This window comes from Pseudomonas sp. 37 R 15 (genome assembly GCF_900004865.1).
GTDB lineage: Bacteria > Pseudomonadota > Gammaproteobacteria > Pseudomonadales > Pseudomonadaceae > Aquipseudomonas > Aquipseudomonas fluorescens_AM.
Map to the genome: position 1 here is coordinate 110,395 of NZ_CVTV01000049.1, position 57,671 is coordinate 168,065.

Sequence of the window (57,671 nt, forward strand, 5' to 3'; positions counted from 1 at the left end):
TTTTGAGTTCCTGAGGCAGTTTCACGGTGACGGTTATTTTTTCGCTGTTGGCAGGCGGTGCCAGGCTGTAGTCCTGACGGCAGCCGCTGAGGCTGATGAACAGCACGCATACGACAGTGAATAGTCGCAGAAACCTGGTTCCGACCTTGCGCGTTTTGATCGGCTTAACCATAGGTTTTCTCGTAATAGGCATCTGGGTCGGCAATGGCGTTAAAGCGCTGCAGCGCCTCGGCGCCGCCCTCCATTTGCTGGGTGATATGCAGGGCTTGGTCCAGCAGGCCTTGCAAGTGGAGAAACACGCGGCTGCGGGCCAGTTCGTCCCCATGAATGCTTCCGTGGTATTCCTTTATCTGTTGTTCGAACTTGCGCCTTGCTATTTGTCGTTGCAGTAACGGATCGCGCTCGGCGTCAATCGATTCCAGTAATTGGTTGTGGATATAGGGTTGGTACTGCGACATGTAGTGATCACAAAGACGCGGCATTCGCCACGTCGTAGGGAGGCCGTAGCGCGGGAAGAGTCGGGCCTTGCTCTCGGCGGTCAGGGAGGTATTCAGGCGCTGCGTGGCCTGCTCGGCCTGCTGGTCACTGTCCTCGCACAGGCTCGGGACCAAATACAACTTGGCTTTTACCGGCAACCGGTAGGCGATTGTGCTGCTATAAGGCGAACCATCGGGTTTGCGGTAAGCGGGGTAGGGAGTGAAATTGTGTTGCTTGTGTTGTTCGGCCCGGAGAAACAGGGCGATCTCACCGTGATGGCTGTACGGGTCTTCATGTTTGAACAGTGCGCTGGAAGCGGCTTGCCGTAGCGACCAACTAAACCCCGCCAGGAGGCCCATAGGGCCGTAGATGTCATACAGGTAGTTGTCCAGCGCGGCCTCGGGGGGCACGCGGGGGATGGCGTCCATGTCATTGACATGGCGAAAGTGCCATAGGTCGCTCAGGAACTGCACGGCGTGGAGAGTGAAGGTGCGGGGCGTGCCGAAGGTGTAGAGCAGAGGGTTATAGTCTCTCAGCGAGGCAGCGTGGATGAGGCCGAGTGCGCCGCCCAAGCTATGGCCGCAGATGAATAACTTTCTGTTGAGAGCCTTTTCCGAAATCATCTTGCCCAACTCAGCCGCATATATCCTTCTCGCCACCTCAAAGGCGTCGCGAAACCCAAGATGCACACTGCCCACAGCAGTAAGGCCAGGACAAGGAACCTTAGGCTCGCAAATCGCAGCAATCTCCGGTTTCACAGGGCGAAAGGTCGCATCGGTAATTAAATCCGCGAGCCCCTCCATCTCAGTACCGCGCCAAGCCACCAAAACCTGAGCAGCACTGATAGCGTAAAACAGCTGAGTGTGACCTTCCGGTGGGTCTGCCTTGGCAGTGTCCAGGGGTTCAGCCGTCACATAACGATCACTAAAGGGCACATCCGTCACCACACAAGGCCATACCTGGCCGTTATCCCAAACCCGAGGTGTGCGCGATAAATCCAGGCATTGCTGCCCGAAAAACTGCTTGACGGAACCCAACTCGCGTTCATCCTCCTTGCTATACGCAAGAATACTCATCAACCCCAAGTTGTAGGCATTGACCAGGCTGTAGTCGGGCTGATGGTGCAGCACCAAAGACCAGGCGCGAAAAGGGCAGACTTCCAGCACATGGCGACGGTCCAGTTCATCATCACGGACGGTGAAGCCGCTATAGCTCGGGTCCGGAAAGTGAAAGGCGGGAGGCCGCTTGGTATCTGACTCGGTAGGGTTAAGAGTCGGCAGCTTGTCACTTAATTGCCCGATACGCAGATAGTGATATCCGTGCCCGGCAGCCAGTGCCTGCGTCTCAATCGGCGAAAAGCCTGAGCGTTGCGAGCCATACAACGGCGTATGATCCCCGGCAATCGGTCGGGGCGGCTCGGCACGTTCGGCACGCAAGCGACGGGTTTGCAGTTGCTCAGCCAGCGGGTCGGCCTGCATCGACAGCGTGATAGGCAACGGATGCAAACCGTCGATGCGTATCACGCCTTGCGCATCGCTAAGGCCTACGAACTCGGGCATCAACCCCTCGCGAGTGGCCTCGTTCACCGCCCGATAAGGCAAATTCGCCAGGGGCTCGCCTTGCTCATCCAGCAACTGGAATTCAATCCAATGCTGTTTCTGTTTGCCGACAATAATATCTTTGTACGGATTCAGAGTGTCGGTGCGATGTATGGGGTCGTTATGCATGGCAGTCCTTAGCAGTGGATATGGCGAAAAACCAAAGCGTAAAGAGTTGCTATCGGTGACGAATGTCGGAAGGTTCGCTTTTCAAAGCAGGTGCCTTCCTGATCTGAAGGCATATGGAGAAGCGGCGATAATGGCGCAAAGCTAGCATTCGCTCAGGTCTGCAAATCATTCCTTTGGCTGATTTGGTTGAAACATAACGTCTCTACAGTGCAGGTCTTCACGCCAAGACCGCGCAGTCATAAAAGGGATTCGTATGTTGCAGACCCGTGTTATCCCACCCGCCGAAGGCGCTTACCAATACCCGCTGTTGATCAAACGCCTGTTGATGTCCGGGACGCGCTACGAGAAGACCCGCGAAATCATCTACCGCGACAAGCTGCGCTACACCTATCCGACCTTGATCGAGCGCGTCGCGCGCCTGGCCAATGTACTGACCGAAGCCGGGGTCAAGGCCGGTGACACGGTGGCGGTGATGGACTGGGACAGCCATCGTTACCTGGAGTGCATGTTCGCCATCCCGATGATCGGCGCGGTGATCCATACCATCAACGTGCGCCTGTCGCCGGAACAGATCCTCTACACCATGAACCACGCCGACGACCGCTTTGTGCTGGTCAACAGCGAGTTCGTGGGGCTTTACCAGGCGATCGCCGGGCAGCTCACCAGCGTCGCCAAGACCTTGCTGATCACCGACGGCGACAGCAAGACGGCCGACCTGCCCAACCTGGTGGGCGAGTACGAAACCCTGCTGGCGGCGGCAAGCCCGACGTACCACTTCGAGGATTTCGACGAAAATTCCGTCGCCACCACCTTCTACACCACCGGCACCACCGGCAATCCCAAGGGCGTGTATTTCACCCACCGCCAGTTGGTGCTGCACACCATCGGTGTGGCGACCATCATGGGCAGCGTTGACAGCGTGCGTTTGCTGGGCACCAACGACGTGTACATGCCCATCACACCGATGTTCCACGTGCACGCCTGGGGCCTGCCCTATGTGGCGACCATGCTCGGTTTGAAGCAGGTCTACCCCGGCCGCTACGACCCCGAATACCTGGTGGAGCTATGGCGCAAGGAAAAGGTCACCTTTTCCCACTGTGTGCCGACCATCCTGCAAATGGTGCTCAATGCCAAGGCCGCCCAGGACGTGGATTTCGGCGGTTGGAAAATCGTCATCGGCGGCAGCGCGCTCAACCGTTCGCTGTACGAAGCCGCCAAGGCCCGTGGCATCCAGTTGACGGCCGCGTACGGTATGTCCGAGACCGGGCCGCTGGTGTCCTGTGCCCACCTCAACGCCGAGCTGATGGCCGGCAGCGAAGACGAACGCACCACCTATCGCATCAAGGCCGGGGTGCCCGGGCCGCTGGTGGAAGCGGCGATCATGGACACCGACGGCAACTTCTTGCCTGCCGACGGCGAATCTCAGGGTGAGCTGGTACTGCGCGCGCCCTGGCTTACCGAGGGTTATTACAACGAGCCGCAAAAGGGCGCCGAGCTGTGGGCCGGTGGCTGGATGCACACCGGTGATGTCGCCACCCTGGACGCGTTCGGCGTGATCGATATCCGTGACCGCATCAAGGATGTGATCAAGACCGGAGGCGAGTGGATCTCCTCCCTGGCCCTGGAAGACCTGGTCAGCCGCCACCCGGCGGTACGCGAAGTAGCGGTGGTGGGGATTGCCGACCCGCAGTGGGGTGAGCGCCCGTTTGCCCTCTTGGTGTTGCGTGATGGCCATGTGATAGGGGCTCGTGAGCTCAAGGAACACCTCAAGCCCTTCGTTGAGCTGGGCCATTTGAGCAAGTGGGCGATTCCGAGCCAGATTGCGGTTGTTACGGAAATTCCCAAGACCAGCGTCGGCAAGCTCGACAAAAAACGTATCCGTATCGACATCATCGAGTGGCAGGCCAACAACAGCACCTTCCTGTCGACCCTCTGACGCCGCGTGCCGTGCCCGTTCGCGGGCGGCAATGCTCTATCTCAGGCCTTTACTTGTGATTTGCCGAATTTCAGCCATCCTTGCCGCGTCGACCTTCGTCGGCGTGGCGAAAGGGTTGGGGCAGACGGGTTGGTGATGCAAATCACACTTTAGAGGGATCAAGCACTACCCCCTGCTGGCTATAGTCCCTTCCAGAGTTTTTCGTGGATGTTGCGCTTCGGGTGAGGGTGGCCCGGTTGTCGCTCGGCATTGGAATCGTTGTATCCCGGCCGTTACATGCATCCTCCGAAAGAGCTCACTGCCATAACAATAAAATGCACATGGAGTAGCGTCGATGACCTCAGTAAACCAGTTCTGGCGCCGGGCACGTCTGCCCCTGGCCGTCAGTCTCGCTTCTACGCTCGCCGGGCCCGCATTCGGCGTCAGTTTCAACATTGGTGAAATCGAAGGGAGTTTCGACTCATCCCTGTCGGTAGGCGCCAGTTGGAGCACGTCCAAGGCCAATCGTGACCTGATCGGTGCCAACAACGGCGGCAGGGGCCTGTCCCAGACCTCCGACGACGGGCACCTGAACTTCAAGCGCGGAGAAACCTTTTCGAAGATCTTCAAGGGCATCCACGACCTGGAACTGAAGTACGGCGACACCGGTGTGTTTGTGCGTGGCAAGTACTGGTACGACTTTGAACTCAAGGACGAAAGCCGTCCGTTCAAGGACATCAGCGACAACAACCGCAAGGAAGGCGCCAAGTCCTCCGGCGGGCAGATCCTCGATGCGTTCGTCTACCACAACTACTCGATCGCCGATGCGCCGGGTTCCGTGCGTTTCGGCAAGCAGGTGGTGAGCTGGGGCGAAAGTACCTTCATTGGCGGCGGTATCAACTCCATCAACCCGATCGACGTCTCGGCGTTTCGTCGTCCGGGGGCCGAGATCAAGGAAGGCCTGATTCCGGTCAACATGTTCTACGTGTCCCAGACCCTCACCGACAACCTGTCGGCCGAGGCGTTTTACCAGTTGGAATGGGACCAGACCGTCACCGACAACTGCGGCACCTTCTTCTCGCAGCCGGACGTGATTTCCGACGGCTGCAGCAACAACCTGCGAGTACTGAACAAGCGCTCGACCATCCCTGCCGCAGCGCTGCCGACCCTGGGCGCGCTGGGTGTGGACGTCAACAGCGAAGGCGTACTCGTGCGCCGTGGCCCGGACCGTGATGCCCGCGACAGCGGCCAGTTCGGCGTGGCCATGCACTATAACTTCGAGCCGCTGGACACCGAATTCGGCGCTTACTTCATGAACTACCACAGCCGTGCGCCGATCTTCAGCGCACAGGGCGCGCCATCGGCGGCCTACACCCGTCCGTTGGGGCCGCTGGGGGCATTGCGTCCGCTGATCGTGGCGGGCAGTTCGAACTACTTCGTCGAGTACCCGGAAGATATCCGCCTCTACGGCCTGAGCTTCTCCACCACCTTGCCCACCGGCACCGCCTGGAGCGGTGAGTTGAGCTACCGGCCGAATGCGCCGGTGCAGTTGAGCACCACCGACATTCTGTTCGCCGGGGTGACGCCGATCCCGGGCTTTGGCAATGCGTCCGTGCTCAAGGGCTCGCCGGGCCAGGACCTGCATGGTTACAACCGCAAGGAAGTGACCCAGTTCCAGACCACTTTCACGCACTTCTTCGACCAGGTGATGGGCGCCAGCCGCCTGACCACCGTCGGTGAAATCGGCGTGACCCATGTGGGCGGCCTCGAAAGCAAATCCCAGGCCCGCTATGGCCGCGACCCGGTATTTGGTCCCGGCACCTTGCCAGGCGGGTTCTGCAACGCCCTCAACAACTCGACCGCAACCGGTGCCGGCCTGCCCAACGCAGCCGGCCTGAACACCAACTGCAATAACGACGGCTACACCACTGCAACGTCCTGGGGCTACCGCGCCCGTGCCATCTGGGAATACCCGGACGTGTTCGCCGGCGTCAATCTCAAGCCCAACGTAGCTTGGTCCCATGACGTCAAAGGTTACTCGCCAGGCCCTGGCGGCAACTTCGAAGAAGGGCGCAAGGCGGTCAGCCTGGGCCTGGATGCCGAATACCAGAACACCTACACCGCGAGCCTGGCCTACACCAACTTCTTTGGTGGCAAGTTCAGCACCGTGGATGACCGCGACTTTGTCGCGTTGAGCTTTGGCGCCAACTTCTAAGCACGCTCTTTTCAAGTGGTATGTATTCAGGAAGTCCAGAACATGAAAATAACTAAAAGTCTGTTGCACGTGGGTGTGCTTGGGCTGTCGATCCTGGCGAGCAACGTCATGGCGGCAGTGTCGGCGGATGAAGCCGCCAAGCTGGGCACCACCCTGACCCCGATGGGCGCCGAAATGGCCGGGAACGCGGCCGGCACCATTCCCAAATGGTCACCGATGCCGGTTAACGCAGGGGCGGTGGATGCCAAGGGTTTCCTGGCCAACCCTTATGCCAGCGAACAACCGCAGTTCACTATCACCGCGCAGAACGTCGAGCAATACAAAGACAAACTGGCCCCCGGGCAGTACGCGATGTTCAAGCGTTACCCGGACAGCTTCAAGATGCCGGTGTACGCTACCCATCGCGGCGCCACGGTGCCGGCTGACGTGTTCGCGTCCATCAAGAAGAACGCCACCACGACCAACCTGGTGTCCGGCGGCAACGGCCTGGAAAACTTCGAGACGGCGGTGCCGTTCCCGATTCCGAAAAGCGGCGTCGAGGTGATCTGGAACCACATCACCCGATATCGCGGCGGCAGCGTCACCCGTCTGGTGACCCAGGCCACCCCGCAAACCAATGGTTCCTACAGCCTGGTGTACTTTCGCGATCAGTTCGTGTTCCGCGACAAAATGAAGGACTTCGACCCGAAAAACCCTGGCAACGTGCTGTTCTACTTCAAGCAGCAAGTCACCGCTCCGGCGCGTCTGGCCGGTGGTGTGCTGCTGGTTCACGAGACCCTGGACCAGGTCAAGGAACCGCGTTCGGCGTGGGTCTACAACGCCGGGCAGCGCCGCGTGCGTCGGGCGCCGCAGGTTTCCTATGACGGGCCGGGTACGGCCGCCGATGGCCTGCGCACCTCCGACAACCTCGACATGTACAACGGCGCGCCGGACCGCTACGACTGGAAACTGGAAGGCAAGAAGGAAATCTACATCGCCTCCAACAGCTACAAGATCGACGATCCGAAGTTGAAATACGCCGACATCATCAAGGCCGGCCACGTCAACCAGGACCTGACGCGCTACGAGCTGCGCCGCGTCTGGCATGTGGTCGCCACCTTGAAGGAAGGTCAGCGTCACATCTATGCCAAACGTGACTTCTACATTGACGAGGACACCTGGCAAGCAGCGGTGATCGACCATTACGACGGCCGTGGCCAACTGTGGCGCGTTGCCGAAGCCCATGCCGAGAACTACTACGACAAGCAAGTACCGTGGTACGCCCTGGAAACCCTCTACGATCTGCAATCCGGCCGCTACCTGGCCCTGGGCATGAAGAACGAAGAGAAGCAGGCGTATGACTTCGGCTTCACCGCCACCACCAGCGACTTCACCCCGGCAGCGCTGCGCCAGGACGGCGTTCGCTAACCTGCGCTGATACCCCCATGTGGGAGGGGGCTTGCCCCCGATGGCGGCGCGACAGTCGATGCATGTATTGACTGATCCACCGCCATCGGGAGCAAGCCCCCTCCCACATTTTGTTTGGGGTGTCTGTAGGGATATTTTTTGTCGCAGTTCTTTTTCAGACAATTGTTGCAAAGATCTACAATCGCGCCGCTTTTACCGCTAGTCTGCGCACATCTGCAGTGCCGACAACAGCCTTCTACAAGAGCCCGGCGATGACTGATCTGTCCCGAATCCAGGGGCCTGCCGGCGCGGTGATTCCGAGCGTGGAAGGCCGTTTCTACAGGCCGCCGCTGCCTGACGGCTACGTGCTGCGCCCACGCCTGTGCGAGCGCCTGGGCGCCGGCCTGGGAGGGCGACTGTTGCTGGTCAGCGCGCCGGCGGGATTCGGCAAGAGTTCCCTGGCGGTCGAGTTCTGCCAGAGCCTGCCGGCCCACTGGCAAAACCTGTGGCTGGGCCTGAGCCCACGGGACAACGATCCTGGCCGTTTTCTCGAACGCCTGCTCGAAGGCTTGCGCGAGTATTTCCCGCACCTCGGCGCCCAGTCCCTGGGCCTGCTGAAAATGCGTCAGCGTCACCAACCCTTCGCCTTTGAAGAATGGCTCGATGGCCTGCTCGATGAGCTGACGGTGCACTTATCCGTCCAGGCACCACTGTTGCTCGTACTCGATGACTACCATTTGGCCCAGGGCCCGGTGCTGGACCGTTGCCTGCAGTTTTTCCTCAATCATTTGCCCGATGGCCTGGTGATGCTGGTCACCAGCCGCCAGCGTCCGGACTGGCATCTGGCACGCCTGCGCCTGTCGCGGCACCTGCTGGAATTGCATGAGCACGACCTGCGCCTGACCCATGACGAATCCCTGGCCGTGCTGCACCGGCACAGCAGTTTGCTGCGCGGTGAGGCCCTGGAGAACCTGATACGTCGCAGTGAGGGGTGGGTCGCCGGCCTGCGCTTCTGGTTGCTGGCAGCCTCCGAAGCCGGCAGCGACGGTGCCTTGCCCCAAGGCCTGAACGGCGGCGAAGGACTGATTCGCGATTATTTGCTGGAAGAAGTGATCGACTGCCTGCCTGCACAAGTCCAGGCGTTTCTGTACGACACCGCGCCCCAGGAGCGCTTTTGCAGCGAGCTGTGCGACGCAGTCCGTGAGGCCCACGACAGCCCGGAAATCCTGCGCTACCTGCAAGCCCATCAGGTATTTCTGGTGCCGTTGGATGAACACGGTCGCTGGTACCGTTATCACCATTTGTTTTCCGACCTGCTGCGCGCGCGCCGCGAGAAGAGCGCCACGTTACCCCTGGCCAGTCTGCACCTGCGCGCCTGTCGCTGGTTCAACGCCCAGGGCTTGATCGATGAGGCGGTGGAGCAGGCGCTGCGGGCCGGTCACCTGGATGTGGCAGCGAACCTGGTGCAGAACCTGTCAGAGGAGCAGCTGCTGGCGGAACAGAATGTCGGCATGTTGCTGCGCTGGAAAATGGACTTGCCCGACAGCCTGTTGATCAGCACACCGCGCTTGATCGTGCTCTACAGCTGGGCGCTGGGGCTGGCGTGCCAGTTGGACGCGGCGCAGGAATTATCCAGCTACCTCAGTCGCTTCCTGCCGGCGCCGTCGGCCACCGCGCAGAAATCCATGCTGGCCCAATGGCTGGCACTGAGCGGGATCATCGCCCGTGGGCGTGGGGACCGCGAATTGACCCAGCGCTATTGCAGCGAGGCCCTGGAAAGCCTGCCGCATAAGCGTTATGGCCAGCGCCTGATGTGCCTGTCGACCTTGTCTAACCTGGCGATTGTCGATGCCGATCTGTGGCGCGCCCGTGGCCTGAATCGCGAGTCCCTGGAGTTGGCGCAGCGTGTCGGTAATCCGCTGTTCGAAGCCCTGGCCCATTACGACCGCGCCCGGGTGCTGCAGGCGCGGGGTGAGGTCCTGCGTGCCCTGGACGAAGTGCGCCAGGGCCTGCAGCGCCTGCACGGGCTGGCGGCTCAGCGGCTGTATGCCGTGCGTGCGCGATTGTCGCTCTATGAAGGCTACCTGTTGCTGTTGCGTTACCAGTCCGAAGCCGGCCTTGCGCGGTTGCGGGCCGGCCTGACTGAGGCGCGCGCCTGCCGGGATATCAGCGTGCTGATCGGGCATTGTGTGATCGCCAGCTTCGAAGGCCGGCGTGGCGATTTTTCCACCGCCTTTGCCGAGCTGGCCGAGGCTGAACGCTTGATGCATATCTGGGACGTGCCGCCGATCTACTACCTGGCGATGATCACCCTGATCAAATGCGAGCTGTGGCTGGCCCAGGGCCGTACCGACCTGGCCGAGGCCTGGCTGGCCCGGCTGGGACAGACCTACACCGGTGAGCAGGCTGCCGCCGCACCGGAGTTTCACCCGCACTTGCCGCAACATGTGGAGCTGCAACAGGCCGCGCTGGATGTCATTCGCCATCAGCCCGACAAGGCGCTGCAACGGCTTGAGGACCTGGCGCAACAGGCGCTCGATAGCGGGCGCCAGATGATTGCCCTGATCGCCCTGGCCCAGCAGGCGCAGGTGCTGCTGGCGTGTGGTCAGGAAGCCAAGGCGGGGCTGGTGCTGGCCCGCGCCCTTGAAGCCGGCGCGGGGGGCGCACTGCAACCGTTCCAGCGGTTGCTGGAGCAATACCCGCAGTGGATGCGCGAGCAGTTGGGCAAGCATCCGCACGTTCCGCTGAATCAGGCCTTGCTGGCGCTGCTACCGGCCGTCACCTGTGTCGAGAGCGCGCCTCATCATGAGACCCTGAGCTCACGGGAACTGGCGGTACTGCAACTGATCGCCCAGGGCTGTTCAAACCAGGAGATCAGCAACCAGTTGTTCATTTCCCTGCACACCGTGAAAACCCACGCCAGCCATATCAACAGCAAGCTCGGCGTGGAGCGCCGTACTCAGGCGGTGGCGCGGGCCAAGTCGATGGGGCTGCTGGGCTGATTGAACCGCTCATTGCGCGCGCGGGCACTGCGTCAGGGACGAGCCTGCGGCGCTGTTGATCAGCGCGGCGAAGCGCTTGAGGTTGTTCTGGTGCGCCACTACCACGTCATCGATGCTCGGGCCGGCGGGTGACTGTAAGGTCGAGCGGCAGGTCAGCCCAGGGCGATCACCACCGCCGACCGGCCTGAGGCGCCAACGCACGTCGAGCAGCGCGTAGTGCCCAGGCACCGAGTCAAAGCGCTGCACCTCGACACGCAACGACACGGCTTGTCGGGCATCGCTGCTGGCCAACTGGTCCACCAGCGCACTCCTCAGCTCATCGGCGAGGCTCGCCGCCCACCACTGGGTTTCCAGAATCGCCAGGCCGCTGTCGCCCTCGCGGATCACGATCTGCGCACGGTCGACCTGAGGCGGCACACTGATGCTTTCAATGCGTATTCCACCGGCATCCGCGCGCGTGGCGTTACTCCAGTGCGCCGGGGTCAGGGTGTGGAATGCAATCGGCTCGCTGCGGCACGCCGCGAGCAGCAAGAGGGCGGTCACCCAGGTGATTTTCAACGGCAACGTCATGGCGGCTCCAATAGTCATTTGCGGGGTGGCCCTTGCAGGTCGAGGGGCGCGGCGTTATCGGCGCGACCGCGAATCAGCGATTCCGGATGTCGGCCCAGGTAATCCGAAAGCTCGCGCAAGGAGCGCGACATGCGCGCCAGTTCATCCAGGGTCTGGGTCAGTTGCTCGCGCTGCGGCGAGTCTTCGGCCAGGGTGGAACTGGCCGATTGCAGGGTCTTGCTCACGTCGCCCAGGGTGGTCTGCACGCCGGGCAGGGTCTTGGCGTTGAATTGGGCCAGGCCCTTGCGCAGCTCGACCAGGCTGGCGTCGAGGTTGCCGGCAATGCGCTCGACAGGCAGTTGGCTGAGCTTGTTGACGATGCCTTCGAATTTCTCCTGCAACTGTTCCAGGTTGCCGGGAATGGTGGGGATGCCGACCGGGCGCTGGTTCGGGTCAAACGCGACTTTCTCGGCCTTGGGGTAGAAGTCCAGGGCAATGTACAGCTGGCCGGTCAGCAGGTTGCCGCTGCGGGCCTGGGCGCGCAGGCCGTTTTCGATGAAACTGCCGATCAGGCGCACGCCGGCGGCCTCATCGTCAGGGTTGTTGTTCATCGCCTTGAGCAACTTGGTGTGCGCCTGGCCGAGCAGTTGCGGGTAGATCACGATGCCGACATTGACCGGGAAACTGCGTTTGCGGGCGTCGAAATCCAGATTGATCGAGACCACCTTGCCGAACTCGACCCCGAGGAACTCCACCGGCGCGCCGACCTTCAGTCCACGCAGGGCCTGATCAAAGCGCAGCACCATGTATTGCCCCCGGCCATTGGGTGGGGCGAGGGCGCTTTGCTGGTCTTCGAACAGTTCGAAGTTGCGGTTCTCTTCGGCCGGTTTGTCGTTGGGGCTGTAGGGCGGCGCCAAAAAGGAGATCCCGCCCATCAACATCGACGACACCGATTCGGTCTTCATCTCGAAGCCATTGGCACCGACGCTGAGGTCGACACCGCTGGCATTCCAGAAGCGTGTGTTTTCGGTGACGTACGCGTCATTGGGTGCATGCACGAACACTTCGATATTCACGCCCTTGCCCTCGCTGTCCAATGCGTAGGCAACGACCTGGCCGACCGGAATCTTGCGGTAATACACCGGCGAGCCGATATCCAGCGACCCCAGGCCCTGGGTATGCAGGGTGAAGCGTTTGCCAGGCTCGCCGTAGGTGATGGGCGGCGGGTTTTCCAGGCCCTTGAACTGTTTGGCACGGGTATCGGACTGGCCAATATCGGCACCGATATAGTCGCCGGACAGCAAGGTATCAATGCCGGACACGCCGCCGGCGCCGATGCGCGGCCGCACCACCCAGAACTTGGAGTCCTCACGGGTGAAGCTTTCGGCCTGCTTGGTCAATTCGACAGTGGCGTTGACGCTTTTCTGGTCATCGCTCAAGGCGACACCGGTCACTTGGCCGATGACCACGTTGCGGTATTTCACCTCGGTCTTGTTGGCGATCAGCCCACTGCCGGTCTTGAAGTTGAGGGTGATGGCCGGCCCTTCCTGAAGCATGCTGTGGACCACCAGCGAGAGACCCACCAGTACGGCGACAATCGGCACTATCCATACCAGCGAAACGCTGAAGCGACGTGTCTTGATCGCGGGTTGCCCCGCCGTGTTGTCAGCCTTGGATGAGCTCATCCGAGGTCTCCTCGTTGTGTGGATGTTCCCAGATCAGCCGGGGATCGAAACTCATGGCGGCCAACATCGTAAACACGACCACCAGACCAAAAAACAGAATGCCCAGGCGCGGCTCGATGTTGCCCAGGGCCTGAAACTTCACCAGCGCGGCTACCAGCGCGACCACGATCACATCCAGCATCGACCAGTAGCCGATCAGCTCGATGAACCGAAACAGCTTCGAGCGCTCCTTGCGCGCCCACCGGCTTTTACGCTGCACGGTGATCAGCAGCAACCCCAGCGACACGAACTTGATGCCCGGCACGGCAATGCTGGCGATGAAAATGATCAGGGCAATGTCCCAGGCGCCATGCTGCCAGAATTCCAGCACGCCGCTGATGATGGTGCTGTCCGCCCCGGAGCCGAGCATGGTGGTTTTCATCACCGGCAATACGTTCGCCGGCACATAAAAGGCGAGCGCGGTGAGCAGGTAGGCCCAAGTGCGGGTCAGGGACTGGACCTTGCGTCGGTGCAAGGGGGCGCCGCAGCGGTCACACTCGGTGGGTTCGCTGTGCATGTCGCAAGGTTGGCCGCAGGTATGGCACAGGCACAGGTTGAGCTGGCGGGCGGTGGGGGGGGAATTCATAGGGTGTCCCACAGGTCGCGCACATCGCGCCCGGCGATGCGGATCAGCAAAAGGCTGAGGACGGCCAGCGCAAACAGGCCGATGCCGGGTATCACATCGAGCATGCCGGCCAGCTTGAACACAGCCACCATCGCGCCCAGCAGGCAGACTTCCAGCATGCTCCAGGGCCTGAGTGCTTCCAGCCAGCGCATGCACAGTTTGAAGGCCGGCGAGCGCCTGCCGGTGAGGGCGAAACTCAATACCCAGATCAGCAGCAGCAACTGGAACACCGGCGCGATAATGATGGAAATCGCCGCCACCAGTGCGATAAACGTGATCGGCCCCAGACTCAGCGCAACCACTGAATCCCATAGCGTCGCGCTGTTCTTCAAGCCCTGCAGGCTAATGCTCATCACCGGATAGAAATTGGCGAACGCCCACAGCACCGCAGCGGTGACCGTCAACGCGAGGCGCTGCTGCACCGATAAGCCGTTATAGCGCTGCAGTACCCCGTCGCAGCGTATGCACAGGGCTTTTTGATGCCTGGCGAGCGTGACTTTCTGGTACACGCAGTCGCAGTGTTCACAGATGACCTGTTGATTCGCCATACATATTGCTCCAGATACGACTGACTGCGGTGTGGTCATTGCCGTGGGATTCAGTTCGGGTAGCTTAGCAGTCCGCCGGCTCGATCATCCTTTGTGCGTGCCTGATGCAGCGGGCGGACGCTGCCTCTGTGGGAGGGGGCTTGCTCCCGATAACGGTGTGTCAGCTATAGTTGAATCGATTGATCCACCGCGGTCGGGAGCACGCCGCTCCCACACGTGAATGGTCCATAGCCCGGCTGAGTCCGGTTTGCGCCTCGCTCACGGAATTTTTACCGCGTGTCGTGTTCCAAACCCGGCACAGGTCCGTTGCCCACGTCCTCTGCATCACAGAATGCATAAGTAGGAGCTTCCTTCATGTTCACTCCGCGTCGTCTGCTTGTTGTTGCTACCGCTGTAGCCTTGTTGTCCGGCTGCGCTTCACCTAATCCTTATGATGGCAGCCAGGGACAGGCCGGCAATGGTTCCGAGAGCGGCATGAGCAAGACCGCCAAGTACGGCGGCCTCGGCGCGCTGGCCGGAGCACTGGCCGGTGCGGCCATCGACCATAACCACCGTGGCAAGGGTGCGCTGATTGGCGCAGTGGTTGCGGGTGCCGGCGCTGCCGGCTATGGCTACTACGCCGACCAGCAAGAGAAAAAACTGCGCGAAAGCATGGCCAACACCGGGGTTGAAGTACAGCGCCAGGGTGACCAGATCAAGTTGATCATGCCCGGCAATATCACCTTTGCCACCAACTCCGACGCGATCTCCAGCAGCTTCTATCAGCCGCTGAACAACCTGGCCAACTCCCTCAAGCAGTTCAACCAGAACACCATCCAGATCGTTGGCTATACCGACAGCACCGGCAGCCGCCAGTTGAACATGGACCTGTCCCAGCGCCGTGCGCAGAGCGTGGCCAATTACCTGACCTCCCAGGGTGTCAGCGCCGCCAACCTGAGCGCACGCGGTGCCGGCCCGGATAATCCGATTGCCAGTAACGCTGACGTCAATGGCCGTGCCCAGAACCGTCGCGTAGAAGTGAACCTTGGCCCGATCCCTGGCCAGCAGTACGGTCAGCCGGGCGCCCAGCAACAGGCGCCACAACAGAACAACCAGTTCCAGGGCAACCCGTACTCGCAATACCAGTAAACAACTGCTACAAAAAAGGGCGCCGTGCATTGACTGCTCGGCGCCCTTTTTTGTGGCTGGCGGTTACATCAGTCGATGTATTCGAACACCTTCACGATTTTCTGCACACCGGATACGCCCTGTACCAGGTTGGCCGCGCGAGTGGCTTCAGCCTGGGTCAACAGGCCCATCATGTAGACGATGCCGTTGTCGGTGACGATCTTGATGCGCGAGCCCGGCACGGCACTGTCGGTAAGCATCTGCGCCTTGATCTTGGTGGTCAGCAACGCATCGTTGCTGATTGCCAGCAGGGTGATAGGGTCCATGACCTGCAGTTCGTTGTGAACCTTCTTGACCCGCTGCACCGCCGAGGCAGCCTGTTCAGCCTGGGCCTTGAGGTCTTCGCGCGGAGTCTGACCGGCCAGCAACACGACGCCGTTGAAGCTGGTCACGACGATGCGCGATGCGCCGTTGCCCAGGTCGGTAGCCGCTTTGGCGACGTTGACCTTGACCTTGGTTTCGATCAGCGAGTCATCGATGGTGCTGCCGAAGGTGCGTGTGCCCCGGTCGTCCTGGATGGGCGTGTCCCGTGTTGCGGTGATTGCCGTGCTGCAACCGCTGATGGCGAGGCACAGCGTGATGGCCAAAAGGCTGAGGCGGTTAACGGTCATTCTTCACTCCCGAACAGTTGGCTGTCGATCAGATCGCACAGGCAGTGGATCGCCAGCAGGTGGACTTCTTGAATGCGTGCAGTGACATTGGCCGGGACGCGAATCTCCACGTCCTCAGGCAGCAGCAATGAGGCCATGCCACCGCCGTCGCGCCCGGTCAAGGCTACGACAATCATTTCGCGATCATGTGCGGCCTGGATCGCTTGAATGATGTTCGCCGAGTTGCCACTGGTGGAAATCGCCAGCAGCACATCGCCCGGCTGGCCGAGGGCGCGGATCTGTTTGGAGAAGATTTCGTTGTAGCTGTAGTCGTTGGCGATCGACGTGATCGTCGACGTGTCGGTGGTCAGGGCGATCGCCGGCAGGCTCGGGCGCTCGCGCTCGAAGCGGTTGAGCAACTCGGAGGAAAAATGCTGGGCGTCACCGGCCGAGCCGCCGTTACCGCACGAAAGCATTTTGCCTTCGTTGAGCAAAGCATTGACCATGACCTGACTGGCTTGCTCGATGTGCGGTGCAAGTACGTCCATCGCCTGTTGCTTGGTGTCGATGCTGGCCTGGAAAAGCTGGCGAATTCGGGATTGCATGTCCATCTGTGTGACCTTAATTAGCGCGGCTGTTTGGCACGGAAATGTGCAGCCCGCAAAGCAAAGAGCAAAAGTGTGTGGTGAAGGTGCCGGGTGAGTCAGCTGTCGAAGGCATCTTTGAGCCAGTTCAGATCAGCAGGGCCCGACGGTGTGCTTTCCATGGCAACCACATCAAAACGGCAGGGGGAATTGGCCCAGCGATGCTCTTTTTGCAGGAAAAACTGCGCGGCGAGTATCAGCTTCTGACGCTTGCGCCCATCGATACTGGCGAGCGCGCCACCCCATTGTGCGTGTTTTCTGTAGCGGACTTCGACGAATACTACTGTATCGCCGTCAAGCATGACCAGATCAAGCTCACCGCGTTTACATAACCAGTTCTGCGCCAGAAGGCGCAGACCCTGTTGTTGCAGGTAGCTCAACGCTTGGTGTTCGGCATCCTTGCCGCTTTGTGCGCTGGACCGCTCGGGCATCAGCGTGGGGTGTCCGGCAGTCGCTGGATCTCGCCACCGACAAACTTCGCCCAAGGCATCTGGCGGTCAACGCGCTGGTTGGCGCCGATGCCCAGGTTGCCGGAGAGGCCGTCGACCCGGGTGTCCGGCAGCGCCTTGAGCTGGCCCAGGCGTGGCGCCAGGCGATAGGCATCGACGCCCATCGCGTAGAGGCGGCCCAGGCTGCCATTGGCTTGCGGCCACTGTGCGGCAACCTGGTTGCGCAGCGGGTCGGTGGTGTTGAGCAACCAAGGGGTTTCGCAGAACATCACGTTGGTCATGTCCAGGTACTGGTTGCGGTCGCCGCTGGCGCTGAATACGTGGGACGTTGCGTAGACAGGCACATCACCGGCGTATTGAAAGTTCAGGGTCGGCTTGATCTGCTGGGCCAGTTGCGGGGTAACGGCCAGGAAGATGAACTCGATGTCCTGGCGACGCGACGGCTGGGCGGCAACGTCGGTGCCGACGGTGCTTTGCAGGCTTTTGGCGCGGCCTTCGCTTTTGCGCAGCTGGAACAGGTCAGCGATCTGCTGGGCCAGCGCTACCGGCTGATCGACATACTCGACGCCCATGACGGTGCCGCCGTTGGCTTCCCAATCCTGACGGAACGCTTTGTACACACGCTCGCCCCATTCGCCACGGGGCACCATGGCGGCGGCGCGGTGCAGGCCGTCGGCACGGGCGCGGCGCGACACTTCACGGGCTTCGTCTTCAGCTGCCAGGCCGAACTGGAACAGTTGCGCCGGGCCTTGATCGGTTTCGCTGTAGTTCAGCGCCAGGGTGGTGATCGGTAGCTGCGGGCGAGCACTGAGCTGTTTGACCAGCGGCTTTTCCAGCGGACCGACGACCAGTTGCACGCCGGCGGCCTGGGCCTTGGCATAGAAGTCGTCGATGGACGTCAGGCGCGAGCTGTCGTAAAACTCAATCACCGGCGGCTTCTGCCCGGCCTGTTCGGCCTGGTAGTGAGCGGCCATGAAGCCTTCACGCAACGCCTTGCCGACTGACGCCAGGGCGCCTTCCTGCGGCAGCAGCAGGGCGATCTTGTTAAGCGGCTGGCTGGCCAGTTCCTTGAGTTTGGCCAGCGGCGTCGGCAATTGCACAGCCGCCGGATGGCCCGGGTTGCGCGCACGCCAGGTGTCGATGGCGGTTTGCTGCTGTTCCAGTGTGCCGGCGCCCTTGACCGCCTGGGCCAGCGTGATCCAGCCGTCCAGCGTCGGGTTGCCGGTCGCTTGCAGCTGCTCGGCCGGCAGTGCGGCAATCAGCGCCCAGATCGCTTCGTGGTTGCTGTTGGCAGCGTCACCGCTGAGCAGAGGCGCCATGGCGACACGCTCGCGCGCCGCAGCCAGGGTCTGGCCGTCGGCTTCATAGGCGCGGGCATGCACGGTGCCGGTGCGGACCTGCTGATCGGCCGGCAGCTCCCTCAGGCTTTGCAGGCTGGGATGGTCCAGCGCCGTCAAGGCAGCCTTGGGCTGGTTGCGGGTCATCGCCAGTTCCGCCGCCAGGGTGCTGGCAAATATTTGCGCGGCCGGCTTCAGAACATTCAGGGGGACCTGGGCCAGGATCTGCGAGGAACGGCCAGGATTGTTCTGCCGGTAGGCCAGGTCAGCCGCACTCAGGCGCAGCAATGCGGCCTTTTCCGGCGTGCTGGCGGAGGTGGCCTGTTCGAGCAGTTGCTCGATACTGGCGTCCGGCGTGCGTGGCAGGTCGCCAAGGCTGGACGAGGGCGAGCTGGCGCAAGCGGCCAGCAAGGCAGCGAGGCAGAGGGCGGAGAGCAGCCGCAGGCAAGCGATCATGTAAGTGTTCCTGATACCGATCAAATTAGCGTGGAAGTGTACCCAAGCACTGGCTCAGGCGCGATGTTCGTGGCGTGAAACCGTGGATTTAGATCGTGCAATTGTTGCCAGTTGCTAACAATGGCTGAAACGACATCCGCCGTGACGGCATATTTTCAGCGCGTCGACGCGCTACAATGTGGCTTTTGCCAATCATCGAGGTGTGCGTTTTGACTGCTCCAGGTCCTTTGAATTCCACTGCAGGCTCGCTTTTTGTCGTGGCGACGCCCATTGGCAACCTGGACGACATCAGTGCCCGGGCATTGAAGGTGTTGCGCGAGGTTAAATTGATCGCGGCGGAAGACACGCGGCACTCCCAACGGTTGATGCAGCATTTTGGAATCAGCACACCACTGGCGGCCTGCCATGAACACAACGAGCGCGAGGAGGGCAGCCGGTTTATCACCCGTTTACTGGCAGGTGATGATATTGCGCTGATCTCCGACGCGGGCACGCCGCTGATTTCCGACCCTGGGTACCATCTGGTCCGCCAGGCGCGCGCCGCTGGTATCAATGTAGTGCCTGTTCCGGGCGCGTGCGCGCTGATCGCCGCATTATCTGCAGCCGGCTTGCCGTCGGACCGTTTTATCTTCGAAGGCTTCCTGCCCGCCAAGACGGTAGGGCGTCGCGCCCGTCTCCAGGCGTTGAAGGAAGAGCCGCGCACCCTGATTTTCTACGAAGCTCCGCACCGCATCCGGGAATGCCTGCAGGATATGGAGCTGGTGTTCGGCGGCGCACGCCTGGCGCTGCTGGCGCGTGAGTTGACCAAGACCTTTGAAACCCTCAAGGGCCTGCCCCTGGAAGAACTGCGGGGGTTTGTTGAAGGCGACAGCAATCAGCAGCGTGGGGAGTGCGTAGTGCTGGTGGCCGGTTGGACGGCTCCAGAGAGTGAGGACGCGGTCGGCAGCGAAGCCATGCGCATCCTCGATTTGCTGCTCAAGGAAATGCCGCTCAAACGCGCTGCCGCCCTCGCGGCGGAAATTACCGGGGTGCGCAAGAATGTGTTGTATCAAGCCGCGCTCGATAAACAGAAAGCCGAATAGTTCCGGGGCCGGGCCGGTGTTTCGTCCGAACGTGATGGCAATGCTGCGCTTTTAATACTTGTCCTGAGGCCGTGGTGCCGTTAACCTGCGCGGCGGAGAGTCGATTGGACAGTCGCTGCCCTCTATGAAAATTAGGGGGGGGAGGAAAGTCCGGGCTCCATAGGGCGAAGTGCCAGGTAATGCCTGGGAGGCGTGAGCCTACGGAAAGTGCCACAGAAAATAACCGCCTAAGCACTTCGGTGCCGGTAAGGGTGAAAAGGTGCGGTAAGAGCGCACCGCACGACTGGCAACAGTTCGTGGCTAGGTAAACCCCACTTGGAGCAAGACCAAATAGGGTCCCAAGGCGTGGCCCGCGCTGGGACCGGGTAGGTTGCTAAAGATGTCCAGTGATGGCCATCGTAGACGAATGACTGTTCAAGACAGAACCCGGCTTACAGATCGACTCTCCACCTTTTTTCCTTCCGTCCGAACCTCGGGCAGAAACCGGTAGTAACGCAAGAATCCCTCCCTGCCAAATCATTGGCAGATGCGTCTTCGTAATACCAAAAAAATCTTACTCTTAATAAATCACTTTAACTTTGAGCCTCAGCTCTTTGAGTTATCTGCGCTTGTTGAGTCAAAAACAACGCTGAAGTCGGGTTTCTCCTCTCTTTACGCTCGTAAATCTCCGTTCTGTAAGGCTTTTCCTGCTATCCGCGCCTTGACGGTGTGGTGGGCGCATTCCTATAGTGTGCGCAAGTGGCGGAAAGTGGCACAAAGTGGGTTTTTTGAACGTAAAACGCTAAAATTTGGAGAAACGCATCTGTGTTTCGCGGAGCTAACGCTATCAGTCTCGATGCAAAAGGCCGTCTCGCCATGCCGAGCCGGTATCGTGACGAGCTCATTTCGCGAAGTTCAGGGCAGTTAATCATCACGATTGACGCTGTTGACCCTTGTTTATGTGTTTACCCCCTCGACGAGTGGGAGTTGATCGAAACCAAGTTGCGTGCGCTGCCTTCATTGCGTGAAGAAAACCGCCGCCTCCAGCGTTTGCTGATCGGTAATGCCGTCGACCTTGAACTCGATGGCAGCGGTCGCTTCCTGGTACCTCCGCGTTTGCGCGAATACGCCAGGCTCGACAAGCGCGCCATGCTGGTAGGCCAACTGAACAAGTTCCAATTGTGGGACGAAGATGCCTGGGATGCTGTTTCTGCAGCTGACCTGGCTGCTATTCAACAACCGGGCGCCATGCCTGATGAACTGCGTGATTTGATCCTGTGACTATTGATAGCGGCTTTAACCACATCACCGTACTGCTTGACGAAGCCGTTGAGGCTCTCGCCGTACGCGCAGATGGCTGCTATCTGGATGGCACCTTCGGCAGGGGCGGGCACAGTCGGTTGATACTCAGCCAGCTCGGGCCCAACGGTAAACTCCTCGGGTTCGACAAAGACCCTCAAGCGATTGCCACCGGGCAAGCGCTAGCGGCCGAAGACGGCCGCTTTGTCGTTGTGCAGCGCAGCTTTGCGGAGCTTGGCGCCGAAGTCGCCGAGCGCGGCATGGCGGGCAAGGTGGCCGGGGTTCTGCTCGACCTGGGCGTGTCTTCGCCGCAGCTCGATGACCCGGAGCGCGGCTTCAGCTTCATGAACGACGGTCCCCTCGACATGCGCATGGATCCGACGCGTGGCGTCAGCGCCGCGCAGTTCATCGCCACCGCGCCAGTGGAAGAAATCGCCCGGGTGTTCAAGGAATACGGTGAAGAGCGTTTCGCCGGCCGCATGGCCCGCGCCGTGGTCGAGCGCCGCGAGATCCAGCCATTCGAACGCACCGCTGACCTGGCCGAAGTGCTGAAGGTCGCCAACCCGGCATGGGAGAAGGGCAAGAACCCGGCGACCCGTGCGTTCCAGGGCTTGCGCATTCATGTCAACAACGAATTGGGCGATCTGGAGGCCGGCCTCGAGGCTGCCCTCGAGGCGCTGGAAGTGGGCGGTCGCCTGGTGGTGATCAGCTTCCATTCCCTGGAAGACCGCATTGTCAAACTGTTCATGCGTCGCCTGGTCAAGGGCGAATCGGACAACCTGCCGCGCAATCTGCCGGTGCGTTTCGAAGCCTTTGTGCCGAAAATCAAAATCCATGGCAAAGCGCAGTTCGCCTCCGAAGCCGAACTCAAGGCCAACCCACGTTCCCGTAGCGCCGTCATGCGCGTCGCGGAGAAGTTGCGGTGAGCAAGCTTTTCGCCAAACCCCTGCCGGGCGGCAGCTTCTTTATGTTGCTGCTGTTTGTCGGCGTGCTGGTGTCCGCGATTGCGGTGTCCTACAGCGCGCATTGGAATCGTCAGTTGCTCAATACCCTCTATGGGGAGTTGAGCGTGCGCGACAAGGCGCAGGCGGAATGGGGTCGGTTGATCCTGGAGCAGAGCACCTGGACGGCCCATAGCCGTATCGAAGTGCTGGCCACCGAACAGCTGAAGATGCATATTCCGGGCGCTGCCGACGTTCGCATGGTGGCGCCATGATGAAGCTCGAGGGCGCACTCTATCCATGGCGCTTCCGCCTGATGCTCGGCTTGCTGGCATTGATGGTGGGCGCGATCGTCTGGCGGATCTTCGACCTGCAGGTCGTCGACCGTGACTTCCTGATCGGCCAGGGCGATGCCCGTAGCTTGCGACATATTCCGATTCCCGCGCACCGTGGCCTGATCACTGACCGTAACGGCGAGCCCCTGGCCGTGAGCACGCCGGTGACCACCCTGTGGGCCAACGCCAAGGAATTGCAGGTTGCCAAGGACAAGTGGCCCGAACTCGCCGCGGCCCTGGGGCAGGACCGCAAAGCGCTGACCGAGCGCCTGGAAGCCCAGGCCAATAAAGAATTCATCTACCTGGTTCGCGGGCTCACCCCTGAGCAGGGTCAGCAAGTGCTCGACCTTAAAATTCCCGGCGTCTATGGCATCGAGGAATTTCGTCGTTTCTACCCGGCCGGGGAAACCACTGCGCACATGGTCGGTTTTACCGATATCGATGACCATGGCCGCGAAGGTGTCGAGCTGGCCTATGACGAATGGCTGGCCGGGGTGCCCGGCAAGCGCCAGGTCATCAAGGATCGGCGCGGCAGACTGATCAAGGATGTACAGGTCACCAAAAACGCCAAGGCCGGTAAGCCCTTGGCGTTGTCGATTGACTTGCGCCTGCAATACCTGGCCAACCGCGAACTGCGTAACGCGATCATCGAGAACGGCGCCAAAGCCGGCAGCCTGGTGATCATGGACGTGAAGACCGGCGAGATCCTCGCCATGGTCAACCAGCCGACGTACAACCCGAACAACCGTCGCAACCTGCAACCGGCGATGATGCGCAACCGCGCCATGATCGACGTGTTCGAGCCCGGTTCGACCATGAAAGCCATCTCCATGAGTGCCGCCCTGGAAACCGGACGCTGGAAGCCCAGCGACAAGGTCGAGGTGTATCCAGGTACGCTGCAGTTGGGCAAGTACACCATTCGTGACGTGTCTCGCACCGAGGGCCCGGTGCTGGATCTGACAGGCATCCTGATCAACTCCAGTAACGTAGGCATGAGTAAGGTCGCCTTCGATATCGGCGGCGAAACCATCTACCACCTGGCGCAAAAAATCGGCCTGGGTCAACCCACCGGGCTCGACTTCCCCGGTGAGCGCGTAGGTAACCTGCCGAACTACCGCGACTGGAAAAAAGCCGAGACCGCCACGCTGTCTTACGGCTACGGCTTGTCGGTGACCGCGATCCAGCTGGCCCATGCTTTCTCTGTATTGGCCAATAACGGCCGCATGGTTCCGCTGAGCCTGATCCATGTCGACGAAGCGCCGAAAGCCACCCAGGTAATTCCGGAAAAAGTCGCCAAGACCATGCAAGGCATGCTGCAACAAGTGATCGAGGCGCCGCGTGGCGTATTCCGCGCCCAGGTGCCGGCCTATCACGTGGCCGGCAAGTCAGGTACTGCGCGTAAAACATCGGTCGGCACCAAGGGTTATGCGGAAAATTCCTATCGCTCGCTGTTCGCCGGTTTCGGCCCGATGAGCGACCCACGCTACGCCATCGTCGTGGTGATCGATGAACCGAGCAAAGCCGGTTACTTCGGTGGCCTGGTCTCGGCGCCGGTGTTCAGCAAAGTGATGTCCGGCACCCTGCGCCTGATGAATATCACGCCGGACAATCTGCCGCCGACCCAGCAGGCGAACGCCGCACCGCCGGTAGCCGCCGTAAAAGCCAATGGAGGGCGCGGCTGATGTCTCTTAGCCTGAACAAGATTTTTGCCCATGCCGGCCGCGATCTGTTGATCCGCGAGTTGAGCCTGGACAGCCGTACTGTACGCGCCGGTGACTTGTTCCTGGCGGTGCCCGGTGGCAAATTCGATGGCCGTGCGCATATCGCCGATGCCCTGCAGCGTGGCGCCGCCGCCGTGGCTTATGAAGTGGACGGCGCCACCGTGCTGCCAATCACCGATGTGCCGTTGATTCCGGTGAAGAACCTGGCTGCCCAACTGTCCGACATTGCCGGGCGCTTCTATGGCGAGCCGAGCCGCCACCTCAACCTGGTGGGCGTGACCGGCACCAACGGCAAGACCAGCGTGACTCAGCTGGTCGCCCAGGCGCTGGACCTGCTGGGTCAGCATTGCGGCATCGTCGGTACCCTGGGCACCGGCTTTTATGGGGCATTGCAAAGCGGCCTGCACACCACGCCGAATCCGATTGCCGTGCAAGCGACCCTGGCCGACCTGAAAAAGGCCGGTGCCAGGGCGGTTGCCATGGAAGTCTCCTCCCATGGTCTGGACCAGGGTCGCGTCACGGCGTTGGCGTTTGACGTGGCCGTGATGACCAACCTGTCCCGGGATCATCTGGACTACCACGGCACCATGGAGGCGTACGCCGCCGCCAAGGCCAAGCTGTTCGCCTGGAATGATCTGAAGTGTCGGGTGGTCAACCTCGACGACGCGTTCGGCCGCCAGCTGGCTGCCGAAGACAGCGAAGCGCGCCTGATCAGCTACAGCCTGGAAGATTCCAGCGCTTACCTGTATTGCCGTGAGGCTCGATTCAATGACGAAGGCGTGCGCGCAACGTTGGTCACGCCTCAGGGCGAACACCATTTGCGCAGTACCTTGCTCGGTCGCTTCAACCTGAGCAACGTGCTCGCCGCTATCGGCGCGCTGCTCGGCCTGGATTACGCCCTCGACGAAATCCTCAAGGTCCTGCCGAAGCTGGAAGGCCCGGCCGGTCGCATGCAGCGCCTGGGTGGCGGTACGCAACCGCTGGTGGTGGTCGACTACGCTCACACCCCTGATGCACTGGAAAAAATCCTGCTGGCGCTGCGCCCGCATGCCAAGGGCAAGCTGTTGTGCCTGTTCGGCTGCGGCGGCGACCGCGATCGCGGCAAGCGCCCGTTGATGGCCGAGATTGTCGAGCGCCTGGCTGACGGCGTGCTGGTGACCGACGACAACCCGCGCAGCGAAGACCCGGGGCGAATTTTCGACGATATCCGCGAGGGCTTCAAAAACACTGCCAACGTCACCTTCGTGGCGGGTCGCGGTGCAGCCATCGCTCAATTGATCGCCAGCGCCAGCGCGGATGATGTGGTCGTGCTGGCCGGCAAGGGGCATGAGGATTACCAGGAAATCAACGGCGAGCGCCATGCCTTTTCCGATCTGGTCGAGGCGGATCGCGCCTTGACTGCCTGGGAGGTCGCCCATGCTTAAGGCGATGACATTCAGCGAACTGGCCCAGGCGTTGTCCGCCCGTGTGCTGTCCAGCGATTGCACGTTCAACGGCGTCAGTATCGACAGCCGCAACATCAAGCCGGGCCAGTTGTTCGTCGCCCTCGCAGGCCCGCGCTTCGATGGCCACGACTACCTCAACGAAGTCGCCGCCAAAGGCGCTGTGGGTGCCCTGGTGCAACGCGAAGTGGCGCACGCCACCTTGCCGCAGTTGCTGGTCGCCGATACGCGCCTGGCCCTGGGCCAACTGGGCGCGCTGAATCGCGCCGCTTTCGACAAGCCGGTTGCCGCCGTCACCGGTTCCAGTGGCAAGACCACCGTCAAAGAGCTGTTGGCCGGTGTACTGCGCACGCGCGGGCCGGTGCTCGCTACCCGTGGCAACCTGAACAATGATTTCGGCGCACCGCTGACCCTGCTCGAACTGGCCCCGGAACACACGGCGGCGGTGATCGAGCTGGGCGCTTCACGCATCGGCGAGATTGCCTACACCGTGGCGCTGACCAAGCCCCACGTCGCGATTATCAACAACGCCGGTACCGCCCACGTCGGTGAGTTCGGCGGCCCGGAAAAAATCGTCGAAGCCAAGGGTGAAATTCTTCAAGGCCTCGACGCTTCGGGCACCGCTGTATTGAATCTGGATGACAAGGCGTTCGAGACCTGGCGTGCACGTGCCGCCGGTCGCAAGGTGCTGACGTTTGCCGTGCTGAACGCCGCGGCCGATTTCCACGCCTCCACGATTACTGTCGATGCGCGGGGTTGCCCGTCCTTCACCTTGCATACCCCGCAAGGCAATGAGCATGTGCAACTGAACCTGCTGGGCAACCATAACGTCGCCAACGCGCTGGCCGCCGCCGCTGCGGCTCACGCCCTGGGTGTGTCGCTGTTCGGCATCGCCACAGGCCTGGGCGCGGTGCAGCCGGTCAAGGGGCGCACCGTGGCGCAATTGGCCAGTAATGGCATGCGCGTGATCGATGACACCTACAACGCCAACCCGTCTTCCATCAATGCCGCCGTGGATCTGCTCAACGGCTTCGATGGACGCACAGTGCTGGTGCTTGGCGATATCGGCGAACTGGGCGATTGGGCCGAGCAAGGCCACCGCGAAGTCGGCGCCTATGCCGCCGGTAAAGTCGACGCGCTCTACGCGGTCGGCCCGAACATGGCCCACGCGGTAAACGCCTTCGGCTCCGGCGCGCGACATTTCGCGACCCAGGCCGAATTGATCCAGGCGTTGGCTGCGGCCGAGCACGACACACACACAACCATTTTGATCAAGGGATCGCGCAGCGCGGTGATGGAAAACGTCGTCGCAGCCTTGTGTGGCTCAAGTACGGAGAAACATTAATGCTGCTGCTGCTGGCTGAGTATCTGCAACAGTTCCACAAAGGCTTCGCGGTCTTCCAGTACCTGACCCTGCGTGGGATCCTGGGTGTGCTGACCGCGCTGTGTTTGTCGCTGTTCCTGGGACCGTGGATGATCCGCACCCTGCAGAACCTGCAAATTGGTCAATCGGTTCGCAATGACGGCCCGCAGTCGCACCTGTCCAAGTCCGGCACCCCGACCATGGGCGGTGCGTTGATCCTGTCGTCCATCGGTGTGAGCACCTTGCTCTGGGCTGACCTGCATAACCGCTATGTGTGGGTGGTGCTGCTGGTGACCCTGCTGTTCGGCGCCATCGGCTGGGTGGATGACTACCGTAAAGTGATCGAGAAAAACTCCAAGGGCCTGCCAAGCCGCTGGAAGTACTTCTGGCAATCGGTATTCGGCCTGGCGGCGGCGATCTTCCTGTACACCACCGCGCCAAGCGCCGTGGAGACCACCTTGATCATCCCGATGCTCAAGGACGCCAGCATTCCACTGGGCATCGGCTTCGTGGTGCTGACCTATTTCGTGATTGTCGGCTCCAGCAACGCGGTGAACCTGACCGACGGCCTCGACGGCCTGGCGATCATGCCGACGGTGATGGTGGGCGGTGCCCTCGGCATCTTCTGCTACCTGTCGGGTAACGTGAAATTCGCTGAATACCTGCTGATTCCCTATGTACCGGGCGCGGGTGAGCTGATCGTATTCTGCGGCGCGCTGATCGGCGCCGGCCTGGGGTTCCTGTGGTTCAACACCTACCCGGCGCAGGTGTTCATGGGCGACGTCGGCGCTCTGGCGCTGGGCGCGGCACTGGGCACCATCGCGGTGATCGTGCGCCAGGAAATCGTGCTGTTCATCATGGGCGGTGTGTTCGTGATGGAAACCCTGTCGGTGGTCATCCAGGTGGCTTCCTTCAAGTTGACCGGGCGCCGCGTATTTCGCATGGCGCCGATTCACCACCACTTTGAACTCAAGGGCTGGCCCGAGCCACGCGTGATCGTCCGCTTCTGGATCATCACCGTGATTCTGGTACTGGTCGGCCTTGCCACCCTGAAACTGAGGTAGAAACGAGTGTCCCTGATCGCTTCAGACCACTTCCGCATCGTTGTCGGCCTCGGCAAGAGCGGCATGTCCCTGGTTCGCTTCCTGGCGAACCGGGGCACGTCGTTCGCCGTGGCCGATACGCGGGAAAATCCACCGGAGCTGGTCACGCTGCGCCGTGACTACCCGCACGTGGAAGTGCGTTGTGGCGAGTTGGATGTCGAATTTCTGTGCCGCGCCGATGAGCTCTACGTGAGCCCCGGCCTGGCATTGGCCACACCGGCCCTGCAAGCCGCTGCGGCGCGCGGCGTGAAGCTGTCGGGCGATATCGACCTGTTTGCGCGTAACGCCAAGGCGCCGATCGTGGCCATCAGCGGTTCCAACGCGAAAAGCACCGTGACCACCCTGGTCGGCGAGATGGCGGCGGCTGCCGGCAAGCGCGTGGCGGTGGGCGGCAATCTGGGGATGCCTGCGCTGGACCTGCTCAGCGATGACGTCGAGCTGTACGTGATGGAGTTGTCGAGCTTCCAGCTGGAAACCACTCACGATCTGGGCGCCGAAGTGGCGACCGTGTTGAACGTCAGCGAAGACCATATGGACCGCTACAGTGGTCTGCCGGCTTATCACCTGGCCAAGCACCGGATCTTCCGGGGAGCCAGGCAATTTGTGGTCAACCGCCAGGATGCCCTGAGCCGTCCACTGATAGGCGAGGGCATGCCGTGCTGGACCTTCGGCCTGGGCAAACCCGACTTCAAGGGGTTTGGCATTCGCGAAGAGAACGGCGAGAAGTACCTGGCCTTCGAATTCCAGAACCTGATGCCGGTGCGCGAACTGAAAATCCGTGGCGCCCATAACCAATCCAATGCGTTGGCAGCCCTGGCCCTCGGCCACGCGGTTGGCCTGCCATTCGACGCCATGCTCGCCAGCCTGCGCACGTTCGCCGGCCTTGAGCATCGCTGCCAGTGGGTGCGCGACCTCGATGGCGTCAGCTATTACAACGATTCCAAGGCCACCAACGTCGGCGCTGCCCTGGCGGCCATCGAAGGCCTGGGTGCCGATATCGACGGCAAGCTGGTGCTGATTGCCGGTGGCGACGGCAAGGGTGCCGACTTCAAGGACCTTAAAGGCCCGGTGGCTGCGCATTGCCGCGCCGTGGTGCTGATGGGCCGCGATTCGGACCTGATCGCCGCCGCCCTGGGTGACGCCGTGCCGCACGTGCGCGCCACTTCCCTGGATGACGCGATTGCCCGGTGCAAGGCCCTGGCCCAGCCGGGTGATGCGGTGCTGCTGTCGCCGGCCTGCGCCAGTTTCGACATGTTCAAGAACTATGAAGAGCGCGGCCAGCTGTTCGCCCGCGCCGTGGAGGCTTTGGCATGAGCCTCAACCTGAAGAACATCATCAAGCCGTACCCGTCGCCGATCATCACCGGGCGCGGCATCGACCTTGACTTCCCAATGCTCGCCGGTTGCCTGGCGCTGCTCGGCCTGGGCCTGGTGATGATCACCTCGGCGTCTTCCGAAGTGGCCGCCGTGCAGTCGGGCAATACCCTGTACATGATGATCCGTCACCTGGTGTACCTGGTGATCGGCCTCGGCGCCTGCATCGTCACCATGATGATTCCGATCGCCACCTGGCAGCGCCTGGGTTGGCTGATGCTGATCGGTGCGTTCGGTTTGCTGGTCATGGTGATCCTGCCCGGCATCGGTCGCGAGGTGAACGGTTCGATGCGCTGGATCGGCTTCGGTGCGTTCAACGTGCAGCCGTCGGAAATCGCCAAGGTGTTCGTGGTGATTTACCTGGCCGGCTACCTGGTACGCCGTCAGAAAGAAGTGCGCGAAAGCTGGATGGGCTTCTTCAAGCCGTTCATCGTGCTGCTGCCCATGGCCGGCCTGCTGCTGATGGAGCCCGACTTCGGTGCCACCGTGGTGATGATGGGCGCCGCGGCTGCGATGCTGTTCCTCGGCGGTGTCGGCCTGTTCCGCTTCACCTTGATGGTGGTGCTGGCTGTCGCGGCCGTGACGATCCTGGTGCAGGCGCAACCCTACCGGATGGCGCGCCTGATTACCTTTACCGACCCGTGGTCCGACCAGTTCGGTTCCGGCTACCAGTTGACCCAGGCGTTGATCGCTTTCGGGCGCGGCGAGTGGCTGGGCGTGGGCCTGGGCAACAGCGTGCAGAAGCAGTTCTACCTGCCGGAAGCGCACACCGACTTCGTGTTCTCGGTACTCGCCGAGGAACTGGGCGTGGTCGGTTCGCTGTGCACCGTCGCGCTGTTCGTGTTCGTGTGCGTGCGCGGCATGTACATCGGCTTGTGGGCCGAGAAAGCCAAACAGTATTTCGCCGCTTATGTGGCGTACGGCTTGTCGTTCCTGTGGATCGGCCAGTTCCTGATCAATATCGGCGTGAATGTCGGCTTGTTGCCGACCAAGGGCCTGACCCTGCCGTTCCTCAGTTACGGCGGCAGTTCGCTGGTGATTTGCTGCGCTTGCCTGGGCTTGTTGCTGCGCATCGAGTGGGAGAGTCGCACGCACCTGGGCAGCGAAGAGATGGAGTTCAGCGAAAGCGACTTCGCCGAGGAGCCGACTCATGGGCGCTAACGTGCTGATCATGGCTGGCGGCACCGGGGGCCATGTGTTCCCGGCCCTGGCCTGCGCGCGCGAATTCCAGAGCCGTGGCTACAGCGTGCACTGGTTGGGCACGCCGCGCGGTATCGAGAACGAGCTGGTGCCGAATGCCGGTTTGCCGCTGCACCTGATCAACGTCACCGGCTTGCGTGGCAAGAGCAAATTGTCCCTGCTCAAGGCGCCGTTCGTGTTGCTCAAGGCGGTCATGCAGGCGCGAAAAATCATTCGTCAGTTGAAGCCTGTGTGTGTGCTCGGCTTTGGCGGTTATGTGACCGGCCCTGGTGGGGTGGCGGCAAAACTCGCCGGTGTGCCGGTGATCGTGCACGAACAGAACGCCGTCGCCGGTACTGCCAACCGCTTGCTGGTGCCCCTGGCCGCGCGGGTATGTGAAGCATTCCCGAACACCTTCGCGGCTTCGGACAAACGCCGCACCACCGGTAACCCGGTGCGTGCCGAGCTGTTCATGGACATTTTTGCCCGTGAGGCGCTGGCCGGGCGCAAGGCACATCTGCTGATCCTCGGTGGAAGCCTGGGCGCCGAGCCACTGAACAAATTGCTGCCCGAAGCCGTTGCGCAACTCCCTGAAGCGCTGCGCCCGGAAATCTTCCATCAGGCCGGCAAGCACCACGATGAAGTCACCGCCACGCGCTATCGCGAAGCCGGTGTCGAGGCGAATGTACAGCCCTTCATCAAAGACATGGCCCAAGCCTATGGCTGGGCCGACCTGGTGGTCTGTCGCGCTGGTGCGCTGACCGTCAGTGAACTGGCCGCCGCCGGTCTGCCGTCGTTGCTGGTGCCTCTGCCCCATGCAATCGACGATCACCAGACCCGCAACGCCGAATATTTGGCCGGGGAGGGCGCTGCCTTCCTGCTGCCGCAAAGAACGACTGGCGCCGCCGATTTGGCCGCACGCCTGACCGAGGTTTTGATGCAACCGGAACGACTCAATAGCATGGCGAGCACCGCAAGCCGCCTGGCCAAACCAGACGCAACCCGAAAAGTGGTCGATATCTGCCTGGAGGTGGCCCATGGTTGAGAATCAGAAAGCCATGCCGCAACCGGAAATGCGCCGCATCCGTCGCATCCACTTCGTCGGTATCGGCGGCGTGGGCATGTGCGGCATTGCCGAAGTATTGCTGAACCTGGGCTATCAGGTGTCCGGCTCTGATTTGAAAGAGTCGCCGGTCACCGAGCGCCTGAAGTCCTTTGGCGCGCAGATCTTTATCGGCCACCGTGCCGAGAACGCCGCCGAGGCTGATGTCCTGGTGGTGTCCAGTGCTGTGAACACCTCCAACCCGGAAGTGGCCACCGCCCTCGAGCGCCGTATCCCCGTGGTGCCGCGCGCCGAGATGCTCGCCGAGCTGATGCGCTACCGCCACGGCATCGCCGTCGCCGGTACTCACGGCAAGACCACCACCACCAGCCTGATCGCCTCGGTGTTCGCCGCCGGCGGCCTGGACCCGACCTTCGTCATCGGTGGCCGCCTGAATGCAGCCGGCACCAATGCCCAGCTCGGCACCAGCCGCTACCTGATCGCCGAAGCCGATGAAAGCGATGCGAGCTTCCTGCATCTGCAACCGCTGGTCGCCGTCGTCACCAACATCGACGAAGACCACATGGCGACCTACGACGGTGACTTCAACAAGTTGAAGAAAACCTTCGTCGACTTCCTGCACAACCTGCCGTTCTACGGGTTGGCGGTGGTGTGCCTGGACGACCCGGTGGTGCGCGAAATCCTGCCGCAGGTCAAGCGCCCGACCGTGACCTACGGCTTCAGCGAAGACGCCGACGTACGCGCGATCAACGTACGCCAGCAAGGCATGCAGACCTTCTTCACCGTGCTGCGCCCGGACCGCGAGCCGCTGGATGTCTCGGTGAATATGCCCGGCAACCACAACGTACTGAACTCCCTGGCGACCATCTGCATTGCCACCGACGAGGGCGTCAGCGATGAAGCCATTGTCGAAGGCCTGTCGCGCTTTGCCGGTGTCGGCCGGCGCTTCCAGGTCTACGGCCACCTGCCGGTCGAAGGCGGTGACGTGATGCTGGTGGACGACTACGGTCACCACCCGACCGAAGTCGCCGCCGTGATCAAGGCCGTGCGCGGTGGCTGGCCGGAGCGCCGCCTGGTGATGGTCTACCAGCCGCACCGCTACAGCCGTACCCGCGACCTGTACGACGACTTCGTCAATGTATTGGCCGATGCCAACGTGCTGCTGCTGATGGAGGTCTACCCGGCCGGTGAAGAACCGATCCCGGGCGCCGACAGCCGCAAGCTGTGCAACAGCATCCGTCAGCGCGGGCAATTGGACCCGATCTACATCGAGCGTGGCGTGGACCTGGCGCCGATCGTCAAGCCGCTGCTGCGCGCCGGCGACATCCTGCTGTGCCAGGGTGCCGGTGATATCGGTGGTCTTGCGCCTAAATTGCTGGCCAGCCCGCTGTTTGCCGCCGGGAAGGGGAAGTCGAAATGATCACTGATTACGCCTCCCTGTTCTCCACGGTCGCGCCGGCCGACTTCGGTCGCGTCGCGGTGCTGTTCGGCGGCAAGAGCGCCGAGCGCGAAGTGTCGCTCAAGTCTGGCAATGCCGTGCTTGAAGCCCTGCAAGGCGCGGGTGTGAACGCCTTCGGCATCGACGTGGGCGATGACTTCCTCGCGCGTCTGCTGGCCGAAAAGATCGACCGCGCCTTCATCATTCTGCATGGCCGTGGCGGTGAAGACGGCAGCATGCAGGGCCTGCTTGAATGCGCCGGCATCCCTTACACCGGCAGCGGCGTGCTGGCCTCGGCGCTGGCCATGGACAAATTGCGCACCAAGCAGGTGTGGCACAGCCTGGGGATTCCGACCCCGCGTCACGCCGTGCTGTGCAGCGAAGACGATTGTATTTCTGCGGCCAAGGAACTGGGCCTGCCTTTGATCGTCAAACCAGCCCATGAAGGCTCCAGTATCGGCATGGCCAAAGTGAACTCGGCCGCCGAATTGATCGACGCATGGAAAGCGGCAAGCACCTACGATTCGCAAGTGATGGTGGAACAGTGGATCCAGGGTCCCGAGTACACCATCGCCACCCTGCGTGGCCAGGTATTGCCGCCCATCGCATTGGGCACGCCCCACACTTTTTACGATTACGACGCCAAGTACGTGGCTTCCGATACCCAGTACCGGATTCCCTGCGGTCTTGACGCAACCAAGGAACAACAGTTGATGGACCTCACGGCGAAAGCCTGTGAGGCGCTGGGTATCGCCGGTTGGGCGCGGGCAGACGTGATGCAGGATGACCAGGGCAATTTCTGGTTCCTGGAAGTCAACACCGCACCGGGCATGACCGACCACAGCCTGGTCCCTATGGCCGCCCGTGCCGCCGGCCTGGATTTCCAGCAGTTGGTGCTGGCGATCCTGGCCGCCAGCATCGAGCCAAGAGGCTAAGACATGAAAGGCGCATCGCTTCGTCATCAGCCCCCACAAGCACCGAGCCGCAAGCCGGTGCCACGGGGTGCCAGCCGCATGGTGGCCAAAGAGCCGATGTCGGCGCGCCTGCCCAAAGCCAACTTTGGTTTCGTCAAAGCGCTGTTCTGGCCGGTGTTGCTGGTGGTGCTGGGCTTCGGCACCTACGAGGGCGCGCAGCGCCTGTTGCCGTATGCCGACCGGCCGATCACCAAGATCAGCGTGCAGGGCGACTTGAGCTACATCAGCCAGCAAGCGGTGCAGCAGCGCATCAGCCCGTTCCTGGCGGCGAGCTTCTTCACCATCGACCTGGCCGGCATGCGCGCCGAGCTGGAACAGATGCCGTGGATCGCCCACGCCGAAGTCCGCCGCGTATGGCCGGACCAGGTGACGATCCGCTTGGAAGAGCAACTGCCCGTGGCCCGTTGGGGCGACGGGGCACTGTTGAACAACCAGGGCCAGGCGTTTGCGCCGCGTGAAGTGGCGAACTATGAGCACCTGCCGCAGCTGTTCGGGCCGCAGCGGGCGCAGCAGCAAGTGATGCAGCAGTACCAGGCCTTGAGCCAGATGCTGCGGCCACTGGGCTTCTCCATTGCACGCCTGGAATTGCGTGAGCGGGGCAGCTGGTTTCTGACGACCGGGGCAGGCAGTTCCGGCCCGGGCATCGAGTTGTTGCTGGGACGCGACCGCTTGGTGGAAAAGATGCGCCGCTTTATTGCCATCTATGAAAAAACCTTGAAAGAACAGATCACGAACATTGCGAGCGTCGACCTGCGTTACGCCAACGGCCTGGCCGTCGGTTGGCGTGTACCGGCGGCGCCCACGGCAGCACAACCCGCTGTCGCGAAGAATTAAGAAGAGGCAGGACCCATGGCAAACGTGCAAAGCGGCAAAATGATCGTCGGTCTCGATATCGGCACCTCCAAGGTGGTGGCGCTGGTCGGCGAGGTCGGTGAAGACGGCACGATCGAAATCGTCGGTATTGGCACGCATCCGTCCCGGGGCCTGAAGAAGGGCGTGGTGGTGAACATCGAGTCCACCGTGCAATCGATCCAGCGCGCCATCGAAGAAGCGCAGCTGATGGCCGGTTGCCGGATTCACTCGGCGTTCGTCGGCGTGGCCGGCAACCATATCCGCAGCCTGAACTCCCACGGCATCGTGGCGATCCGCGACCGTGAGGTCAGCGCGGCCGACCTCGAGCGCGTCCTCGACGCCGCCCAGGCCGTGGCGATCCCGGCTGACCAGCGCGTGCTGCATACCTTGCCGCAGGACTACGTGATCGATAACCAGGAAGGCGTGCGCGAGCCGCTGGGCATGTCGGGCGTGCGCCTGGAAGCCAAGGTCCACGTGGTGACCTGCGCCGTCAACGCGGCACAGAACATCGAAAAATGCGTGCGCCGCTGTGGCCTGGAAATTGACGACATCATTCTTGAGCAGTTGGCGTCCGCGTATTCGGTACTGACCGACGACGAAAAAGAACTCGGCGTGTGTCTGGTGGACATCGGCGGCGGCACCACCGACATCGCGATCTTCACCGAGGGTGCGATCCGTCACACCGCCGTGATCCCGATCGCCGGCGACCAGGTCACCAACGACATCGCCATGGCGTTGCGTACACCGACCCAGTACGCCGAAGAAATCAAGATCCGCTACGCCTGCGCCCTGGCCAAGCTGGCCGGTGCCGGTGAAACCATCAAGGTGCCGAGCGTCGGCGACCGTCCGCCGCGCGAACTGTCGCGCCAGGCCCTGGCCGAAGTGGTCGAACCGCGTTACGACGAGCTGTTCACCCTGATCCAGGCCGAGCTGCGCCGCAGCGGCTACGAAGATTTGATCCCGGCCGGCATTGTGCTGACCGGTGGTACCTCGAAGATGGAAGGCGCGGTCGAACTGGCCGAGGAAATCTTCCACATGCCGGTGCGCCTGGGCGTGCCCCATGGCGTCAAGGGCCTGGGCGACGTTGTGCGCAACCCGATTTATTCCACCGGTGTGGGCTTGCTGTTGTACGGGCTGCAAAAGCAGACCGACGGCATTTCCCTGTCGGGCCCGAGTATCCGCGACAGCTACCGCAGTGATGACGAAGCCAAAGCGCCGTTGTTCGAGCGGCTGCAGGCGTGGGTCAAGGGGAACTTCTGACGAAGTTAGCTTCAAGCTTCAAGCTTCAAGCTTCAAGCTTCAAGCTTCGAGCGGCGAATTTTAGGTTTCAAGTAACACGCTTCAGGCTTGCAGCTAATAGCTTGCAACTTGGAGCTGCAGTAAAGCAGTAGGCGAAAAAACTAGAGAAAACGAAAGGAGAGGGAACATGTTTGAACTCGTAGACAACATCCCCGCTAGCCCGGTTATCAAAGTAATCGGTGTCGGCGGTGGCGGCGGCAACGCTGTCAACCATATGGTCAAGAGCAACATTGAAGGCGTTGAATTCATCTGCGCCAACACTGATGCCCAGGCGCTGAAAAGCATCGGCGCGCGGACCATCCTGCAATTGGGCACAGCCGTGACCAAGGGCCTCGGCGCTGGCGCCAATCCGGAAGTCGGCCGTCAAGCTGCCCTGGAAGACCGCGAGCGTATTGCCGAAGTGCTGCAAGGCACCAACATGGTGTTCATCACCACCGGCATGGGCGGCGGTACCGGTACCGGTGCAGCGCCGATCATTGCCGAAGTGGCCAAGGAAATGGGGATCCTGACCGTCGCTGTCGTGACCCGTCCGTTCCCGTTCGAAGGCCGCAAGCGTATGCAGATCGCCGACGAAGGTATCCGTCTGCTGTCTGAAAGCGTCGACTCGTTGATCACCATCCCCAACGAGAAACTGCTGACCATCCTGGGCAAGGACGCAAGCCTGCTGTCCGCGTTCGCCAAGGCTGACGATGTACTGGCCGGTGCCGTTCGCGGTATCTCCGACATCATCAAGCGCCCAGGCATGATCAACGTCGACTTTGCCGACGTACGTACCGTCATGAGCGAAATGGGCATGGCGATGATGGGCACCGGCTGCGCCAGCGGTCCGAACCGTGCACGCGAAGCCACCGAAGCGGCCATCCGCAACCCGCTGCTCGAAGACGTGAACCTGCAGGGTGCACGCGGCATCCTGGTGAATATCACCGCCGGCCCTGACCTGTCCCTGGGTGAGTACTCCGACGTGGGTAGCATCATCGAAGCCTTCGCTTCCGAGCATGCCATGGTCAAGGTCGGTACCGTTATCGATCCGGACATGCGCGACGAGCTGCACGTAACCGTGGTTGCGACCGGCCTGGGTGCGAAAATCGAGAAGCCTGTAAAGGTCATCGACAACACCCTGCACAACAGCCAGGCCAGCCACGCCAGCCAGTCGACTGCTGCTCCAGCGCCTTCGCGCCAGGAATTGCCGTCGGTGAACTACCGTGACCTGGACCGTCCGACCGTGATGCGCAACCAGGCTCAGGCCGGTGCTGCGGCGTCCCGTAGCCCGAATCCGCAAGACGATCTGGACTACCTGGATATCCCGGCATTCCTGCGTCGTCAGGCCGATTAATGGAATGTATCAGGGCTATGAAGGTGATTGGTGTTCAGCAAAGGTCTGGTCTGCTATTATCGCCAGCCTTTGTTGATACCAGTTCGCAATTTGCGCTGAAGCGGTCCAAGCCATGATTAAACAACGCACCCTGAAGAATATTATTCGTGCCACAGGTGTAGGTCTGCACTCCGGGGAGAAGGTATACCTGACCCTCAAGCCTGCACCTGTCGACACCGGCATCGTGTTTGTGCGTGCCGACCTGGACCCTGTGGTGCAGATTCCTGCTCGCGCGGAAAACGTTGGCGAAACCACGATGTCGACCACACTGGTCAACGGTGACGTCAAAGTGGATACGGTGGAGCACTTGCTCTCGGCCATGGCTGGCCTGGGCATCGATAACGCCTACGTCGAGCTCTCCGCGTCCGAAGTCCCGATCATGGATGGCAGCGCTGGTCCCTTCGTATTCCTGATTCAATCTGCCGGCCTGGAAGAACAGGACGCAGCCAAGAAGTTCATTCGCATTCTGCGGGAAGTGACAGTGGAAGACGGCGACAAGCGCGCCACCTTCGTCCCGTTCGAAGGCTTTAAAGTGAGCTTTGAGATCGATTTCGATCACCCGGTATTCCGTGACCGCACCCAAAGTGCAAGCGTGGATTTTTCCAGCACTTCGTTCGTAAAAGAAGTCAGCCGCGCCCGTACCTTTGGTTTCATGAGTGACATCGAGTACCTGCGCAAGCACAACCTCGCACTCGGCGGCAGCGTTGAAAACGCCATTGTGGTCGACGCGGATGGTGTACTGAACGAAGACGGCCTTCGCTACGAAGACGAATTCGTCAAGCACAAGATCCTCGATGCAATCGGTGACCTCTACCTGCTGGGCAATAGCCTGATAGGCGAGTTCAAAGGCTTCAAGTCGGGCCACGCCCTTAACAACCAGCTGCTGCGCAAGTTGATTGAGCAGACAGACGCTTGGGAAGTCGTGACCTTCGAAGATGCCAGCACCGCACCGATCTCTTACATGCGTCCCGTTGCGGCGGTGTAAGTAACAACTCTCTTTCTTTAGTTTTTAAAGGCTGCCTTCGGGTGGCCTTTTTTTTGGCTTGAATCTAACGACCTCGTGATTGTTCGGCCTGCATGAATATCGGGTCTGGCAATATGGGTGGCCCGGCGAGCAGATCAGTTCCAGAAGGAATGCACAGAATCTTCTTGCAATAGTTAGTCGGTTTTCTTCACGTCTGAGACCTGAGTAATGTAACAACGTACGTGGTTGGCCGCATGGATGCTCTGGATTGAAATTTTTTCGAGTTTCGGAGTAATAGTTATGTTGATGATTTTTCTGCTGGAAAGAGTGTTCAGTTTGACTTCAACGGCTATGCCCGGAGTGTCCGAATATGAATAAGCAAGACGGCATTTTACAGGCGTTTGGGATGATGCTCGGATTACCCGGACTCATGTTTGATACTTCACGTGTTTGTCAGCTGCGCGTGGAGGGTCTCAGATTGGCGCTTTATGATAATCGCGCCAGAAAGAGTATGACGCTTCTGTGTGAACTCTCGGACCCGTCGAAAAACCGTGCGCAAATCGAAGACTGGCACAAGTTTCTTCTCGAATACCAGTTTAAGTACTTGCATGAAAACACAGCTGTTATCGGGTTCAGCGCTGCGTCAGAAGCCCTGGTTGCGATGAAGCACATCGCTAACGACGAACTGTCGCTGTCACTGCTCGGTAGTAACCTGAATGCATTGATTGAATGGGTGCTGGAATGTTTTCACCAGTTTTCCTCGAGATCGCAGCAGGTGCCCGTCAGCTTGCCATCCGTCGCGCAGACGTCTTTCAACTGCCTGAGCAGAGGTCACTATGCCTAGTATCAGCCCGACCAATGTCCCCAATAACCTGCCAGTTTTCGCCGAAGGGCAGGCATCACGCAGTGGGGAAAGCAGCGGTATAGAACGCCGTGTCACCGCCGGTGATGTCAATGGCTCGTTAAGCGCATCATTGCCCGGTTCATCGGGTAAAGGCTCCGGAATTCACGAGGATGTCGCGGCGCGACAAATTGTGAAGGCGTTTCGGGGGTTTATCAGTGGCAAATGCCGTGAGCGAATGATTCACAACGGAGCGATCTGGAAGGCCACGGCGGCGGGTACGGAGAAGAGTCACATTGATGACCTCTCCAGAAGCAACCTTCATACGTTGCGTAAAGAGCTCGGTGGGTTGTCCGCACAAGAGAGTAGTTTTCTGCAGAATTTCTTCAAAGTGCCGCTGTATGCGACACATAGTACAGCCGCGCCGGTTAAGCGCGACGATGACAGCGTTGCATTGTTTTCGCGGCAGAAACTTATTGATCGTCATATTATTTTTAATACTGAAAACTCACCTCAGGAAGATATAAAACTGTTGGGCAATGATGATTTTGTGTTCTTTGCCTTGGAGGCAGGCAGTGAGCCGAAGAAACCTAGTAGTCGGTTTGGCGGCACGACGTACCGATTTGATTTTGACGCGACTGCCTTCAAGGAGTCCGCGTGGTTAAGCCTGGTTGAAATGCGTTTTGCGAAGACGCCTAATTTGGATCGGCATATTGACGGCCTGAACAGTACTGAATACGCGAATCTTTCAAAGCGCACACTTCAACCGTTTGAAACGGTTTTTTCCGGGGGCGATATGAAGGCCGGTATTGGATTATCGCTTATCCGGGATTTGCGTAAGCTTTCACCGACGACCAATCATCGTCTACTGAGCTGCACGGGTGAGGTGGAAATCAATAAGCTGATTAACGGCCTCTATCGTCCAGAAATAAAAGTCGCCAGGCACTTTTTCTCGAATAACTATATGGAGGCCGCCGTGAGGAAGGATGACAAGGCATAACGCCTATCCTTAACGCCATGCGGGGCGCCGTGTCGGGATGCATGCACCCTGGCTCGATTGATACGTGCGGGTTGCGGTGTTACAGCAAAGCGCTGTCCACAATCCGATTACGCCCCGTATGCTTGGCTTCGTACAACGCCTGGTCCGCGCTCAACAGCAGTGCTTCTAACGACACACGGCTGCGCTTGGTCCAGGTGCTCATGCCGATGCTCACGGTGACCGATTGTTCGTCTCCCGCCCTCCTTGGCAAATACTCGACGCCACTGCGGATATGCTCGGCAATCACCCAGGCGCCCTTGGCGTCGGTGTGCGGCAGTACTACCGCAAACTCCTCCCCGCCGTAACGCGCCGCCAAGTCGGCCGGCCGGCGAATATTGCTACCGATCACCTGGGCCACGTTTCGCAGAGCCTCATCGCCACCATGATGCCCATGGCGGTCGTTAAACGCCTTGAAGTGGTCGACGTCGATCATCAGCACCGTCAGCGGTTCGGTCGAGCGTTGTGCTCGGTCCCATTCCAGGCGCAGGCGCTCGTCCAGGGTGCGGCGGTTGGCCAGACCGGTAAGGGCATCGGTCCCTGCCAGTTCTGACAGCACCTGCTCGACCCCGTGGCGCCGTCGCAGCTCCTTGCACAGCGCCCAGGTCAGCCATAACAGGCCAATGCATAACACCCCCGTTGCGAGGCTGACCAACCACGCTGCGCGTCGCCAGGGCGCGAATACTTCATCGCTGGCCAGGGCCACCGCGACGATCAACGGCAAATTGCCCACGCTGGAGAAACTGTAGAGCCGCCCCTGATGATCGACACTGGAGACGCTGCGAAAATTACCGTCCCGCTCGCGTAGCATGCGTGCCACATTGGGCCGCGAACTCAGGTCCTTGTTGATCATATTCACTTCCAGCAAGGGCTCCTGGGCCAGCAGGATACCGTGATGGTTGAGCAGATTGATGGTGCTGCCGGCGCCGATATTCAGGCTGCTGAACAGTTGGTGGAAGTATGAAAGGCGCATGGAGGCGACCGCCACCCCTTGAAAGCCTCCGTGCGCTGAAGAAACCCGGCGGCTGAACGCAATGCGCCATGGGTCTTCGCATTCACAGCGGGCCATGAACGGTCGACTGATATACAACCCGATATCGGAGTTGCCACGGTGGACCTGGAAATAGTCGCGGTCGGCGAAGTTGCCAGTCTTGGGTGTGAGCAGGGAAGAGTCGGCAATCACCTCGCCGCTTGGATCCAGCAGCAGGATGTCGCCCTTGTACGGCGCTGCGTTGGAGCGGTCGAACAGCACCAGGTGCCGGATGCTTGCCGGTAGGCCCTGCAGGTCGTTGCGCGCGGTCGCGGCGATCAGGCCTTCGAGGGCCATGTCATACAGCTCGACGTTGCGTAGCACATCGGCGTCGATCAATTGGGTGATGGTATTGGCGGTGCGCTTGGCGGTCTGCAAGGTGTTGGCGTGTTCACGAATCAACAGAGCGGTGACGATACCCACGATCAGCAATACCGTGAGGGTGCTGCCCAGGATCAACAAGCGCTCCGGGCGGCGGGTAGGGCGGGCAGGGCTTGGGCTCATCGGGCGTACTTCTGCGTTGAGATGCCCTTAGCGTAGTAGCAACTCTGGAATATGGCGCAGAACCAAATGTGGGAGGGGGCTTGCCCCCGATAGCAGAGTGTCAGCAAATGATATGTTGACTGGCCCACCGCTATCGGGGGCAAGCCCCCTCCCACATTGGATCTTAATCGTCAGCACGATCGTGATCAGAACACGTTGATCGGATAGTCCACGATCACCCGATACTCATCCACATCCCGATCCACCGCCGAATAGCCATTGCCACCTCGGTTGGTCGCCCATTGCAGGCGCACCGCCAGGTCTTTGGCCTTGCCGCCTTGCACCACGTACTTCAAGTCGATGTCCCGCTCCCAGTGCCTGGCGTTCTTGCCATCGGCGCTGTACCAGCTGCCGTAGCCGCGGCTGTTCGGGTCAACGCGCGTCAGGTCGGTCTTGCCGCTGATATAGGACACGGCGGACGTCAGGCCCGGCAGGCCGACACCGGCAAAATCGTAGGCGTACTTGAGCTTCCACGAACGCTCGTTGGGGCCGTTGAAGTCCGAATATTGCTGGGAGTTGTCCAGGTACACGCTGTCGCCCTGGGTGATGTAGTCGAACGGCGTGTTGCCGTTGACCCGCTGATACGCGGCGGTGACGCTGTGGTTGCCCACGCCTACGGTGACATGCAGGCTGTAGGTGTTGTTGTCGATATCGCCGAGCAGCGCCTGGCCGGTGTCCTGGGTGTGGTAGTAGTGCAGGCCGGGGGTCAGGCTGACCAGGTCGTTCAGTGCGTAGGTGTATTCAAGGTCGTAGTAGTACTGGTGCCATACGTCCTTGAGTTCGGCGGCGTACAGGTTGCTGGTCAGCCCCGGGATCGCGCTGAACGATACACCGGCCCAGTTCAGGTGCTGGCTGTCGGCGTTGGCCGGCAACGCGCCGTAGCTGGTGCCGATGCGCCGGTGGCCGCTCTGATTGTAGAGCTTGGTAAAGCTGGCCTGGCCGCCTTCGAACATCCAGCCGTCGAGGCTGTGGTTGCTCAGGCTCACACCGCGAAACGTCTGGGGCAGCATGCGCGTCATGCCGCCGGCGATCACCGGGTTGTTGAGGAACAGGTCGCCGGCCTTCAACTCGGTGTCGAACGCACGCATTTTCAGGGTGCCGCCAGCGGTGGAGAACGCACCGGGCGCCTTGCCGTTGCCGCTGCCGTACGGAAGGATGCTGGAGCCGTCCGTGCCGCCACCGCCGTCGAGCTTGAGGCCGAGCATGGCGTTGAGGTCCAGGCCGAAACCGACTGCGCCCTGGGTGTAGCCGGACTCGAAGGTGCCGATAAAGCCCTGGCCCCACTCTTTGCTGTCATCGGTGTGAATGTCGCGGCGGTCGCGGTTCATGTAGTAGTTGCGGGTGTTGATCGTGAGGTGCGAACCCTCGACGAAACCGTCGGCGGGTGCAGTGTCTGCCGCGTGGGCAAGAGGGGTGATCGTTGCTGCGATTGCGAGGAATAACGGGGTGAACGTCAGCGAGTTCTTCACCGGTGGAGCTCCTTTGGTCAAGCATGAACGGCCAGTGTCGTGGGGGTGTGCCCGGCCTTTTTTTACGGCAAAAAAAAGCCGCTGAAGTCAGCGGCTTTAAGACAGATTCCCAGTGTAGAGCCCTGGAAATAAGTCGAGGGAAATTCGGGTGAGTGGTCAGCTGCCTTTGCCGGCGCGCTCATCGATGCGTCAAAGTAACGCAGGTGAGCGCTGCGATACAGAGTGTAACAAGATAATGACTGTTGCCCAAATCGCAACAGTTGCCAGGAGACATGCACATAACCTAACTGTGGGAGGTGTTCTCCAGACTCAGACAGGCAGGGTCATGCCGAAGGTATTGCCGCCACCTTCGCTGCGCACGAACACATCCCCGCCATGCATCAACGCAATCGCCTTGACGATGGCCAGCCCCAGCCCGTGATTCGCGCCGCTGTTGCTGCGTGACGCGTCCACTCGGTAAAACCGTTCGAACAGGCGCGGCAGGTGTTCGTCGGCAATCGCCTCGCCGGGATTGGTCACGCCGATCGTCACCTGTTGCGCCTGCACCTCTATATGCACGTCGATGACCTGCCCCGGCGCGGTGTGTTGCACGGCATTGCTCAGCAGGTTGATCAGTGCGCGTCGCAGGTGGGCCTTTTCGATCTGCACCCGAGCATCGCCGTGCACACGTACGGTTACCTGGGCGTCTTCGAGGATGAAGTCCAGGTAGTCGAGGGTGGTGGCGACTTCATCGGCCAGGGCGCTTTCGATCAGCTTGGTGGCCTTGCTGCCCTGGTCGGCACTGGCGAGGAACAGCATGTCGTTGATGATTGAGCGCAGCCGCTCCAGTTCTTCCAGGTTCGATTGCAGCACCTCGAAATAATGCTCGGCCGAGCGCCCGCGGGTCAGTGCGACCTGGGTCTGGCCGATCAGGTTGGTCAGCGGCGAGCGCAGTTCATGGGCGACGTCGGCGTTGAAGGATTCCAGGCGTGAGTAGGCGAGTTCGACGCGGTCGAGGGTGGCGTTGAACGAGTTGACGAACTGGCTCAGTTCCGGCGGCAGCGGTGACAGTTGCAGGCGCCCGGAGAGCTTGGGCGGTGCGAGTTTGCGGGCTTCGGCCGAGAGCTTTTGCAGGGGTTTGAGGCCGATGCGCGACACCCAGAAACCCAGCAACGAGGCCATGACCACGCCGACCAGCGCCAGGCTGACCAGCGCCACCAGCAGATGGTGCTGGGTGGCGCGGAAATTCTCGGTGTCGATGGCGATCATGAAACGCAGCGGCGGGCGTTGCTCCTTGGCGGCAAACTGGCTGACCAGCACCTTGAACGGGTAATCGTGGCCGGGCAGGCGCAGGTCGCGTTTCCCGGTCGGGCCCTGGGCAAACGCACGAATCTGCGCATCGGGCTCGCCGTATTCGTAACCCGGGTCGCTGCTGACCACCCAGAAGCGGATGCGCTTGTCTTCTTCGCCCAGCAGCTTGAGCTTGGCCTTTATCTTGACCCAATGCTCCGGCGTACCGAAGCGGTTCACCGAGGATTCCAGCACGCTGTAGCGCGCATCCAGCTCGGCCCCCGGCAACAACCCCAGGCCGCGGTCCACTTGCTGGTAGAGCGCGCCGCCGATCAGCACGAAGATCAGCAGCGCCACCAGGGTGAACATGCCGCTCAGGCGCAGGGCGATGGAGTTAGCCGGCACTGCGGTTCTCCAGCACGTAGCCCATGCCACGGATGGTGTGCAGCAGCTTGTGCTCGAAGGGCCCGTCGAGTTTGGCGCGAAGGCGCTTGATCGCCACCTCGACGACATTGGCGTCGCTGTCGAAATTGATGTCCCAGACCATCTCGGCAATCGCGGTCTTGGACAGGATTTCGCCCTGGCGCCGCGCCAATACGCTGAGCAACGAGAACTCCTTGGCGGTCAGGTCCAGGCGCACGCCGTTGCGGCTGGCCTTGCGGCTGATCAGGTCGATCCACAGGTCGGCCACCGTCACCTGCACCGGCTCATGCCCGCCGCTGCGCCGGGTCAGTGCTTGCAGGCGCGCCACCAGTTCCAGGAAGGAAAACGGCTTGCCCAGGTAGTCGTCGGCGCCTTCGCGCAGGCCACGGATGCGATCTTCCACGCGCTCGCGGGCAGTGAGCATGATCACCGGGGTCTGTTTGCGCGCACGCAAGGCGCGCAACACGCCAAAGCCGTCGAGCGCCGGCAGCATCACGTCCAGCACGATCACCGCGTAATCGTTCTCCAGTGCCAGGTGCAAACCCTCGACGCCTTCGCGCGCTACGTCGACGGTGTAGCCTTGCTCCGTCAGGCCGCGGTGCAGGTAGTCCGCAGTTTTTTCTTCATCTTCGATAATCAGGACGCGCATCAGCCTTTTGTTCCAGGGCGGGGCCTTGGCCTCAGTGTGTGGTCGCCAGCGCGAGCGCCGGTTTGGGCCTGTGGAAAAAACGTTCAAGGTACAAGTATATGACTGGCGTGGTGAACAGCGTCAGCGCCTGGCTCACCAGCAAGCCACCGACCACCGCGATGCCCAGCGGTTGGCGCAGCTCCGCGCCGGGGCCGGAACCGAGCATCAACGGCACCGCGCCAAGCAAGGCGGCGAGGGTGGTCATGATGATCGGCCGGAACCGCGTGACACAGGCTTCGTAGATCGCCTCCTCAGGCGGCAGGCCGCGCACGCGCTGGGCCTCCAGGGCGAAGTCGATCATCAGGATGCCGTTTTTCTTGACGATGCCGATCAGCAGCACCAGGCCGATCAAGGCCATGATCGAGAAGTCCTGGCCCAGCAGCCACAGCATGATCAACGCGCCCAGGCCCGCCGAGGGCAGGGTGGAAATGATCGTCAGCGGGTGCACGAAACTCTCGTACAGTACGCCCAGGATAATGTAGACCGCCACCAGTGCCGCGAGGATCAACCATGGCTGGCTGGCCAATGAACTCTGGAACGCCTGGGCCGCGCCCTGGAAATTGCCGATGATCGCAGCGGGCATGCCAATGTCGTTCTTGGCCTGGTTGAGCATGATCACCGCATCGCCCAGCGCCACCCCGGGCGCCAGGTTGAACGACAGGTTGGCGGCGGGGAACATGCCGTCATGGCTGATGGACAGCGGCCCCACCGTAGGCGGGTCGACCCTGGCCAGCGCCGACAGTGGCACCATCTCGTTGGTCAGCGGCGAGCGCAGGTAAAAATAGTTCAGGCTCTCGGCCTTGCCGCGCTGCTGGCGGTCCAGCTCCAGCACCACCTGGTACTGGTTGATTTCGGTCTGGTACTCGTTGATCTGGCGCTGGCCGAAGGCATCGTACAGCGCCTGATCGACATCGGTGGCGCTCAGGCCGAAACGCGCGGCGGCCTGGCGGTCGATCGTGATGTGGGTGATGCTGCCGCCCAGTTGCAGGTCGTTGGACAGGTCACGAAACGCCGGGTTGGTGCGCAGTTTTTCGGTGAGTCGCTGGGTCCAGGTGTTCAGTGTCGGACCGTCGTTGCTCTTGAGCACGTACTGGTACTGGGCGCGGCTGGGACCGGAGCTCAAGTTGATGTCCTGGCCGGCGCGCAGGTACAGGACGATGCCCGGCACCTTCGCCAGCTGCGGGCGGATGCGGTCGATGAACTGACTGGCGGACACGTCGCGGTCGGCGCGGTCTTTCAAGGCAATCCAGAAGCGGCCGTTGGCGATGGTCTGGTTGCTGCCGGTCACCCCCACCGAGTGGGAGAAGGCCTGCACCGCCGGGTCGGCCTTGACGATCTCGGCCAGGGCCTTGTGCTTGGCGACCATGTCCGGGTACGACACATCGGCCGCCGCCTCGCTGGTGCCGAGCACAAAACCGGTGTCCTGCACCGGGAAGAATCCCTTGGGGATAAACACGTAGCCGACCACGGCGAGGGCCAGGGTTACCACGAAGATCATCGCCATGCTGCGTTGGTGGGCCAGGGCGCGGCGCAGGTTGCGCGCATAGCCGGCCAGCAGACGCTCGCTGAACGTGGGTTTGGCATGGGCAGGATGGGTCGGCGCACGCATGAACAGCGCCGCGAGGGTGGGCGCCAGGGTCAGCGAGACCACCACCGAAATCAGGATGGTCGAGGTGGCTGTCAGCGCAAACTCCTTGAACAGCCGCCCGACCACGCCGCCCATGAACAGCAGCGGAATGAATGCCGCCACCAGCGAGAAGCTGATGGACACCACGGTAAAGCCGATCTCGCCCGAGCCTTTGATCGCGGCCTCGCGCTTGTCCAGCCCGGCCTCCAGATGCCGGTGGATGTTTTCCACCACCACAATCGCATCGTCCACCACAAAGCCCACGGCAATCACGATGGCGACCAGGGTCAGGTTGTTCAAGCTGAAGCCCATCACATACATCAGCGCGAAACTGGCCACCAGCGAAACACCGAGCACGGCCGACACAATCAACGTCGCCGACAGTTGGCGCAGGAACAGCGCCATCACCGCCACCACCAGCAGGATGGCGATCAGCAGGGTCATTTCCACTTCATGCAGGGAGGCGCGGATGGTCTTGGTGCGGTCGGTCAATACGCTGACCTGCACCGAGGCCGGCAGCATGGCTTCCAGGCGTGGCAGTGCTTGCTGGATGCGGTCGACCGTGTCGACGATATTCGCGCCCGGCTGGCGCGAAATCACCAGGTTGACCCCCGGTGTATCGCCGGACCAGGCTTGCACGTAGGCGTTTTCCGAACCGTTGATGACCCTGGCGATATCACGCAACTGCACCGGCGCGCCATTCTTGTAGGACACAATCAACTGGGCGTATTCGTCAGGGTGAAACAGTTGATCGTTGGTCGACAGGGTCGACACACTGTCGGCGCCGTAGATCGCGCCCTTGGCCAGGTTCAGGCTCGACTGCTGGATGGCCAGGCGAATGTCCGCGAGTGTCAGGCCGACCGCCGCGAGTTTGTCGGGGGAGGCCTGCACGCGAATCGCCGGGCGTTGCTGGCCGGTGATGTTGATCTGGCCGACACCGTCGATCTGGCTGATCTGGCGCGCCAGCAGGGTTTCCACGTAGTCGCTCAGTTCGGTGCCGGGCATGCTGGCGGAGCTGACGCTGAGGATCAGCACCGGGCTGTCGGCCGGGTTGACCTTCTTCCAGGTCGGCAGGCTCGGCATATCGCCGGGCAGCTTGCCGGAAGCGGTATTGATCGCGGCCTGGACTTCCTGGGCGGCGGTGTCGATGCTTTTGTCCAGGGTGAATTGCAGGGTCAACAGGCTTGAGCCCAAGGCGCTGCTGGACGTCATCTGGGTCATGCCGGGGATGGCGCTGAATTGCACCTCAAGCGGCGTCGCCACCGATGAGGCCATGGTGTCCGGGCTGGCGCCGGGTAGCTGGGCGGTGACCTGGATCGTCGGAAACTCCGCTTCCGGCAGTGGCGCAACGGCCAGGCGCGGGAAGGCAATGATGCCCAGCAGCACCAGGGCAAACGTCAGCAGCAGGGTGGCGACCGGATGATCAACGCACCAGGCCGAGGGCGAGCGACTGCCACTCATGGCTGCACCTTGGCATCGGCGGTCTGGATGATTGGCGGCGGCTCCTTGAGCACCTCCACCCGGGCGCCGGCCTTGAGCCGCGACTGGCCGTCGCTGACCAGCACATCCCCGGCCCGCACGCCCTCGATGATATTCACCTCGCTGTTCTGGTAGCGGACCTGCACCGGCACCACTTCGACGTGGTCAGCGTTGAGCCGGTACACGAAATGCGAATCCAGGCCACGCTGCACCACAGTCGGCGGCACCACCAGGGCGTTTCTGTCGAGCGCGGTCTGGATCTTGATGGTCACCAGTTGTCCCGGCCACAGCTTGTGCGCGCTGTTCGCGAACTCGGCCTTGGCGCGCAGGGTGCCGGTGCTGGAACTGATCTGGTTGTCGATCACGCTCAAGTGGCCTTCGCCGAGCAAGTCGCCGGTGTGGCCATCGGTGTCGGCGCCCAGGTAGGCATTCACGCTGGCTCTCTGGGGCGCGGCGATCAGGCCTTGCAGGCTCGGCAGCATCTGCTGTGGCAGGGAAAACTCGACAGCAATCGGGGCGATCTGGGTGACCGAGAACAACCCCTGGGTATCGCTCATGCGCAGGAAGTTTCCTTCATCCACCGTGCGAATGCCCACGCGGCCACTGACGGGGGAGCGAATCTGCGTGTAGGAAAGCTGTACTTGAGCCGCATCAATCGCTGCCTGGTTCCCCTGCGCGCTGGCCTTGAGCTGATTGACCAGTGCTTGTTGCTGGTCGTAGGTCTGCTTCGACACGCCGTCGTCGATACTCAGGGCCTTGTAGCGCTTGAGGTTGACCAGCGCCACTTGCAGCTGCGCCTGGCTCTCCCCCAGTTGTGCCTTGGCCTGGTCGAGGCTGGCGCGGATCGAGCGGTCATCGAGGGTTGCCAGCAAGTCGCCGGCCTTCACCGGCTGGCCTTCCTTGACCAGCAACCGAGTGAGAATGCCGTCGATCTGCGGGCGGATCACCACGCTGTGCAACGACAATACCGAGCCGATGCCGCTGACGAACCGGGGTACATCCTGTTGCGCCACGCTCACCACGCGTACTGGAATCGCACTGGGTGCCGCCAGCCTGGCCTTGGCGGGCCGAGTCATCGTCCAGGCTGTCACTGCCAGAACCAGAAGGGCGCCCACCAGCAGGGCCGTGTTTCGTTTTAGGTGCATAGGATGAACGCCGCAGGTGCAGTTGCAAGATTCAAGCTGCAAGCTGCAAGTTTGTGTCAATGGCTTATAACTCGGTAAACCGGTCAGCACGGTGACTGCAAACTGACAGCCGTGACAGCTGAGCTATTTGACTTGCGGCTTGAAGCTTACCGCTGACAGCTCCAGCCCCGTATACTCACGCCTTTACACACATTGCTGCGCCGGAGCCCTTATGACTTCCCCGATCCAACCCCCCGTTGAAGCGGTCGACGCCGACGGCGTTGAAAAAGCCGAAATCCCGGCGTTCAAGTTTCCCTTCAAGCCGGGAGAACTGGCCGGGGCCAGGCCGGCCGGCCAGCCTTGGTACAAAGGTGGCGCCAGGAACGGCCATACCAAGACCCCTGGTATGGCGCCGCCGGGCACACGCCGTTCGATGGGTAAACGTTGAGAGTAATACCGGTGCACGCCGTATAGGCATTTGCCTACAACTCGCGTCGATATTTCTGCTTGTAGGTCCGCGACCGTTTCTTGAAAGCTTGCCCAGCATCGCCATGCCCTGATCAGCTGTCGGGATATGGCGATGCCGCCCTCTCTGGAAAAGGACGTTTCCCGTGGCCCTGATACACCTTTGTGTGGCGCTCGCCCTCCTGCTGTCGGTGGAGGCCGTGGTCGCCGTCGAGCCGCCGCGACGCGAAATCCGCTTCGCTGTCGCTGCGCATTTCCCTCCCTTTCAAAGCCGAAACCCGCAAGGGCAATTGGTGGGGCTCAATATCGAATTGGGTAACGCCTTGTGCGTGCAGCTCAACGTGCATTGCACCTGGGTCGACCAGGTCGTCATGGAAAATTTTCCCGCCCTCGACGCCAGGCAATTTGACGCGATCATGGGGATGGCGCCGACCTTGGTCCGACAGCAATGGGTCAATTTCAGCGATGACCTTTACCCGATCACCACCCGCCTGGTGGCACGCAAGGATTCAGGCTTGAGACCGGACAGGCAGTCACTCAAGGGCAAGCGCGTCGGGGTTCGGTTAAGAAGCAACCGTGAAGCCTTTGCCCTGTCCCGCTGGGCGCCTTCGGGCGTGTACATCAAGAGTTTCTGGCTCAATGACCAACTGGTGGGCAGCCTCCTCGCGGGCGAGATCGATGCAACCCTGCAAGGCACCGTGGAAATCCGCGAAGCGTTGCTCGACAAGCCCGAAGGTATGGATTTCGCTTTCATGGGCCCCCCGGTGTCGTCCGAGCTGTTGGGCAGCAGTGTCGCGATTGCGTTGCGCAAGACCGATACCGTCTTGCGTACCGAACTCAACCGCGCCCTGGAGCAACTCAAGCAAAACGGCGAATACCAGCGGATTCTCCAGCCCTACCGCCTCGACACAGCGCCCATTGATCCATCAACACTCAGGCCGCCCGCAACGGGATAAACGCGTAATTGGCCGGCACCTCGGTGGCAATCTGCGCCCCGGCGTCCAGCAGTTGTTCGGCAATGTCCATGGCGGACACATGAAACACCCACTGATTGGCCGTCACCGGCTGGGCAGTCGCCGTGTCAATGGCCTGGGCGAACGCCTGCATATCCGGGAGATACGCCGTGAACCCGTCGCCCTTGAGCGCCGTGGTACGAATCCCCAGTAGGGCGCACACGGACTCCTTGGTTTGCACATCATCACGGTCGGCCTGGCGTGAACGGCGGATCAGTTCCGCCAGTTCAGCGTCCATCAACTCACCGCCAACGATCAACGCCGGCCCCTGTTCCCAGGACTCCGGTGGGCAATCCTTGGCGCTCGGGTTCAACGGGATATGCGGATTGATCTCCATCGGATAGATCCGGCACACCAGCGGGCGTCGTTCGTAAATGCCGCAGCGATTGTCTTCGTCAAGATTCCGACAGCGCCCGGCGTTGTACGCGGCGAAGGTGATTGCCACAAAGGCCTCGGTATTGCCGCTGGGGACCACCACTGAACGGCGCTCGGCATGTTCACGCTGCTGCTGGGGCAACCCCAGGCCGCTGGCGAGAAAACCTTCGACCAGCACGATCACGTTGCCGCCGTCCGCCGCCCAGTGACGGGCTTCTTCGAGGGTCAGGGGCACGTGGTGATCGGAGCAGCATTTGCCGCAACCTACGCAGGAAAAGTGAGTGTTCATGGCGGATCTGTCACCAGGCAAGGTCAGAAGGCAAGCGTGAGCGGTGACGGGTTTTGACCTCTGTCCACCGCTTGGCCTATCTGGAAGCAAGTTATGCGCCAGTGAGCGTCAGTCCTCGGTCACCACGTCGCGCAGCACGAAGCCCATGCCTGCGCTTTCATACAATTGCCGCGCGCGCAGATTACGCTCCAGCACCTTGAGATCCACATAAGGTTCGCCACGTTGCTTGAACACGTGGAAGGCATGCAGCAACAACGCCCGGCCCAGCCCCTGGCCTTGCGCGCAGGGGTGTACCGAGAGGTTCCTGATAAAGGCACTGGTCCAACAGACCGCCACGCCGAGAATGCCATCAGCATTGCTGGCCACCAGGCACAGGCGCGGGTCGAATTCGGCATCGGTAACGAATTGCCGGCGCCACTGTTCAAGGCTTACCACACGGCCACCGCCCTGATCCTGAGTCATGCGCACTACCGCGTGAATGGCCGGGGCCAATTCATCGCGGTAGTGATCCAGTTGCGTACCGGCCGGCCACTGCGGGGCAGGCAGGCTTGCGCTCAGGTCGCGCCGCAGCAGCTGGAAATATTCAGCCAAGGCTTACAATCCTTTTTGCGCCACGGTTTGCGCAGCGACTACCAGGCACTTGGTCAGCTCAGGGGAGGAAAACTTGGTCAGCACCGCATCGGCACCGGCCAGGCGCGCTTTCTCACTGTTCATCGCACTGTCCAGGGAGGTGTGCAGCAATATGTAGAGCTGCTGGAAGTCCGGGGTTTCGCGCAAGGTGCGGGTGAGGGCATACCCGTCCATCTCGGACATTTCGATGTCCGAGACCACCACATTGATCTGCTCGCCGGTGCCTTGCAGCTCCAGCAATACATCGATGGCTTCCTTGGCGCTGCGTGCGGTGTGACAGGTCAGGCCGAGGTTGCGCAAGGTGTGCACCGATTGCTGCAGCGCCACTTGGCTGTCGTCGACCACCAGAATGCGCGCGTTGCCGAGGACTTCGGCTTCCTCCATGGTCAGGTCGGTCGGCGCGGCTTCGATCGGCGCCGGGGCGATGCCATGGATGACTTTTTCGATATCCAGCACTTGCACCAGGCCACCTTCCACCTGGGTCACCCCGGTAATGAACGCGCGATTGCCGCCGGAGCCATAGGGCGGCGGACGGATATCGGTGGTCAGGCAATGCACGATCTTGCTCACCGCCTGCACATGCAAACCCTGCTTGGAACGGCTGACATCGGTGACGATCAGGCAGCCGCCGTTCGGGTCCAGCAACGGCATCTCGCCCAGGGCGCGGCTCAGGTCGATCACGGCCAACGAGTTACCGCGCAACGTGGCAATGCCTTTGACGTGGGGGTGCGACTCCGGCAGTTTGGTCAGCGGAGGGCAGGGGATGATTTCGCTGACTTTCAGCAGGTTGATCGCCATCAGCTTGCCGCTGCGCAAGGTAAAGAGCAGAAGCGAGAGTGAGTCTGCGCGGGCTTTGGTGGTGGACATAAAAACCTTCTGTGGATCAGGGAAGACGATCTTCTATGGCAGGTTATCGACTTGGGGGGCCTGGGCTTTAACCTGATTTTGTGTCGAGTCCCAATGTGGGAGGGGGCTTGCCCCCGATGGCGGTGGGTCAGTCAAAGATGGGCTGACTGACACTCCCTCATCGGCGGCAAGCCCCCTCCCACCTTGGATCGCTGTCAGCCTTTCCATACTTGCGGGTTCACCAGGTCCTGCGGGCGCTGGCCGAGCAGGGCACTGCGCAGGTTGTCCAGCGCGCGGTTGGCCATGGCTTCGCGGGTTTCACCGGTCGCCGAACCGATGTGCGGCAGGGTCACCGCATTGCTCAGTTGGAACAGTGGCGACTCGGCCAGCGGTTCCTTCTCATACACATCCAGCCCGGCGCCACGAATGCGCTGGGTTTGCAGGGCTTCGATCAGTGCCGGCTCGTCCACCACCGGGCCACGGGAGATGTTGATCAGGATGGCACCAGGCTTCATCAGCGCCAGCTCCCGGCGGCTGATCAGGTGACGGGTCTTGTCGCTCAAGGGCACCACCAGGCAGACGAAATCCGCCTCGGCCAGCAACTGATCGAGGCTGCGAAACTGTGCGCCCAGTTCCTGTTCCAGTGCGCTCTTGCGGCTGTTGCCGCTGTACAGGATCGGCATATTGAAGCCCAGGCGCCCACGCCGGGCCACGGCCGCGCCGATATTGCCCATGCCGACGATGCCCAGGGTCTTGCCGTGCACATCGCAGCCGAACAATGGTGCACCAACGCTGGCTTTCCACTGGCCGGCCTTGGTCCAGGCATCCAGTTCGGCCACGCGGCGCGCGCTGCTCATCAACAGGGCGAAGGCCAGGTCGGCGGTGCTTTCGGTGAGCACGTCAGGGGTATTGGTGAGCATGATCCCGCGCTCATTGAAGTACCCGACATCGTAGTTGTCGTAGCCCACCGACACACTGGACACCACCTCCAGGTGGCGCGCGCCTTCAAGCTGTTCGCGGCCCAGCTTGCGGCCCACACCGATCAACCCATGGGCATGGGGCAGGGCTTCGTTGAATTGCGCGTTGATGTCCCCCAGCTTGGGATTGGGCGCGATCACCTCGAAATCCTGTTGCAGGCGCTCGATCATGTGCGGCGTGACACGGCTGAAGGCGAGGACAGTCTTTTTCATGGCAGGCGGGCTCATCGACGACGAAAGAATGCCAGGCACGCTAACATTCCCGCCGTTGATTGTCAGGACACCGCAGTTCTAAAGTGGGCAGGTTCTTAGTGTGGGAGGGGGCTTGCCCCCGATTGCGGTGTGTCAGTCAAAGATGCTCAAACTGACCCACCGCTATCGGGGGCAAGCCCCCTCCCACAGTTGATCCGTGTTGTCAGACAGGAATCAATTCGCCATCCGCACGCCACCCAAACCACCGCTCAACTCATACGCCACCAGCTCCGCCTGGTGCGCGGCGAGGATTTCCGGCAACGAACCGCGCAGGTATTCCACCCAGGTCTTGATCTTCGCATCCAGGTATTGGCGCGACGGGTAGATGGCGTACAGGTTCAACTCCTGGGAGCGGTAGGTCGGCATCACGCGCACCAGTGTGCCGTTGCGCAGCCCTTCGATGGCGGCGTACACCGGCAGCAGGCCGACGCCCATGCCGCTGGTGATGGCGGTTTTCATCGCATCGGCCGAATTCACCAGGAACGGCGAGCTGTTGATCGCCACGCTTTCCTGGCCTTCAGGGCCGTTGAAGGTCCATTTGTCCAACTGGATCACCGGACTGACCAGGCGCAGGCAGGCATGGTTGAGCAAGTCCTGGGGCCGCTGTGCGCAGCCCTTGGCTTTGACGTACTCCGGCGAGGCGCAGGCGATGCTGTAGGTGATGCCCAGGCGTTGCGAGACGAAACCCGAATCCGGCAGTTCGCTGGCCAGTACGATGGACACGTCGTAGCCCTCATCGAGCAAGTCCGGCACGCGGTTGGCCAGGGTCAGGTCGAAGGTCACATCGGGGTGGGTGCGGCGGTAGCGAGCGATGGCGTCGATCACGAAATGCTGGCCGATACCGGTCATGGTGTGCACTTTCAGTTGCCCGGCGGGCCGCGCGTGGGCGTCGCTGGCCTCTGCTTCGGCTTCCTCGACGTAGGCGAGGATCTGCTCACAGCGCAGCAGATAGCGCTTGCCTGCCTCGGTCAGCGCAATGCGGCGGGTGGTGCGGTTGAGCAAGCGGGTTTGCAGGTGGGCCTCAAGGTTTGAGACCGCGCGCGAAACGTTGGCGGTGGTGGTGTCCAGTTGCGCGGCGGCGGCGGTAAAGCTGCCGGCCTCTGCAACGCAACTGAACGCGCGCATGTTTTGCAAGGTGTCCATGGGGTGTTCTCAAGGGAGATGGCAAATTGTGACATGAAGTTGCGCACAGGTGTGTATCCGCTCGGCCTGGCGCGTCAGGACAGGGTCCAGGCTTCACTGACTTTCGCCTCATAGTGCGGCAGGTAGGCCACCAGCACATGATTGAATGCCGCCAGCGCCTGGCTGCGGTTTTCAGCAGTGGGGGCCGCAGTAGCGGTGTGCGCCTGCCGGGTCAGTGTTTCAACCGCCGAAGCGAGCGCCGCAGTGATGCGCTTGAGCGCGTCGAGTTCGCTAGTCAGCACCGTGCCAGGGTGTTGTTCGCCGATCCTGTCGAGCAGTGCTTGAACATCATCGGCATGCTGGTGCAGGTACGCGTCCCAGGCGTGTGATTGTTCGCACGATTGCAGGCAGTTTCGGGCGATTGGCAACAGATGGTCCAGGGACTGGTTGCCCACGTGCTCCGTGCGCAAGGTCTGCCGGGTGCGCAAGGACTGCAGGTCAAGGCCGCTGTGCTGCTTGACCGGAGGCGGCAGCGTCAGGTCACGCGCTTTGCTCACCGTATGACGGGTGAGCAGCACCACCGGCTCCCCGTGCTTGATTTTAACCAGCACCTGAGTGTGCGACGGTTTGGCGGGGTCGAGCAGCGACTCGCTGATCGAGCGGATCAGGTGGTCCCACTCGAAGGTCTGCTCGCCAATCGCCGACAGCGCCTGGCGCAGGCTTTTCTTCAGCGCATCGGCAGATTTGATCGGGGCAATGTCGATCGTCAGGTAATCACCGCTCAGATGCGGGTCATCCCGTTTGCGATGGCTGATCTCAATCGTCACCCCTTTGCCGCTCCCAGCCTGTGACGACGCCGTGATGCCGGACGAGCCGCTCAGCGTCCGGGATGGGGCTGTGAGCGTGTACACCTTCAACGAATCGGGTCGAAGCAATGCGCGATGTTGATCGATCAGGGCGCGTATGGCGCTGTCCTGCTCGGGATCGATACGCGAGTTGGCCTTGAGCCGTACATAGCGTTCCAGCAGCGAGCAGGCGTGTCGGTGGTCTGTGCTCAGGCAGCGGTTCAGTTCGCAAGCCGGCAGGCACGCGCTGGCCCGCAGGGTGAACCGCCGGCTGCTGTCGGCCACGTGGGTTTTCATCGCAGTGAGCAGTGTCACTGCATCGTCGTCCCGGCGTTTGGAATCGGCCATTTGTTGCCGCGCCAGTGTCGGCGCCATGTCGTGAAGACCGAGGATATCCAGCTCTTTGCTCAGGCGGGTGCATTGCAGAGTCAGCGTCAGGGTGGAATTCACGTTCAATAGGCTGAAAAAATCCATCGCGACCTGGCTGTGTACATTCAGCGCGACGCCTTTTTCGCTGATGACCGGCGCGCAGGCGTGGTGCAACACGGGTAATTCCACTCCGGCCAGGCCTGCACGGTCCAGTGCCTGCCGAACGTAGGGCTGACTCAGCGCCGAATAGGCCCGGTGTCGATGCAGGTGGCGACGGTCGCTCACCAGCTCGCGCAGTTGCCCGATCGTGCCTGCGATGCTTTCGCTCAGCGACGTGCGTATCGAGCCGCTGCGGCTGTCGGCGTAATG

The 57,671-nt window shown here is 61.4% G+C and carries 48 protein-coding genes and 1 other RNA gene (2 of these 49 only partly in view); 27 read left to right on the forward strand and 22 right to left on the reverse strand.

Features of this window, described 5'->3' with window-relative positions; all coding sequences use genetic code 11:
- Together BFQ04_RS15955 and BFQ04_RS15960 are read right to left on the reverse strand one after the other, a co-directional pair.
- Window positions 1-172, reverse strand: partial view of a hypothetical protein gene (locus BFQ04_RS15955; RefSeq protein ID WP_065951637.1) — the start only. 896 nt of this gene lie to the left of the window's left edge; only the first 172 of its 1,068 coding nucleotides appear in the window; it begins with the start codon at window positions 170-172; its stop codon lies beyond the left edge, outside the window.
- On the reverse strand, window positions 165-2,204 hold the full coding sequence (locus BFQ04_RS15960) for a lipase family protein (protein WP_065951638.1): 2,040 nt from the start codon (window positions 2,202-2,204) through the stop codon (window positions 165-167). The genes BFQ04_RS15955 and BFQ04_RS15960 overlap by 8 nt, the downstream gene beginning before the upstream one ends.
- A 253-nt stretch (window positions 2,205-2,457) precedes the next feature.
- Here BFQ04_RS15960 and BFQ04_RS15965 point away from each other — a divergent pair, with 253 nt between their 5' ends.
- From BFQ04_RS15965 to BFQ04_RS15980, 4 genes are all read left to right on the forward strand, one after another.
- A complete protein-coding gene (locus BFQ04_RS15965) occupies window positions 2,458-4,140 on the forward strand; it encodes a fatty acid--CoA ligase (RefSeq protein ID WP_065951639.1) in 1,683 nt (560 codons plus the stop codon).
- A 334-nt stretch (window positions 4,141-4,474) separates the two neighbouring features.
- Window positions 4,475-6,334: a DUF1302 domain-containing protein gene (locus BFQ04_RS15970; protein WP_065951640.1), complete on the forward strand. Its 1,860-nt coding sequence runs from the start codon at window positions 4,475-4,477 to the stop codon at window positions 6,332-6,334.
- Between the two features lie 42 nt (window positions 6,335-6,376).
- Window positions 6,377-7,741, forward strand: coding sequence for a DUF1329 domain-containing protein (locus BFQ04_RS15975; protein WP_065951641.1), 1,365 nt, complete (start codon window positions 6,377-6,379; stop codon window positions 7,739-7,741).
- A 251-nt stretch (window positions 7,742-7,992) separates the two neighbouring features.
- Window positions 7,993-10,722 carry a LuxR C-terminal-related transcriptional regulator gene (locus tag BFQ04_RS15980; protein ID WP_065951642.1) on the forward strand — a complete coding sequence of 910 codons (2,730 nt, stop codon included), beginning with the start codon at window positions 7,993-7,995 and terminating at the stop codon, window positions 10,720-10,722.
- A 9-nt stretch (window positions 10,723-10,731) separates the two neighbouring features.
- Here BFQ04_RS15980 and BFQ04_RS15985 read toward each other — a convergent pair whose 3' ends face one another.
- Genes BFQ04_RS15985 through BFQ04_RS16000 form a run of 4 tightly spaced genes read right to left on the reverse strand, consistent with a single transcriptional unit; the run spans window position 10,732 to window position 14,168 of the window.
- The gene (locus BFQ04_RS15985) at window positions 10,732-11,292 is read right to left on the reverse strand and encodes a PqiC family protein (protein WP_065951643.1); all 561 of its coding nucleotides are present in this window, start codon (window positions 11,290-11,292) and stop codon (window positions 10,732-10,734) included.
- A gap of 14 nt (window positions 11,293-11,306) precedes the next feature.
- Window positions 11,307-12,956 carry a PqiB family protein gene (locus BFQ04_RS15990; RefSeq protein ID WP_065951644.1) on the reverse strand — a complete coding sequence of 550 codons (1,650 nt, stop codon included), beginning with the start codon at window positions 12,954-12,956 and terminating at the stop codon, window positions 11,307-11,309.
- A complete protein-coding gene (locus BFQ04_RS15995) occupies window positions 12,937-13,581 on the reverse strand; it encodes a paraquat-inducible protein A (protein WP_065951645.1) in 645 nt (214 codons plus the stop codon). Before BFQ04_RS15995 ends, BFQ04_RS15990 begins: the two co-directional genes overlap by 20 nt.
- On the reverse strand, window positions 13,578-14,168 hold the full coding sequence (locus BFQ04_RS16000) for a paraquat-inducible protein A (RefSeq protein WP_065951646.1): 591 nt from the start codon (window positions 14,166-14,168) through the stop codon (window positions 13,578-13,580). Before BFQ04_RS16000 ends, BFQ04_RS15995 begins: the two co-directional genes overlap by 4 nt.
- A gap of 354 nt (window positions 14,169-14,522) precedes the next feature.
- On the opposite strand from BFQ04_RS16000, the gene BFQ04_RS16005 reads away from it, so the two are divergent.
- Complete coding sequence (locus BFQ04_RS16005; RefSeq protein WP_065951647.1) at window positions 14,523-15,296, forward strand: OmpA family protein; 774 nt, start codon at window positions 14,523-14,525, stop codon at window positions 15,294-15,296.
- A gap of 68 nt (window positions 15,297-15,364) precedes the next feature.
- On the opposite strand, the gene BFQ04_RS16010 is transcribed toward BFQ04_RS16005, so the two are convergent.
- The 4 genes from BFQ04_RS16010 to BFQ04_RS16025 all read right to left on the reverse strand — a co-directional run bounded on the left by BFQ04_RS16010 (window position 15,365) and on the right by BFQ04_RS16025 (window position 18,811).
- The gene (locus tag BFQ04_RS16010) at window positions 15,365-15,946 is read right to left on the reverse strand and encodes a BON domain-containing protein (protein ID WP_057724611.1); all 582 of its coding nucleotides are present in this window, start codon (window positions 15,944-15,946) and stop codon (window positions 15,365-15,367) included.
- Complete coding sequence (locus BFQ04_RS16015) at window positions 15,943-16,536, reverse strand: phosphoheptose isomerase (RefSeq protein WP_003216190.1); 594 nt, start codon at window positions 16,534-16,536, stop codon at window positions 15,943-15,945. Before BFQ04_RS16015 ends, BFQ04_RS16010 begins: the two co-directional genes overlap by 4 nt.
- A 92-nt stretch (window positions 16,537-16,628) precedes the next feature.
- Window positions 16,629-17,000, reverse strand: a complete 372-nt coding sequence (locus tag BFQ04_RS16020; RefSeq protein WP_065951648.1) for a YraN family protein — start codon at window positions 16,998-17,000, stop codon at window positions 16,629-16,631.
- The gene (locus BFQ04_RS16025) at window positions 17,000-18,811 is read right to left on the reverse strand and encodes a penicillin-binding protein activator (RefSeq protein ID WP_065951649.1); all 1,812 of its coding nucleotides are present in this window, start codon (window positions 18,809-18,811) and stop codon (window positions 17,000-17,002) included. The genes BFQ04_RS16020 and BFQ04_RS16025 overlap by 1 nt, the downstream gene beginning before the upstream one ends.
- A 176-nt stretch (window positions 18,812-18,987) precedes the next feature.
- Here BFQ04_RS16025 and rsmI point away from each other — a divergent pair, with 176 nt between their 5' ends.
- The 20 genes from rsmI to BFQ04_RS16125 all read left to right on the forward strand — a co-directional run bounded on the left by rsmI (window position 18,988) and on the right by BFQ04_RS16125 (window position 40,431).
- Window positions 18,988-19,893 carry a 16S rRNA (cytidine(1402)-2'-O)-methyltransferase gene (gene rsmI / locus BFQ04_RS16030; RefSeq protein WP_175413288.1) on the forward strand — a complete coding sequence of 302 codons (906 nt, stop codon included), beginning with the start codon at window positions 18,988-18,990 and terminating at the stop codon, window positions 19,891-19,893.
- Between the two features lie 96 nt (window positions 19,894-19,989).
- An RNA gene (rnpB, locus tag BFQ04_RS16035) (RNase P RNA component class A) lies at window positions 19,990-20,343 on the forward strand.
- Window positions 20,344-20,697: 354 nt separating this feature from the next.
- Window positions 20,698-21,153: a division/cell wall cluster transcriptional repressor MraZ gene (mraZ, locus tag BFQ04_RS16040; RefSeq protein ID WP_004371993.1), complete on the forward strand. Its 456-nt coding sequence runs from the start codon at window positions 20,698-20,700 to the stop codon at window positions 21,151-21,153.
- Window positions 21,150-22,097: a 16S rRNA (cytosine(1402)-N(4))-methyltransferase RsmH gene (gene rsmH / locus BFQ04_RS16045; RefSeq protein WP_065892620.1), complete on the forward strand. Its 948-nt coding sequence runs from the start codon at window positions 21,150-21,152 to the stop codon at window positions 22,095-22,097. Before mraZ ends, rsmH begins: the two co-directional genes overlap by 4 nt.
- A complete protein-coding gene (ftsL, locus tag BFQ04_RS16050) occupies window positions 22,094-22,387 on the forward strand; it encodes a cell division protein FtsL (RefSeq protein WP_057724615.1) in 294 nt (97 codons plus the stop codon). The genes rsmH and ftsL overlap by 4 nt, the downstream gene beginning before the upstream one ends.
- Window positions 22,387-24,129 (forward strand): peptidoglycan D,D-transpeptidase FtsI family protein, encoded by a 1,743-nt coding sequence (locus BFQ04_RS16055; RefSeq protein WP_163001703.1) that lies wholly within the window; start codon window positions 22,387-22,389, stop codon window positions 24,127-24,129. The genes ftsL and BFQ04_RS16055 overlap by 1 nt, the downstream gene beginning before the upstream one ends.
- A complete protein-coding gene (locus tag BFQ04_RS16060) occupies window positions 24,129-25,592 on the forward strand; it encodes a UDP-N-acetylmuramoyl-L-alanyl-D-glutamate--2,6-diaminopimelate ligase (protein WP_065951650.1) in 1,464 nt (487 codons plus the stop codon). Before BFQ04_RS16055 ends, BFQ04_RS16060 begins: the two co-directional genes overlap by 1 nt.
- Window positions 25,585-26,955, forward strand: coding sequence for a UDP-N-acetylmuramoyl-tripeptide--D-alanyl-D-alanine ligase (murF, locus tag BFQ04_RS16065; RefSeq protein WP_065951651.1), 1,371 nt, complete (start codon window positions 25,585-25,587; stop codon window positions 26,953-26,955). The genes BFQ04_RS16060 and murF overlap by 8 nt, the downstream gene beginning before the upstream one ends.
- Window positions 26,955-28,037, forward strand: coding sequence for a phospho-N-acetylmuramoyl-pentapeptide-transferase (gene mraY / locus BFQ04_RS16070; protein WP_057724619.1), 1,083 nt, complete (start codon window positions 26,955-26,957; stop codon window positions 28,035-28,037). Before murF ends, mraY begins: the two co-directional genes overlap by 1 nt.
- Before the next feature lie 6 nt (window positions 28,038-28,043).
- On the forward strand, window positions 28,044-29,390 hold the full coding sequence (gene murD, locus BFQ04_RS16075) for a UDP-N-acetylmuramoyl-L-alanine--D-glutamate ligase (RefSeq protein WP_065951652.1): 1,347 nt from the start codon (window positions 28,044-28,046) through the stop codon (window positions 29,388-29,390).
- A complete protein-coding gene (gene ftsW / locus BFQ04_RS16080) occupies window positions 29,387-30,610 on the forward strand; it encodes a putative lipid II flippase FtsW (RefSeq protein ID WP_065885825.1) in 1,224 nt (407 codons plus the stop codon). The genes murD and ftsW overlap by 4 nt, the downstream gene beginning before the upstream one ends.
- Window positions 30,600-31,673 (forward strand): undecaprenyldiphospho-muramoylpentapeptide beta-N-acetylglucosaminyltransferase, encoded by a 1,074-nt coding sequence (gene murG, locus BFQ04_RS16085; RefSeq protein ID WP_065951653.1) that lies wholly within the window; start codon window positions 30,600-30,602, stop codon window positions 31,671-31,673. The genes ftsW and murG overlap by 11 nt, the downstream gene beginning before the upstream one ends.
- Window positions 31,666-33,111, forward strand: a complete 1,446-nt coding sequence (gene murC, locus BFQ04_RS16090; RefSeq protein WP_065951654.1) for a UDP-N-acetylmuramate--L-alanine ligase — start codon at window positions 31,666-31,668, stop codon at window positions 33,109-33,111. Before murG ends, murC begins: the two co-directional genes overlap by 8 nt.
- The gene (locus BFQ04_RS16095) at window positions 33,108-34,064 is read left to right on the forward strand and encodes a D-alanine--D-alanine ligase (RefSeq protein WP_065951655.1); all 957 of its coding nucleotides are present in this window, start codon (window positions 33,108-33,110) and stop codon (window positions 34,062-34,064) included. The genes murC and BFQ04_RS16095 overlap by 4 nt, the downstream gene beginning before the upstream one ends.
- 3 nt (window positions 34,065-34,067) lie before the next feature.
- On the forward strand, window positions 34,068-34,937 hold the full coding sequence (locus BFQ04_RS16100) for a cell division protein FtsQ/DivIB (RefSeq protein ID WP_065951656.1): 870 nt from the start codon (window positions 34,068-34,070) through the stop codon (window positions 34,935-34,937).
- Window positions 34,938-34,952: 15 nt separating this feature from the next.
- Window positions 34,953-36,215, forward strand: a complete 1,263-nt coding sequence (gene ftsA, locus BFQ04_RS16105; protein WP_057724626.1) for a cell division protein FtsA — start codon at window positions 34,953-34,955, stop codon at window positions 36,213-36,215.
- A gap of 166 nt (window positions 36,216-36,381) precedes the next feature.
- Window positions 36,382-37,587: a cell division protein FtsZ gene (gene ftsZ, locus BFQ04_RS16110; RefSeq protein WP_065951657.1), complete on the forward strand. Its 1,206-nt coding sequence runs from the start codon at window positions 36,382-36,384 to the stop codon at window positions 37,585-37,587.
- Window positions 37,588-37,699: 112 nt separating this feature from the next.
- A complete protein-coding gene (gene lpxC, locus BFQ04_RS16115; RefSeq protein WP_003171886.1) occupies window positions 37,700-38,611 on the forward strand; it encodes a UDP-3-O-acyl-N-acetylglucosamine deacetylase in 912 nt (303 codons plus the stop codon).
- Window positions 38,612-38,960: 349 nt separating this feature from the next.
- Window positions 38,961-39,434, forward strand: coding sequence for a CesT family type III secretion system chaperone (locus BFQ04_RS16120; RefSeq protein WP_065951658.1), 474 nt, complete (start codon window positions 38,961-38,963; stop codon window positions 39,432-39,434).
- The gene (locus BFQ04_RS16125; RefSeq protein ID WP_139111936.1) at window positions 39,427-40,431 is read left to right on the forward strand and encodes a hypothetical protein; all 1,005 of its coding nucleotides are present in this window, start codon (window positions 39,427-39,429) and stop codon (window positions 40,429-40,431) included. Before BFQ04_RS16120 ends, BFQ04_RS16125 begins: the two co-directional genes overlap by 8 nt.
- Before the next feature lie 79 nt (window positions 40,432-40,510).
- Here the strand turns inward: BFQ04_RS16125 and BFQ04_RS16130 are convergent, their stop codons facing one another.
- The 6 genes from BFQ04_RS16130 to BFQ04_RS16155 form a co-directional block, all read right to left on the reverse strand.
- Complete coding sequence (locus BFQ04_RS16130) at window positions 40,511-42,001, reverse strand: sensor domain-containing diguanylate cyclase (RefSeq protein ID WP_065951660.1); 1,491 nt, start codon at window positions 41,999-42,001, stop codon at window positions 40,511-40,513.
- A gap of 185 nt (window positions 42,002-42,186) precedes the next feature.
- Window positions 42,187-43,509, reverse strand: coding sequence for an OprD family porin (locus tag BFQ04_RS16135; protein WP_065951661.1), 1,323 nt, complete (start codon window positions 43,507-43,509; stop codon window positions 42,187-42,189).
- Between the two features lie 309 nt (window positions 43,510-43,818).
- A complete protein-coding gene (locus tag BFQ04_RS16140) occupies window positions 43,819-45,183 on the reverse strand; it encodes a heavy metal sensor histidine kinase (protein ID WP_065951662.1) in 1,365 nt (454 codons plus the stop codon).
- A complete protein-coding gene (locus BFQ04_RS16145; protein WP_065885833.1) occupies window positions 45,173-45,850 on the reverse strand; it encodes a heavy metal response regulator transcription factor in 678 nt (225 codons plus the stop codon). Before BFQ04_RS16145 ends, BFQ04_RS16140 begins: the two co-directional genes overlap by 11 nt.
- 31 nt (window positions 45,851-45,881) lie before the next feature.
- On the reverse strand, window positions 45,882-48,977 hold the full coding sequence (locus BFQ04_RS16150) for a multidrug efflux RND transporter permease subunit (RefSeq protein ID WP_065951663.1): 3,096 nt from the start codon (window positions 48,975-48,977) through the stop codon (window positions 45,882-45,884).
- Window positions 48,974-50,140 carry an efflux RND transporter periplasmic adaptor subunit gene (locus BFQ04_RS16155; protein WP_065951664.1) on the reverse strand — a complete coding sequence of 389 codons (1,167 nt, stop codon included), beginning with the start codon at window positions 50,138-50,140 and terminating at the stop codon, window positions 48,974-48,976. The genes BFQ04_RS16150 and BFQ04_RS16155 overlap by 4 nt, the downstream gene beginning before the upstream one ends.
- Window positions 50,141-50,351: 211 nt before the next feature.
- Between BFQ04_RS16155 and BFQ04_RS16160 the strand changes: the two genes are divergently transcribed.
- Entirely contained in the window at window positions 50,352-50,567 is a 216-nt protein-coding gene (locus tag BFQ04_RS16160) for a hypothetical protein (protein WP_065951665.1), read from the forward strand.
- A gap of 163 nt (window positions 50,568-50,730) precedes the next feature.
- Complete coding sequence (locus tag BFQ04_RS16165; protein WP_065951666.1) at window positions 50,731-51,540, forward strand: transporter substrate-binding domain-containing protein; 810 nt, start codon at window positions 50,731-50,733, stop codon at window positions 51,538-51,540.
- Here BFQ04_RS16165 and BFQ04_RS16170 read toward each other — a convergent pair.
- The 6 genes from BFQ04_RS16170 to BFQ04_RS16195 form a co-directional block, all read right to left on the reverse strand.
- The gene (locus BFQ04_RS16170; protein ID WP_065951667.1) at window positions 51,518-52,261 is read right to left on the reverse strand and encodes a YkgJ family cysteine cluster protein; all 744 of its coding nucleotides are present in this window, start codon (window positions 52,259-52,261) and stop codon (window positions 51,518-51,520) included. The genes BFQ04_RS16165 and BFQ04_RS16170 overlap by 23 nt on opposite strands.
- A gap of 108 nt (window positions 52,262-52,369) precedes the next feature.
- The gene (locus BFQ04_RS16175; protein ID WP_065951668.1) at window positions 52,370-52,852 is read right to left on the reverse strand and encodes a GNAT family N-acetyltransferase; all 483 of its coding nucleotides are present in this window, start codon (window positions 52,850-52,852) and stop codon (window positions 52,370-52,372) included.
- A gap of 3 nt (window positions 52,853-52,855) precedes the next feature.
- Window positions 52,856-53,758, reverse strand: a complete 903-nt coding sequence (locus BFQ04_RS16180) for a chemotaxis protein CheV (RefSeq protein ID WP_065951669.1) — start codon at window positions 53,756-53,758, stop codon at window positions 52,856-52,858.
- 194 nt (window positions 53,759-53,952) lie between these two features.
- The gene (locus BFQ04_RS16185; protein WP_065951670.1) at window positions 53,953-54,927 is read right to left on the reverse strand and encodes a 2-hydroxyacid dehydrogenase; all 975 of its coding nucleotides are present in this window, start codon (window positions 54,925-54,927) and stop codon (window positions 53,953-53,955) included.
- Between the two features lie 213 nt (window positions 54,928-55,140).
- Window positions 55,141-56,109, reverse strand: a complete 969-nt coding sequence (locus tag BFQ04_RS16190) for a LysR family transcriptional regulator (RefSeq protein ID WP_065885842.1) — start codon at window positions 56,107-56,109, stop codon at window positions 55,141-55,143.
- Between the two features lie 74 nt (window positions 56,110-56,183).
- Window positions 56,184-57,671: the 3' portion of a hypothetical protein gene (locus BFQ04_RS16195; RefSeq protein WP_065951671.1), read on the reverse strand. It continues 708 nt past the right edge of the window; 1,488 of the gene's 2,196 nt are visible here — the last part of the coding sequence; the start codon falls outside the window, past its right edge — the gene reads right to left on this strand; its stop codon occupies window positions 56,184-56,186.

Bases quoted from the DNA above. Each gene is read 5' to 3' on its own strand.
- BFQ04_RS16120 (WP_065951658.1), top strand. From the start codon at position 38,961: ATGAATAAGCAAGACGGCATTTTACAGGCGTTTGGGATGATGCTCGGA.
- mraY (WP_057724619.1), top strand. From the start codon at position 26,955: ATGCTGCTGCTGCTGGCTGAGTATCTGCAACAGTTCCACAAAGGCTTC.
- BFQ04_RS16170 (WP_065951667.1), bottom strand. From the start codon at position 52,261: ATGAACACTCACTTTTCCTGCGTAGGTTGCGGCAAATGCTGCTCCGAT.
- BFQ04_RS16160 (WP_065951665.1), top strand. From the start codon at position 50,352: ATGACTTCCCCGATCCAACCCCCCGTTGAAGCGGTCGACGCCGACGGC.
- BFQ04_RS15960 (WP_065951638.1), bottom strand. From the start codon at position 2,204: ATGCATAACGACCCCATACATCGCACCGACACTCTGAATCCGTACAAA.
- BFQ04_RS16060 (WP_065951650.1), top strand. From the start codon at position 24,129: ATGTCTCTTAGCCTGAACAAGATTTTTGCCCATGCCGGCCGCGATCTG.
- BFQ04_RS16015 (WP_003216190.1), bottom strand. From the start codon at position 16,536: ATGGACATGCAATCCCGAATTCGCCAGCTTTTCCAGGCCAGCATCGAC.
- BFQ04_RS15990 (WP_065951644.1), bottom strand. From the start codon at position 12,956: ATGAGCTCATCCAAGGCTGACAACACGGCGGGGCAACCCGCGATCAAG.
- BFQ04_RS15995 (WP_065951645.1), bottom strand. From the start codon at position 13,581: ATGAATTCCCCCCCCACCGCCCGCCAGCTCAACCTGTGCCTGTGCCAT.
- ftsW (WP_065885825.1), top strand. From the start codon at position 29,387: ATGAGCCTCAACCTGAAGAACATCATCAAGCCGTACCCGTCGCCGATC.
- BFQ04_RS16185 (WP_065951670.1), bottom strand. From the start codon at position 54,927: ATGAAAAAGACTGTCCTCGCCTTCAGCCGTGTCACGCCGCACATGATC.
- BFQ04_RS16055 (WP_163001703.1), top strand. From the start codon at position 22,387: ATGAAGCTCGAGGGCGCACTCTATCCATGGCGCTTCCGCCTGATGCTC.
- BFQ04_RS16180 (WP_065951669.1), bottom strand. From the start codon at position 53,758: ATGTCCACCACCAAAGCCCGCGCAGACTCACTCTCGCTTCTGCTCTTT.
- BFQ04_RS15970 (WP_065951640.1), top strand. From the start codon at position 4,475: ATGACCTCAGTAAACCAGTTCTGGCGCCGGGCACGTCTGCCCCTGGCC.
- BFQ04_RS16145 (WP_065885833.1), bottom strand. From the start codon at position 45,850: ATGCGCGTCCTGATTATCGAAGATGAAGAAAAAACTGCGGACTACCTG.
- BFQ04_RS15985 (WP_065951643.1), bottom strand. From the start codon at position 11,292: ATGACGTTGCCGTTGAAAATCACCTGGGTGACCGCCCTCTTGCTGCTC.
- BFQ04_RS16130 (WP_065951660.1), bottom strand. From the start codon at position 42,001: ATGAGCCCAAGCCCTGCCCGCCCTACCCGCCGCCCGGAGCGCTTGTTG.
- BFQ04_RS15965 (WP_065951639.1), top strand. From the start codon at position 2,458: ATGTTGCAGACCCGTGTTATCCCACCCGCCGAAGGCGCTTACCAATAC.
- murC (WP_065951654.1), top strand. From the start codon at position 31,666: ATGGTTGAGAATCAGAAAGCCATGCCGCAACCGGAAATGCGCCGCATC.
- BFQ04_RS16100 (WP_065951656.1), top strand. From the start codon at position 34,068: ATGAAAGGCGCATCGCTTCGTCATCAGCCCCCACAAGCACCGAGCCGC.
- ftsZ (WP_065951657.1), top strand. From the start codon at position 36,382: ATGTTTGAACTCGTAGACAACATCCCCGCTAGCCCGGTTATCAAAGTA.
- BFQ04_RS16025 (WP_065951649.1), bottom strand. From the start codon at position 18,811: ATGATCGCTTGCCTGCGGCTGCTCTCCGCCCTCTGCCTCGCTGCCTTG.
- BFQ04_RS16010 (WP_057724611.1), bottom strand. From the start codon at position 15,946: ATGACCGTTAACCGCCTCAGCCTTTTGGCCATCACGCTGTGCCTCGCC.
- murF (WP_065951651.1), top strand. From the start codon at position 25,585: ATGCTTAAGGCGATGACATTCAGCGAACTGGCCCAGGCGTTGTCCGCC.
- BFQ04_RS16000 (WP_065951646.1), bottom strand. From the start codon at position 14,168: ATGGCGAATCAACAGGTCATCTGTGAACACTGCGACTGCGTGTACCAG.
- ftsA (WP_057724626.1), top strand. From the start codon at position 34,953: ATGGCAAACGTGCAAAGCGGCAAAATGATCGTCGGTCTCGATATCGGC.
- BFQ04_RS15980 (WP_065951642.1), top strand. From the start codon at position 7,993: ATGACTGATCTGTCCCGAATCCAGGGGCCTGCCGGCGCGGTGATTCCG.
- rsmI (WP_175413288.1), top strand. From the start codon at position 18,988: ATGTGGCTTTTGCCAATCATCGAGGTGTGCGTTTTGACTGCTCCAGGT.
- BFQ04_RS16150 (WP_065951663.1), bottom strand. From the start codon at position 48,977: ATGAGTGGCAGTCGCTCGCCCTCGGCCTGGTGCGTTGATCATCCGGTC.
- BFQ04_RS16190 (WP_065885842.1), bottom strand. From the start codon at position 56,109: ATGGACACCTTGCAAAACATGCGCGCGTTCAGTTGCGTTGCAGAGGCC.
- BFQ04_RS15975 (WP_065951641.1), top strand. From the start codon at position 6,377: ATGAAAATAACTAAAAGTCTGTTGCACGTGGGTGTGCTTGGGCTGTCG.
- BFQ04_RS16005 (WP_065951647.1), top strand. From the start codon at position 14,523: ATGTTCACTCCGCGTCGTCTGCTTGTTGTTGCTACCGCTGTAGCCTTG.
- BFQ04_RS16125 (WP_139111936.1), top strand. From the start codon at position 39,427: ATGCCTAGTATCAGCCCGACCAATGTCCCCAATAACCTGCCAGTTTTC.
- BFQ04_RS16155 (WP_065951664.1), bottom strand. From the start codon at position 50,140: ATGCACCTAAAACGAAACACGGCCCTGCTGGTGGGCGCCCTTCTGGTT.
- murG (WP_065951653.1), top strand. From the start codon at position 30,600: ATGGGCGCTAACGTGCTGATCATGGCTGGCGGCACCGGGGGCCATGTG.
- BFQ04_RS16020 (WP_065951648.1), bottom strand. From the start codon at position 17,000: ATGCCCGAGCGGTCCAGCGCACAAAGCGGCAAGGATGCCGAACACCAA.
- BFQ04_RS16095 (WP_065951655.1), top strand. From the start codon at position 33,108: ATGATCACTGATTACGCCTCCCTGTTCTCCACGGTCGCGCCGGCCGAC.
- lpxC (WP_003171886.1), top strand. From the start codon at position 37,700: ATGATTAAACAACGCACCCTGAAGAATATTATTCGTGCCACAGGTGTA.